This window comes from Blastomonas sp. SL216 (genome assembly GCA_026625625.1).
Classification (GTDB): Bacteria; Pseudomonadota; Alphaproteobacteria; order Sphingomonadales; family Sphingomonadaceae; genus Blastomonas.
On the sequence record CP113055.1, the window covers coordinates 1,257,059 to 1,314,729 of the forward strand.

Here is a 57,671-nt window from a genome sequence, read left to right on the forward strand (position 1 = left end):
GGATGCACTGGCGCGCAAGGCAGGGTTCAAGGACCGCAGCGCCTATTATGCCGAGCGTGCCCGGCTCAACCCTGCCCGTCAATTCGACGATGCCGCGCGCCAGGAATATCTCGACAGCGCCAATGCTTTTGTGAAGCACACGCGCAGCCTGCTTGCGCCCTATTTCAACACCCTGCCCGCATACGGGATCGAAGTGGTGCGCGAACCGGCCTTTTCCGAGGTCGCGGGCGGCGCAGCGCATGCCTCTGCCCCCAGCCCAGATGGCGCGCGTCCGGCACGCACCTATGTGCATCTGGTCGGCACGGTGCCCGACCCTGCGGCCAAATATACGCTGATGTGCCATGAGGCTGTGCCCGGCCACAACATGCAGGGCGATATTCAGGTGCGACAGAAGAGCGGGCCGCAGTTCCGCGCGGTCACCGGCTATGTCGCGTTTGGCGAAGGCTGGGCGCTTTACGCCGAGGCGCTGTGCAAGGAGATGAACGCCTTTCCCGATATCGCGGCGGACTTCATGCGGCTGGATGCAGAGCTGTTCCGGGCGGCGCGCCTGGTTGTCGATACCGGCATCCATGCGATGGGTTGGACCGAGGACGAGGCGGTGGAGTATATGAATACCACCGGACGCCAGCCGATCGAGCGTTCGCGTTCCGAGATCCGCCGCTATATCACGCTGCCCGGCCAGGCGACCGGCTACAAGATGGGCATGCTCAAGATCATGGAACTGCGCCAGAAGGCGGAGAAGACCCTGGGCCCCAAATTCGACATCAAGGGCTTCCACGACCTGCTGATCGCATCGGGATCGCAGCCCCTGTCGATCCTGGAGCGGCGCGTGAACGACTGGATCAAGCGCAGCCAGGGTTGACCAGCGCCTATGGCAAAAGCGGGTTTCGATCAGAAACCTGCTTTTGCTGACGCGTTGTTGCCCTATATGGGCCATGTCGGGCGGCGCAATTCGCTGACCGCGAGAATGGGTACGCCGCCATTACTGAACCTGCCACCGCTGCCGTCGAGATGACCCCCACCGATGCCGGTGCCGAAGACACCGGCGGCGTACGCGCAGCAGCCGCGCCTCAGGGTCGGCCCGGCGGTGCAAAATTCCTGACCGGCAGCCTGATGCGCCATGTGGCGGTGATGACGCTGACCTCCAGCGTCGGCCTGCTGGCGCTGTTCATCGTCGATTTCGTCAACCTGTTCTTCATCTCGCGGCTGGGCGATCCGGCGCTGACCGCAGGCATCGGCTTTTCGAGCACGCTGCTGTTCCTCAACTCCTCGCTCAACATCGGCTTGATGATCACCATCAGCGCGCTGGCGGCGCGGCGCATCGGCATGGGGCGCGGCGATACGACGCGCGCGCTGCTCGGCGAGGTGCTGCTGCTCGGCGTGATCCTGTCGGGCGTCATCGCGACCATCTTCTGGATCTTCGCGCCGCAATGGGTCGACCTGATGGGCGGCACCGGCACCGCCAAGGAGGCAGCGGTCAGCTATATCCGCATCGTTGCGCCCTTTGGTCCGGTGACGGTTACCGGCATGGTGTGCTCGGGCTTCCTGCGCGCCTATGGCGATGCGCGCCGCGCCATGAACACGACGCTGGCCATGGCGATCGGCAATGCGGTGTTCGATCCGCTGCTGATCTTCGGGCTCGACTGGGGCTTTGTCGGCGCGGCCTGGTCGACGGTGATCGCGATCATCCTGATGGCGATTACCGGCGTGGTCCCGATACTGCGCCATTATGGCGGCTTTGCCATGCCCTCACGCGCGAGCTTTGCTGCAAACCTGACCGATATCCGCAAGATCATGGTCCCGGCGGTGCTCACCAATCTGGCGACTCCGGTCGGGGGCATCATCGCCTTCCGGCTGATCGCGGTCTATGGCGAAGCGGCGGTGGCAAGCTATGCGGTGATCGGCCGCATCATCCCGCTGGCCTTCTGCCTGCTGTTCTCGCTGTCCGGATCGATCGGACCGATTATCGGCCAGAATTACGGCGCGGGCCAGCTCGAACGGGTGCGTGGCACCATCGACCGGGCGGTCGTGTTTGCCGCCGGCTTCACCCTGTTGATCTGGCCTGTGCTGATCCTGGGCGTCGATACCATCGGCTGGATATTCGATCTGCCCGCAGGCGGCATGGACCTGATCCACGCCTTTGCCTGGGTCGTCGTGCCATTGTTCTTCTTCAACGGGCTGCTGTTCATCGCCAATGCCAGTTTCAACAATCTGGACCGCGCCTCATGGTCGAGCTGGACGAACTGGGGCCGCAACACCATCGGCGTGCTGCCGCTGGCGATGCTGGGCAGCAGCATTGCGGGGGCACCCGGCGTGCTGGTCGGCCAGGCGGTCGGCGGCGTGCTGTTCGGGCTGGGCGCCTATTGGCTGACCTGGCATCGGGTGAATCAGCTGCGGAAATTATAGGTTAACCGGTTTGGCGCTAAGCCGGGTTGCGGCTATTCAGGCGCGTGGTGTACCAACAAACCGGTTTTGCGATCTGAACATGTCCGTCCCTGCCAGTCCTCTGATCTCGGTCATGATGAGCGTGTACAACGCCGAGCGCTATGTCGCCGAGGCGATCCAGAGCATATTGGGCCAGACCGAGGGCCGGTTCGAATTCCTGATCGTCAATGATGGTTCGCGCGATGCATCGGGGTCGATCATCGATCGCTATGCCGCACAGGACAATCGCATCCGCGCCATCCATCAGGAAAACCGGGGACTGATCGCCAGCCTGAACCGCATGCTGGACGAGGCCCAGGCCCCTCTGGTGGCGCGCATGGACAGCGACGACGTATCGCGTCCGGAGCGCTTTGCGGTGCAGCTCGCCTATATGCAGGCGAACCCCGATATTGCCGTGCTGGGCACCAATACCGACGAGCTGGATGCGGACGGTGCCTTCTTCCCGTGCAGCGACTTTCATCCCGAACAACCGGCGGACATCCGCGATCGGCTGATGGTCGCCAGCGCCATGTGCCACCCTTCGGTGATGATGCGCCGCGATGTCATCCGGTCGCTCGGCAGCTATCGCGCCGCGTTCCGCCATTGCGAGGATTACGACCTTTGGCTGCGCGTCAGCGAGCGCCACGACCTGTACAACCTGCCGGACAGGCTGTTCCTCTATCGCCGTTCGCCCGATCAGGTGAGCGAGCGGCACATCCTGGTCCAGGCCATCGGTGCAGCCTGCGCGCGCTATGCCGCGCAGCAGCGCCGTGCCGGGAGGCCCGACCCGTTCGAGGGCGCGAGCGCCCTGCCCTCGCTCGAACAGATCGATGCGATGATGGGCACGACAGGTGTTGGCGCGCGCATGCGGCTGGAAGTGATCGACAGCATCAAATATTCGCCCGAGGCGATGAACGGTGGGGGCCTTGCGCTGATGAAGGCGCATCTGCGCGAAGGCGGCACCAAGGACGGCTTCTGGCGTACCGCCGGACGCATGGTCAAACTGGGCATGATCCCGCAGGCATTGAACCTCTCGTTCGACCTGGTTCGCTACTGAATCGCCCGGCTGAAGCCCGATTTTTCAACATTTTAACATCTCCCGACAGCGCTGTCCCGGTCAGAGACAGCGCAATTTGGTCGCTGATTTGGTAACGGTTTTGCGCTAGGGGAGCAGTGTGACGGCGATCACGCCGCGCGACTCCCATCCAGGATACCATCTCCCACCATGCCGCTTCGCTTCGCCCGTACGTTGTCTGCCCACAAGGCGATGGGGCTGCGCGAGTGGATTGCGTGGCTGTTGCTGGCGCTGGTGCTGTCGCTGGGTGCCTCGCAGATCGTCCGCGCCCAGCGCGGCGATGATGCCGATACCGCGCCGCGCTACCAGCCCAAAGAGGGCCTTGCCTTCGAGCATGCGGGCGAGAATTTCCCGGGCTCGGCCTTCTATTATCTCGATGATTCCGGATCGCTCGTCCTGCCCAGTCCGGCGGTGATGACCAGCGATGACCTGGGCATGGGCGGACCGGGCGAGTTTGTCCGCAGTGTCGTGATGGCCGGATCGCCGAGCGATCATGCCCGCGCGCTGCAATGCCTGACAGCGGCCATCTATTACGAAGCGGCGATGGAGCCCGATGCCGGTCAGCAGGCCGTGGCCCAGGTGGTGCTCAACCGCCTGATGCACCCCAGCTATCCCAACACCGTGTGCGGCGTCGTCTATCAGGGGTCGGAGCGTGCCACGGGCTGCCAGTTCACCTTCAGCTGCGACGGCGCGATGGCCCGCGCGCCCAGCCCGATCTATTGGGCGCGCGCCCGCCGCGTCGCAGAGCGCGCGCTCGCCGGCTATGTCTATCGCCCGGTCGGCACCGCAACCCATTACCACACGACCGAGGTCTCGCCTTACTGGGCGCCCAGCCTGGATTATCTGGGCACCATCGGCGCGCACCGCTTCTATCGCTGGAAGGGCGCGGCTGGGCGCAGCAGCGCGTTCAGCGATCGCTATCTGGGCGGCGAGCCGTTCCCCGGTCCCAAGCCGCGCACCGGGTTCACGCTGACCGGCGGCGTCGATCCGCTGGACCCGCTGGTGCTGGCCAAGTCCTTTGAAGCCGCAAGGCTCAAGGCAGAGGCGGAGAATGCGGTGGAACTGGAGGCCCAGAGGCTGGGCCGCACCACGCCCATTGCCAGCCAGGCGCCGATCGGCGCAGCGGTACCTGCTTATGCGCCTGAAATGGCCAGGCGGGGCGGCGAAAAGGCCCTGCGCGGCAGCAACCTGCCCGACAACAGCCAGATAAAGCCCGAATATCGCAATTCCGGCCAGTGGATCCGCCAGCCGGGCACCTGATCCGGGCCCCTGAGCCCAGCCGCTTGCCTGCCGGGTGCGCAAAGCCTGCGGCATTAACGATAGCCAGCAACCACCTTCGCAAAACCGCGGTTAGCACTCGCTAGCCTATGGTCGGTAATCGGCGGATTAACCGCGCCCCGTTTGTCCCGAATTGAGACAGACGGGATCACCGGCTTCTGCGGCAGGTCGAACGGCCCACAGGGAGAGCAAAGAAAAACCAACCTATTTTCCGTAACTTACTGCGACCAAACGGCGTGCAAGAGGCAGGCGAGCATCTCCAGAGTGATCCGCCGCAGCCTATGGCCTTTGAAAGCTCCGATGCGGGGCAAATTTGCATTTGGTTAACCCCGTGCGCGGTATGACGGTTTACGAGGAAGTAACCACATGAAGTCCGTCGCCACTCGTAACAGCAAACGACCGGCCAGCCCGATGCGCTTATTGCTCATCTGGACGCTGGTGTCCGGCCTGCTGTTCGGCCTGGCGGAATTCGGCGAGCCGATGGACGACCTGTTGCTGGCCATCCGCAACAAGGCACGCGAGCACAATGCCAGCGGCCAGGCCGTCGTGGTGGGCATCGACAATCTGGCCCAGCAGGAAGTGGGCGATTGGCCGTGGAAGGCGGATCGCTATGCCACCATGATCGAAAACCTCGGTGATGCGGGTGCAAAGCGCATATTCTTCGATTTCCCGATCAATGGCCTCAAGCACGATCCGGGGACGCCCCGTCTGATCGAGGCGCTGAAGAACCATTCCGGCAAGGTGTATCTCGCTGCGGCCTTTTCCGATGATGACGCAACCGGCAAGCGCATCCCGCTCATTCCGCCGCACGAGGCGCGGCGGTTTGCGCATCTCGTGAACACCAATGTATGGATCAACGGATATAATATCGTCTGGTCCGGGCGATATTCGAACCGTGTCGGCGATCTGGTCGTGCCCTCGATCGGCTCGGTCATGTCGGGGATTCGCGGCGGTGTCGAGGAAGAGTTCCCGATCGATTACTCGATCGCGATGGATTCGATCCCCTATATCAGCGCGAGCGAAATTCTGCGCGGAGACGCCGTGCTGTCGCGCGTGCAGGGGCACGATATCATCATCGGCACCAATGCCAATGGCGCGGGCAACCGCTATTCGGTACCGGGGCATGGCCCGTCCGCGAGTGTCTTCGTCGCAGCATTGGCAGCAGAAACGCTGCTGGCCGGCGCGCCCGGAACCTATGGCTGGTGGGTGCCGTTTCTGCTGGCGCTGATCGTCACTACGCTGATGATGCGCGTGTCGCGCACCCCCCCATTGATTCTGGGCATGCTGGTCCTGCTGCCGACCTGCGCACTCGGCCTGCCGCTGCTGCTCGAATCCTATGGGCATTACACGGCGATCATGCCGGCCACCGTGCTGATGCTGGGATCGATGGGGCATCTCGCCTGGCAGCTGCATCGCCAGCGATTTGATGAACGCGGCATGGTCAACGAGGTTTCGGGCCATCCCAATCTCAACGCCCTCCGCGCCGCAGGCACCGAAACGCAGGATGGCCTGATTGCCGCGCGCATTCACAATTATGCCGAAGCCGCGACCGCCCTGCCCGCCGCGGCGGAAAAGGATCTGGTCGAACAGATCATTCTGCGCCTCTCGCTCGGCAATGGTGGCTGCAAGGTCTATCAGGGCGACGAGGGCATCTTCATGTGGCTCGTGCCCGCCGCTTCGATCAACAATGTCGGTGACCAGCTGGCCGGCCTCAGCGCGATCTTCCGCAGCCCGGCCAATGTTTCGGGCCGCCTGATCGATCTGGGCATCGCCTTCGGGGTCGATGCCGACCCGGGCCGGTCGATCCAGAGCCGCATGTCGAGCGCGCTGCTCGCCTGCCAGGAAGCGCAGAATGCGGGCGAGCACTGGCGCGTCTATGACCCCACCAAGCTGGAGGCGACCGAATGGCGCGTGACCATGCTTGGCGAGCTTGATGCAGCGATCGACAATGGCGAGGTCTGGGTCGCATTCCAGCCCAAGCTCGATCTGCTGTCAGGCGACATCTGCGGCGCGGAAGCGCTGGTGCGGTGGACGCACCCCGAAAAGGGACCGATAAACCCTGAAGAGTTCATCACCGCCGCCGAGCGCCACGACCGGATCGAGAAGCTGACCGAGCATGTGCTCAATCGCGCCGTCCAGGTCGCAGCCACGCTCAACAAGGGCGGTCGCAAGTTCGACATGGCGGTGAACCTGTCGCCAAGACTGATCGGTCATGCGAACCTGAAGCCCATGGTGGTTCAGACACTGCGCCGCCATGGCCTGCCTGCCGAACGCCTGATCCTGGAGATCACCGAAACCGCCGCGATGTCCAGCGCCGAATCGGCGATGCAGGAGCTGCGCGACCTGCGCGGAATCGGCCTGCAGCTGTCGATCGACGATTATGGCACCGGCTTTTCCACGCTCGATTATCTCAAGCGCTGCCCGGCCACCGAACTGAAGATCGATCGCAGCTTCGTGCGCATGCTGGTCAGCAGTCGCTCGGACCGCATCATGGTCAATTCGACCATCGAGCTTGCACATTCGCTCGGCGAGGAAGTGGTCGCCGAGGGCGTCGAGGACAACGAGACGCTCCAGCTGCTGGGCCAGATGGGCTGCGACAAGGCCCAGGGCTATCTGATCGGACGGCCCATGCCCTATGAGGCATTGGTCGATTATCTGGCCGATTATTCGCCCGCCAAGGCCGCCTGAGGCTCTCCTCAACACCACCATCGCCGGGATTTTGCCCCCAGCATCGCGTGTGCAGCGCACAGTTGCAATCTGTCGCCCTAACCTTGGTTAATGGCTTGTTGACCATTTTACATTCTGTTAGCTTTCATTCGGGCGATGTCGACAACTCGCCCTAAATGGAGTGCTAAAAATGGCAAAGCGTACCAAGCAGCCGGTTCGCGGTTTCTGGGACTGGGTCCTGGGCGGCGGCTGGAGCAACTGATTTCGAAGTTTTTCACGAAACTTCAATCAGGTGGCCCCGGTCGAAAGGCCGGGGCCATTTTCGTGCACCGCTCTCGTCGCACCCGCTGATGACCATGCCGCAGACACTGAAAGCCCGCACTGCTGCACCGTTTCAGCCAGTCAAGCGACAATAGTGATTCGAAAAGGTTAACGCGCCCGAATGCCTTGTTGAGCATTGCCGGGCTACGCCGACAATGGAACCGCGGCTTTACTTGCCAGTAAATCGAGGGGCGCGCTTTTCCAGAATAGCATCGATCGCCTCCCGGTGATCGTCCATCTGCTGCAGCACACCCTGCCAGATCGCCGCCTGATCGAGATGCTCGGCCAGCGATACATCGCGTGCATCCTTGATCAGACGCTTCGTCTTGCGGATGGCCGAGGGCGGGAATTGCGCGACCATCCGTGCCAGTTCCATCGCGCGCGGGATCAGCGCATCTGCGGCAACGACTTCCGACACCAGCCCGTAGCGCTCCGCCTTGGCCGCATCGATGAACTCGCCGGTGAGCATCATCTGGGTCGCCTTGGCATGGCCGACGATTCGCGGCAGCAGCCACGCGCCGCCATCGCCCGGGATGATGCCGACGCGCAGGAAGCTCTCGGCAAACACAGCGTCGTCTGCGGCAATGCGGATGTCGCACATACAGGCCAGATCGCAGCCTGCACCGATGGAATGGCCGCGAATGGCGGCGATGACCGGAACGGACATCCGCTCCATGGTCAGCGGGATCCGCTGGATCTGCGTCTTGTACCAATGTTCTAGCTGCATCGGGCTCATGTGCTGCTCGGCCGTGAGGGCCTTGATCTGCTTGATATTGCCGCCAGAGCAGAAGCCGGGACCTTCACCGGTCAGCACGACGCAATCGACATCCGGGTCCGCATCCGCCGCCTCCAGTGCGGCGACCAGCGCACCGATCACCTCTTCGGAGAGCGCATTGCGCGTTTCGGGTCGGTTGAGCGTGATCGTCGCGATCCGTCCCTCGACCGCATACCGTACCGGCGGCGATGCCAGCGCGGCCTCGCGCGCCACGCGGTCGGCATAGCCGCCGCCGTGGAACAGCAAGGGCGGTTTGCCATCGCTCTCGTAATCGATCACCTCGCCGACCATGATGACATGGTCTCCGCCTTCATACATGTGCCGCGTCGTGCAGATCAGCCGTGCAGAACACCCCTCGATGCGCGGCGGGCCTGCCTCGCCGATCTCCAGCCCGGCAAACTTGTCCTCGATGCGCGAGGCGAAGCGGTTGGAAAGCTCGTCCTGATCGCTCGCCAGGATGTGCACCGCAAACTGCCCGGCCTGCTCGAACGCCGCCATCGACCGCGCACTGCGGGCCAGCGACCAGAGCACCAGCGGCGGATTGAGCGACACCGAGTTGAAACTGTTGGCGGTCACGCCGACCGGTGCGCCATCGGCATCGCGGGTGGTAACGATAGTGACGCCGGTGGCAAACTGCCCCAGCGCGTTGCGATAGGTCTTGGGATCGAAATGGGCCATGTGCCAGCCCTAGCCGTTGCGGACCAGAGCGCGCAACGCCAAAAGGCCGGGCCGCAGCAGGACAAATAGCTTGGCCCCGGTCAGGCCCGCTTGTAGTGTCGGGGCGGGTGAAACAGCGGGGCGGCCAAGGCAATGAGCGGCGAATTCGAAGTGGCAGGCGCAATGGCCGAAGGCGGGATGTGGGCGCGGGTTGCAGAGCCCAAGGCCGGTGAAGCCAGCGTCGAGGGCCATGGCAAATGCCTCAATTGCGGGACGATATTGAACGGTCCGCACTGCCACCAATGCGGCCAGGCCGCGCATGTCCACCGTTCGATCTCCGCCTTCTGGCATGACATCCTGCACGGCGTGCTGCATTTCGACGGCAAGTTCTGGAACACCCTGCCGCTGCTGGCATGGCAGCCGGGACACCTGACCCGCCGCTACATCCATGGCGAACGCGCCAAGTTCATCAGCCCGATGGCGCTGTTCCTGTTCTCCATCTTCATGATGTTCGCGATCTTCTCCTATGTCGGCTCGCCCAATTTCACGGGCGACAACATGAAATCGGAGGCGGCAAAGGACGGCATCACCGTCACCCCAGGTAGCGATTGGCGCGCATCGATGCGCGAAGGCATCGCCAGGCTGGAGCTCAAGATCAAGACCGCGACCGACGAACTGGCCGCACTTCCTGCCGACGATCCGCAACGCGAGAAACTGACCGAAAAGCTCATCGACCTTAAGCGCGAGGTCAATGGCCTCACCTTTGCGACAGAGGGCAAGGCCCGCTATCCCGAGGTGCTGGGACCCGACGGCGAAAAGATCGCGGACACGTTCGAATTCAATTCCGATGTCGACACCGGCTTCAAGGCATTCGACTCCTGGATCAACAAGCTGGCCAGCAAGGCGAAAAAAAACCCGGAGCTACTGCTCTACAAGATGCAGTCCAATGGCTACAAGTTCGCGTGGCTGCTGATCCCGCTATCCATCCCGTTCGTGTGGCTCGCCACCATCGGCAAGCGCGGCCACCGGTTCTACGACCACGCCGTCTTCACGACCTATTCAATCGCGTTCATGTCGCTGCTGTTCATCGTGGTCACGCTGGCGGTGAAGTTCAACATCGCGCCCGGCCTGGTCATCACTGCGGCGTTCTTCTACGCCCCGTTCCATATGTACCGGCAGCTACGCCACGCCTATGGCACGTCACGCATCGGCGGAATCTTCAGGCTCAGCCTGTTGCTGACCTGCACGATATTTGTCGTGACGGGGTTCCTGACGATCCTGATCAGCCTGGGACTGATCGGCTGACAATCAGCTGCCGAAAAAGCGCCGCTTGATATCCTCGGCCAGCCGCGCCGGACGCAGCGTTTCGGCATCGAGGCAGCACCAGCTCGACTTGACCTCGGCCAGCACATCCTCGCCCCGGCGGATGATCGTCTCGTAAAAGGCGCGCGCGCCGTGGACCTTCTCGAGCATCACGGTGGCGATCACCTGATCGTCAAGAAACGCGGGCTTGCGATAGGTGATCTCGTGCTTCAGCGCGACCCACAGATGTTCTGCGACGGCCTGGGGCGGCGCGATATTCTGCCAATGGGCGATCACCGCATCCTGCACCCATTTGAGGTAATGGGCATTGTTGACATGCCCCATGAAGTCGATCTCGGAAGCATCGACGCTGATGGGATGGTCATGACGGATAGCGACGGAATCTTGCATCCGCGCAATGTAGCGCCGCATGCCGGTTTACGGAAGCGGAAATGCCGGGAACCGTTTCGGGCTCCCGGCATGCCACAGGGGAATCAGAAGGTGATGCGGATACCACCTGTATAGCGGCGACCGAACGTCTCGCGCTCCAGCGTGCGCTGGCTGGTTCCGGCGAAGCGGCGGCCCGGACCGTTCAGAAGGTTCGAAGCGTCGAAATAGACTTCAAAATTCGGGGTGACCGAATAGCGCGCCGAAGCATCCAGCTCGTCATCCGTAGCCCAGAACAGATCACCGCCGGTGTCCTGGCCTCCGATTTCAGAGAACCAGGACGTGCGCCGCTGATAGCTGAGCCGCGCGGAAAAACCGTACTTTTCGTAATAGGGCCCGACATTGTAAACGAATTTCGAAGTGCCGGGAAAGCGGACCTTGCGGCCATCGGGGGTCGTCGCCTCGCTCTTGTTGTACGTGATATTGGCCTGGATGCCGAAGCCGCCGATCCAGCTGTCATCCGCGAGGAAATTGCCCAGCTGCAGTGCCAATGCGCCTTCGGCACCATAGATATAGCCGTCTCCACCATTGACGATGGTGTTGAGGATATATTGCGAGCGATCAATGCCGCCGGCGTTCAGCGCATTGCTCCCGAAGACGCGGCTGTCATCAAACAGCACGTCGCGGACATCCTTGTAGAACACGCCAAGCGAGACAAAGCCGCCGCGCGGAATATACCATTCCCAGTACAGATCGACGCCCATGGCCTTTTCCGGTTCGGCAAAGGGGTTGCCGCCAGAAATGGTTTCATTGGCATCGTTGACCGTGAAGCTGGGACGCAGGACGTCATAATCTGCACGCGCTGCTCCAGTATTGAACGACAGACGGACCTTCATGTCGTCACGCACGTCCCAGTTGATATGCGCGCTGGGGAAAACCAGCGTCTGACTGCTGCCGACCGAAACGAGGCTCGTTCCCTGGCCCGGCAGCGTCACAAATGCGCTACCGTCATTCTGGATATGCTCGATGCGTGCACCATAGACGACATTGCCCCAATCGAAGCGGGTCGTCCCCATGGCATAGCCAGCCCAGATTTCTTCTCCGACATTGTAGAAATTGGCGAGAACGGGCGCGAAGGTTCCGGTCCGCAGCGCCTGCGCCAGCACCGCACTTGCCTTGGCGTCGGAGAAATGCGTGAGCGTGTATCCGGGACGGATCTTGCCCTTGAACGGGTCGTCGCCGAGAATGCCGTTGATGTCGAGGCCGATCCCCGCCCCTGTCAGAGCATTGTTGAAGGCGGCTCCCGAACCGGTCAGCTGCAGTTCGTTGCGCTCCTTGGTGCGATTGTCATATTGGGCCCCGAAGCGAAAGGTGGTGTCGCCGAATACTGATGTCTTCACTGCGAAATCCAGCTTGCCGGTATAGGCTTCCGTGATATCGAGCGCGATCAACGATATCGCCGATGAGATGCTGTTGGGGAAATCCTGATAGGCATTGACGGCCGCGCCCCTGGAGAAAACACCTGCAGCGCTGCGCAACGTCCTGAAAAGACGGATTTGCGAATTGCCCGGATCGCGCAGATCATAATCTGCCGTCACCCGGTTGACGCCGCCCACGCCATTGGTGCCAAAGCCAGGGCTTTGATAGGTCAGCAGATAGGGCTGGCTGCGATCATCTTCAGAGCGGGTATAATTGCCGCGCCATTTGATCGTCCAATTGCCGAATTCGTGATCACCACCCAGCGTATTGGTAAATACAGTCTGGCTGTAGTCAGTCTTGCGGAACCGTGCGTCGAAATCGACGCCGTATAGCGTGCCGACAAACGGCGTATTGCCGGTACAGATATCGGCGTAGCCGGTGGTGAAGGCTGCAGGCGGCTGGACACCGGTGGTGGTGCAGGCTGCGGTGCTGTTGGGCACCCGGCTTTGCTGATCGTCGGCATCAATGCGGTAATTGTCGCGCAGCTCCTTATCCGCGAAGACGGTGTATACCGAGCTCAGGAACAGCTTGTTCTGGCTGTCGGGTCGCCATTCGACCTTGGCCGATCCGGAATAGTTCTTGCGGGTCAGGCGATAGAATTTGTTCTCGATCTCGCGCGCCCAGACGCGCGGGCCGGTTTCGCCAGCCCCAAGCGGACGGAGATCGCGATCGACCTCTTCCCAGTCGATCTCGAAATTGTCGGTGACCATGTCCCGCTGGTAATAGCTGCCGGACACCAGCACTCCGATATCGCCGATGCTGGTTTCCCAGCGGTTCGACAGAACCAGCGAGGCTTCATATTCGCCGCGCCCGCCCAATTCGACCCGGCCCATACCGGCCTTTCCGGCGACATGAAAACCGCGATAATCAAATGGCGAGCGCGTGACGATGTTGACATTGCCGGCAATCGTTTCGCCATTGAGGTCCGGCGTCACCGCCTTCTGGACCACGACTTGCGATGCCAGCGCAGAAGGAATGGAATCGAAGCGGGCATCACGGCCTTCGGGGCTGATCACGAAAATCCCGTCGAACGACAACGTCGTCCAGTTCAGCGGCGAGCCGCGCAGGTTGATATAGCGGGCCTGGCCCTGGTCCCGCTGCACACCGATGCCGGGCAGGCGGCTGACGGCCTGGGCGATATTCTGGTCAGGCAAACGACCGATCGAGTCCGATGCCAGAACGCTCACCAGCGAATCGGACTCCTTCTGCGCCCGCAGCGCTGCAATCTCCGATTCGGCAATCGGCCGCGAACCGCGCACGATGATGTCGCCTTCGCTGTTCTCCGCCTCTGGCTGTGCTTCGGCATTCTGCGCCGATGCAACCGAGGGGATCAATGCAACGGCAGCAATGCTGCTCAACATGACCAGACGTGCACGCGACGATGCGCGCGAGCGACAACCCGAAAAACCATTCATATGGAAATGCCCCCGACTCAATCGGCGAAAGGTCCGCCGTTGCTGCGCCCGCTAACAGCGATCAAAGACGGATGGATGAAAGTCACGTTTCAGTTTTGCGTCAGTTTGTACGCAAAACTGTCATCAACACGCCATATCCAGCTGTCACGGGCGCCGCAGCGCAAGTTAACTTCGACAAAGGATTACTCGTCATGGCCGCTCGTTCGTCTGCCACCCTGTTCGGGGTGAGCCTTTTCGCCTTGCTGGCCAGCGCGTGTGCGCCGAAGGAAATCCCGCTCGAAACGCGGATTGCCAACGCCCTCCCCGCCATCGATGTCGCCGCGACCGCCGAAACCGTGCCGGTGGGCACCGCCAATGCCGATGCGGCGGACGACCCGGCGATCTGGCGCAACCCGGCCAACCCGTCTGCCAGCCTGATCGTCGGCACCGACAAAAGGGCGGGGCTTTATGTCTATGGCATGGATGGCAAGGTGCGCGGATCGTCGCTGACCGGACGGTATAACAACGTGACCCTGTTTGCGGGCGAGCATGGCATCGTCGTCATCGCCAGCGACCGCACCGATCCGGTCAATTCCAAGCTGGCGCTGTTCCTGCTCGATCCGGCCAGCGGCGCGCTTGCTCCGCTCGCCAGCGTGCCGAGCGGTGCGGGCGAAGGCTATGGCGTATGCGTCACCGGCGCACCGCGCATCGCCATGGTCGGCGCGCCCGATGCGATGACCGCCTATGCCGCGATCAAGGACGGCACCGTCCGCCAGATCAGCATCACGCACAAGGATGGCAAGGTCGAACACAGCATGGGCGCCAGCTGGAAGCTCGCCACCCAGATCGAAGGCTGCGTGATCGATCCGGCGACCGGCATGCTGTTTGTCGGCGAAGAGGATGTCGGCATCTGGAAGATCGACCCTGCCCGCCCCGATAGCGCGCCGGTGCTGTTCGCCCAGGCAGACAGCAAGCAGCTGGTCGCCGATGTCGAGGGGCTGGCGCTCGCCACCCGGGCAGGCAAGAGCAGCCTGCTTGTCGCCTCGAGCCAGGGCGACAATGCCTATGCGGTGTTCGATACCGCGACGGGCAAGCTGCTCGGCCGCTTCCGCATCAATGGCGGCGCGCTGGACGGGACGTCCGAGACCGACGGGATCGAGCTGGCCGTCGGCGATTACGGCCCCGGTTTCGAAGCAGGGCTGTTCATCGCGCAGGATGGCGATAACGGCGGCGGCACGCAGAATTTCAAGCTGGTGAGCTGGGCCGCGATCCTCGCCGCGCTCGGCCTTTAACCGCGTCCGCGATAGCCCGGAACGTCCTGCGGCGGCAGCCACAGCCCCGCAGGCGGTTCGCCCGATTGCCAGAACACATCGATGGGAATGCCGCCGCGCGGATACCAATAGCCGCCGATGCGCAACCAGTGCGGCTGCATCTCATCGAACAGCCGCTCGGCAATGCCGACGGTGCAATCCTCGTGGAACGCCTGGTGGTTGCGGAAGCTGCCCAGAAACAGCTTGAGCGACTTCGATTCGACCATCACCTTGTCGGGTGCATAGTCGATGACCAGATGCGCGAAATCGGGCTGGCCGGTAACGGGGCAGAGCGAGGTGAACTCGGGCGCGGTAAAGCGCACAAGATACGGCCTGCCGGGGCGAGGATTGGGCACATAGTCCAGCACTGCCTCTTCGGGAGAGGTCGGCATGGGGCTGTCTTTGCCGAGAAAGCGTGTTTGGGGTTGATCAGACATGCGCCTCATCTAATGCGGCACACGGCTGATGTCATCTCCCGCCCTGCATTCAGCGCCGATTAAGCGCCAGAAGCGCGTGGCGAGCTATTGCAGACAGGTGGTGGTCGGCGCATGGCGCAAGCAATCGCGCCCGGATTTTGGGGATTATGGGGAATTATCTCGGCATGAACGGTCAGCGTCGGATGGACAGTTCGAAGGACAGGCAGCGCCTGGCCGCGCTGAAGGCGCTGGTCGTATCGGCAACGCTCGCGCTCGCAGTGCCGGGCATCGCGCAGGAAAGCAGTCCCGGAAGCTTCACCCTGCCCGCTGGTCCGCAGCCGAGCAATGAGCAGCCGTCCGACGTGCAGGGCCCGGTCGATTCCGATTCGACCGCGCCGCGCCGCACCGATCAACCGGCAGAGCCGCAGACCCGCCCGCCGGTGGCAACCATTGCTCCGACGCCCGTTCCGCGCCAGCAGGCCCCGCAGCGCACGCAGCCGCAGACTCCGCGTCCACAGCCCCAGGCGCAGCGGCCGAGCGCCACCGCCCCACGCCCTGCAGCCCAGCAACCTCAGGCCCAGCCGCGCCCGCAGGGGACGGCTCCGGCGCCTGCTCCGGCGCTATCGCCCGACACCCCGGTCAGCTCGGGCGATCCGGCGACGCAGACACTCCCTCCTGCGGCCGGGGCGCCTGCGACCGATCCTCTGGCGGGCTCGGACCTGCCCGGTTCCGATCTGCCAGGCCTCGCCGGTCCCGACCCGGCGATGGATCCGGAATCCGATCCTGCTGCGGTGGAAGACGATGGCTCGATCTGGTGGTGGGCAGCGGCAGGGCTGATCGCTCTGGCCAGCCTGGTGTTCATGGGGCTGCGCAACCGCAAGCCCAAGCCTGCGATCGCGGCCGACACGCCGGTGCACCTCCAGCCGGTCGAGACAGTGCCGACCCCGCCGCTGCGCACGCAGCGCCCGGTACCAGCGCCCAGCCCCGCCCCCGCACCTGCGCCGCGGGCAGCGATACCGCAGCCGCAATTCGATCCGGCGCAGATGGCAGGCAGCTGGCGCACCGCTGCTGCGTCGCCCCCGCCGCCACCACCTCCTCCGCCACCTCCGCCGCCAGCACCGCGCCCGGCACCAGCGCCGGTCAGCGCCCAGTCGGCGGAAGACCTGGATGACATCCTGCCCGATTCGGCTCTGGCCGATTCCGCTGCGGGCGCTTCGGCTTCGCTGGGTGCTGCCAAGGGTACACCGCAACGCCATGATTTCGGCGGAGAGGCCGCCGCGCCTGCGGTGCCGCGCCTGCTGCTGGATTACACCACGCTCGGCGTCGACGTGACGCTGGTCAATGCGGTCGCGCGCTATCATCTGGGCATCACCAACATGTCCGACATCCCGGTGAGCAAGCTCGCGCTGCATGGCGCGATCGTCCAGGCGCGGCGCGGCATGCCGCCGACGGTGGACCCGATGCGCGGCGACAGCCTGCTCCCGCATCTGCAGAAGATCGCGGATATCGATCCGGGCAGCACCCAGCGCTGCGAAGGGCAGATCCGTCTGCCGCTGGGCCAGATCGAGCCGATCGAGATGCAGGGCCGCCTGCTGTTCGTGCCGCTGGTGCATATCTGGATCGGCTATGACGGGCCCGATGGTACCCGCTATGCCGTGACCCAATCGTTCGTGCTGGGCGAAGAGAGCACCCCGCCCGGCCCGCGCGTCGGCCCGTTGCGGCTCGATCTCGGCCCGCGCCGCTTCACCGCCATCGGCCAGCGACCGTTGCAGCCCGCGTAAGGCAAGGCCGCTTGCCAAGCATGGGGCGGACATGTCATCCCCTTGGACCGTATACGGAAAAACCGATTCCGGTCTGAGAGGGTCCTCGTCCATGCGCAACCGCTTCGCTTCCTCCGCTCTGGCCTTGTGCCTTTGCCTGTCGCCCCTGCCGCTCGCCGCGCAGGACAAGCCTGCGCCCGCCAAGGCCGATGCCGCCAAGGTCGAGCCGATGGTTTCGGTGACCAGGCACGGCGGCACGTTCGGCGGTCAGCGCGTTGCCTATACCGCGACCGCAAGCGACACCTTCCTGAAGGACGACAAGGGCAACCCCAGGGCGCGCATATTTTCGGTCAGCTATGTCAAGGACGCGCCCGAGGCGAACCGCCCGGTGACCTTCCTGTTCAACGGCGGCCCCGGTTCGGGCTCGCTCTGGCTGCACATGGGCGCGTTCGGCCCCAAGCGCGTCGCCATCCCCAATGACGGGCGCGATGATGGCGCGCCGCCCTATCGCCTGATCGACAACCCTGACAGCCTGCTCGACGTCACCGATATCGTCTTCATCGATCCGGTCGGGACCGGCTTTTCGACCGCGCTCGGCGATACCGACCCCAAGGAGTTCTGGGGCGTCACCAAGGACGCCAAATCGGTCGCACAGTTCATCCGCCAGTGGCTCAGCGACAATGGCCGCTGGAACGCGCCCAAGTTTCTGGGCGGCGAAAGCTATGGCACCACGCGCACTGCCGCCGTCGCGAACGAGCTTGAGGGCAGCTATAATGATGTGGCGCTGAACGGCCTGCTGCTGATCTCGACCATCCTCGATTTCGGCGCGCAGGCCGAGGTGCCGGGCAATGAAATGCCCTATGTGCTGATGGTGCCCAGCATGGCCGTCACCGCACTCTATCATGGCAAGACCACGCCCGCAGCATCGGGCCCCGGCCCTGCCGCGCTGTCTGCCGAGGCCAAGGCGTTCGCCACCAACGAATATCTGCCCGCCTTGATGAAGGGCAGCGCACTGGTCGGCGAGGAACGCGCCCGTATCCGCGCAAAGCTGGCGCGCTACACCGGCCTGTCTGAGCAATATCTGGAAAATGCCGACCTGCGCGTGACTCCGGGCCGCTTCTACAAGGAGCTGCTGCGCGATCGCGGCCTCGTCGTCGGCCGGCTCGACGCGCGCTATACCGGCAAGGACTATGATAACGCTGGTGAGGAGCCCGACAACGACCCCAGCTTCTATGGCATCGACGGCAGCTATACCGCCGCGCTCAACGCCTATGTGCGGCAGGAGCTGAAGTTCAGCCCCGAACGGCAATATGTCACCATCGGCGGCGTGCGCGACTGGGACTGGGACCTGCCCGGCAATGGCGGAGAATCGCGCTATTACAAGAATGTCGCGCCCTATATCGGCCGGGCATTGCGCGAGAATAACGGCCTGCGCGTCCTCGTCGCCCAGGGCTGGTACGATTTCGCCACCCCGTTCTTCGGCGCGGAATACTCGCTGACCCGCACCGGCATTCCCAGCGACCGGATCGAGTATACCAGCTATGACGCCGGGCACATGATGTACGTGAACGAGACCGACCTCAGCAAATTGTCGCGCGACATCCGCGGCTTTATCGGTCGGCGTTGAGAGGCAAGGCAATGGTCACGATTTACGGCATCCCCAATTGCGAGCAGTTAGGCGAGGTTGCAGCCCGGATCGCTAAGGCTTGCCGCGCATCGTGACGACCGCTTTCAGGCGCGGCGACTGGATCGCGCAATGACTGATATTGGGTGGTTTCCTGACGCTAGAGGATCACGCCCTGACGATAAGCCAGCTTCGCATTTCCACGTATCTTTGTGCCACGTTTGGTGACTTCGAGGCTTATCTGCCGTCGATCGATGCGGGTTAGCAGCACCCCGAGGCAGTCATACTCCCGCATGTCCATTTCCGCGTCTGTCTCAACGTGAAGCTCTAACTGATCCGCATCAGGCCCATAGTTGCGGACAATAGCGTCAGGTCCGTAGAAACGTTCAACCGCTTCCTTGATGACCTCGCGTTCACCGTCACGAAGAGGTGCGGGTGTTTTTTCAGGAACCGGCGGTGAGGCGACAGGCATTCGGCTAAATAGCGGATTCACGAATGGCGGCAAAGGGGTCGTTTGCCGCACGGCAGCTTTTTTAGCAATGCCCGGATAGCTGCCCGTCAAGTTTCGGGATGAGGTGCGGGTGTGCCCTATGACCGAAATTGGGTGGATTGCTGGCACTTCACACCCCTCAGGGAACGTGAACGGAATCGATCGTTAGGCGCGAGCAATCTGCCTCGTAGACCTTCGCGTGCAGAGTGAGGTCGCTGACCGGCTCACTTATTGTCGAGAGGTCCACCAGCACCTGCCAATAGCCGCCCATCCAGCGATAGATGGAACGCTCCCACGTCGCTTCGTCGAGCGGTGCGAGGCCATCTCCATACGCGGTAACATTCGCTGCTATAAGGTCCGCAGTCTCCAGATCGACCGGATCAACCCCATCGATGTGCGACCTGCAAAATTGGAAATCGCCGTCAGCTAAGGCAGCAGCAATCTCTGCGAACTTGGCGCGCCATAGCACTGGCACCAAATGTTCAGCATAATCCATCAGCGCCATCGGCTTGCCTCCACAACGAGTTTTGCATGATGCGGTCAATGGCAGCAACGGGGTCGCTTGCGGAATGGCAGCTTTTTCCTCAAGGCTCGAAAAGCTGTCATCCGAAGGCTCGACGGCTTATGAGACCGTCACCCGTTCTGCCCAGAGAAGACCGAAGGATATCAATGACCGCGATCACCATTTATGGCATCCCCAACTGCGACACGATGAAAAAGGCGCGCATCTGGCTTGAGGGTCAGGGCTTGGCCTATGACTTCCATGACTACAAGAAGGTCGGGATCAGCGCCGAGAAGCTGGATGCCTGGGCCGATGCCGTTGGCTGGGAGGTGCTGCTCAACAAGGCGGGGACCACGTTCCGCAAGCTGCCCGATGCCGACAAGGCCGACATCACCCGCGACAAGGCTATCGCGCTGATGGTGGAGCAGCCTTCGCTCATCAAGCGACCGGTGCTGGAGCATTCCGGCGGCGTGCTGGTCGGGTTCAAGCCCGACGTCTATGCGGCTTCGCTGGGCTGAGCCACTGTCATAAGCCTGTCAGCATGCCCATATAAGGCATTCCAAGGACAGGAGAATGAGCATGCCTAAGGCCATCTGGAACGGCACCGTCATTGCCGAGAGCGACGATACCGTCGTCGTCGAGCGCAACCATTATTTCCCGCGTGAGCATGTGCGCGCCGATCTGCTCAAGCCCAGCGACACCACCAGCTTCTGCCCGTGGAAGGGTATGGCGAGCTATTATTCGCTCGAGGTCGACGGGCAGGTCAACAAGGATGCGGTCTGGTACTATCCCGAGCCCAAGTCTGCGGCCAAGGAGATCACCGATCGGCTGGCCTTCTGGAAGGGTGTCGAGGTCGTCGCGTGATCCTGACGTCGCTGGTGCTGGCCATGGCTGCGCCCGGTCCGATCATCATCGCGCATCGTGGTGCGAGCGGCGAGCGGCCTGAACACACGATCGGCGCCTATGCGCTGGCGATCGACCAGGGCGCGGACTTTATCGAGCCCGATCTGGTCAGCACCAGCGACGGCGTGCTGGTCGCGCGGCACGAGAACGAGATATCGGAAACCACCGATGTTGCTAGCCGTCCGGAATTTGCCGACCGCAAGACCACCAAGGTCATCGATGGGGAAAGCCTGACCGGCTGGTTCACCGAGGATTTTACGCTCGCCGAGCTCAAGACGCTGCGCGCGCGCGAGCGCCTGCCCCAGCTTCGCACGGCCAATACAGCCTATGACGGCACCTGGGACATACCGACGCTGGACGAGATCATCACGCTGGTGCAGCGGCGCGAGAAAGAGACCGGTCGCAGGATCGGCCTGTACCCGGAAACCAAGCATCCTGGCCATTTCCGCAAGCTTGGCCTGCCGCTGGAAGAGCCGCTGGTCGCAACGCTCGCCAAGGCCGGATATGATGGTGCGGCCGATCCGGTGTTCATCCAGAGCTTCGAGGTCGACAATCTCAAGCGGCTGAACGGCATGACCGAGCTACCGCTGATCCAGCTGATGGCGGCATCCTATGGCCCTCCGGACCAGCCTGGCGTCACCTATGCCGCGATGAGCACGCCCGACGGCCTTGCCGAAATTGCGCGTTATGCCGATGGCGTGGGTCTGGAAAAGGCGATGGTCATCCCGCGCAGCGCCGATGGAAAGCTGGCCGCGCCGACTGGCATCGTCGCCGGTGCCCATGCTGCCGGGCTGAAGGTGCATGTCTGGACCTTCCGGCGCGAAAACTACTTTCTCCCGGCCGAGTTCAAGACCGGCGAGAGCCCCGTCGCGCCGGGCAATGTGGGTGCGGAAATCAGGGCGTTCATCGCCACGGGGATAGACGGGCTGTTCTCGGACTATGTTGCCGCGGCGGTAGCGGCGGTTCGCTGAAGGGCGGTGCGCTGATCAGGGCTTGGGCGCGCTGCCACCCGAAGCCGTGCCTTCTTCGATCGCAGCCTGCTTGCCGTCGCGGATCGCCTGGCGCATGTCCTTGTGATCGGCAAGATCGGGCTTTTCCGGCTCGTCGTTCAGCACCTTGGCAGCGCGCGGAGCAAGGCACACGGTCGCGGACACCGGCAGGTGATCCGATCCGACATTTTCCAGCACCTTCATGTCGACCAGCGTGAAATCGGGCGACATGAACAGATGATCAAGCGGCCAGCGCAGCCCGGGCAGATTGGCCGGGAACGTTGCATAGAGCCCGCGCCCGATGCGCGGATCGAGATAGCCGCCGATCCGCTTGAACATCTGCGAGGTGCGCGACCAGGCAACGTCGTTGAAATCGCCCATGGCCAGCACCGGCAGGTCGGTCAGCTTGGCATGGCGCGCGGCAATGGCGATCTCCGCATCGCGCTTTTCGGTATTCTCGCCCGGCTGGGGCGGGCGCGGATGGAGGCCGATATAGCGGAACTTCGCGCCGGCACCGGTGGAGATCGTCGCGAAGACCGACGGCGTTTCGGTATCGATCAGCCAGGTGATCTCCGAATCCTCGACCGGCAGCCTCGAAAGGAAGATGAGGCCATAAAGATTGTCGAGCGGCGCCGACTGACGATGCGGATAGCGATCGATCACCGGCTTGAGCGCTGCTTCCCACTGCTTGTCGGTTTCCAGAAGCAGGATGATATCGGGGTCTTCGCGATCGATGAGATCAATCGTGCGCCGATAGTCGCGGTTGGTCTGCAGCACGTTGAGTGAAAAGGCGGAGACGCAGTTCTCCTTGTTGATCACCGCCTTGGCCACCTCGGGCCTGGCGAGCGGGGTATAGGGGTGGATGCGATAACCCTGCCATCCGACCACCACCAGCATGCTGGCGACCACCAGCGCGCGCGCCCAGCCGGACAAAGCCGGAATCGCCAGCACCAACGCGATCAGTCCCATCACCATCAACCCCAGGCGCGGGAAATCCCACATCCGGATGTACCAGCGATAGCTGCTCACCATGCTGAGCGCAGTGCCGGTGGCCGCAAAGGCCGCCAGCGCGAAAATCAGGATTCGCAGCATGCTCAAAAAACCACCCGAACGAGAAGTAACAGTGCCTTGTCGCCATGTGGGACGCTTAAGGCAAGCGGCGGTTGCACATAGGTTGGGTTTGCACGCGGGAGAAGCCGCCGCTACACCAGCGCGCATGTCCACGACCTATACGCTCGACACGTCGACCAGCCGCGCCAACCCCACCCCCGCGCCGATGAAGCGCCTGACCGTGCCTGCGATCCAGCGGCGCAAGGTCGATGGCACGACGGCGCAGCCGGTGGTGATGCTGACGGCCTATACGGCGCGGATGGCGCAATTGCTCGATCCGCATTGCGACATGCTGCTGGTTGGCGATTCGCTGGGCCAGGTGATCTATGGCCTGCCCAGCACCGTGCCGGTGACGCTCGACATGATGGCCGCGCACGGCGCTGCAGTGGTGCGCGGCAGCTATCACAGCATCGTCGTGATCGATATGCCATTCGGCAGCTATGAAGCCTCGCCCGAAATGGCCTTTGCCAGCGCAGCACGACTGCTCAAGGAAACCGGCGCGGCGGCGGTCAAGCTGGAAGGCGGAGCGGCGATGGCCCCCACGGTGAAGTTTCTCACCGAACGCGGGATTCCCGTGGTCGGCCATGTCGGCCTGACCCCGCAGGCGATCAACATCCTGGGCAGCTATGCCGCGCGCGGCCGGTCCGACAGCGAAGCCGACAAGATCGTCAGCGATGCCAAGGCGCTGGACGAGGCGGGCGCGTTCGCCATCGTCGTCGAAGGCGTGGTCGAGCCGATCGCGATCGCGGTGACCGAGGCGGTGTCCGCCATCGTCATCGGCATCGGCGCCTCTGCCCGCTGCGATGGCCAGGTGCTGGTCACCGAGGACATGCTGGGCCTGTTCGAGCGCACCGCGCGGTTCGTCAAGCGCTACGAGAATCTGGCGCAAGTGATCGAGAATGCAGTCCAGAGCTATGCCGGGGAAGTGACCGAGCGCAGCTTCCCCAGCGCCGACCAGACCTACGCGCCCAAGGACTGATCCCGGCTCATTTCTCGCTGCGCGCGAGCAAGGCGACCAGTTCGCCCTTCCAGAAGCGCGCCCAAGTGTGGTTGCTGTGCCCGCGCGTTTCGTCGGTCGCCCTGGTCAGCACATATTTGCCATCGGGCAGCCGCTTGCCGAAATCCTCTGCGACGCCATAGTCCCAGGGATTGATGAAATCGTCCGACGAATTGATCCAGGTGACCGGCATTGTCATCTTCTCGACGGTCTTCGAAGGGTCGTAATTGCGCGATGATTCGATCTGGTAGATCGTGTCATTGGCATCGATGCCCTTGATCGCCGCCTCGATACGCTGGGTGATATAGGCATCGGCGGCCTCGCGCGTCGGATAGGCCTTTTGCAGATACAGCGGTGCGAAGCCTGCGACCTGCAACAGGCTGGCCGCGACGCGCAGCCCCATGATCGGCGGGCTCGCATAATTGCCCCCGTTCCAGGCGGGATCGGACTTGATCCCCTCGATCGCCGCCTTGCGCCACATCCGGTTGTGGCCTGCGATCGGCATCGGCAGGCAGGCCATCGGCATCATCGCCTGGACAAAACCGGGATCGACCTGGCCCCAGACAAAGCCGTGCATGCAGCCCATCGAGGTGCCCATGACCAGCCGCAGCCGGTCGACCTCCAGCCCTTCCGTCAGCATCTGCCGCTGCGCGCGGACCATGTCGGTATAGTCATAGGCCGGAAAGCGCATCTTCAGGCCGTCGGACGGCTTGGAAGATTTGCCATGGCCGATATTGTCGGGAAGGATGATGTAATATTTGCGGATATCGAGCGGCTGGCCGGGGCCGAACAGCTCCTGCGCGAACTGGGGCTGAAGGAACTGCAGCCCGGTGCCGCCCGTGCCGTGCAGCACCATCACCGCATTGGTGACACGGCCCTGCCTGTCGCGCTGCGGCGTGCCCAGCGTGGCATAATGCATGCGCAGTTCGGGCAGCACTTCACCGGTGCCGAAGCGGAAATCCTTGAGGATGACATCGCCCTGGCTGAGCTGCATCGCATAGTCGACTGCAGGCGCGGCCTGCGGCGGACCAGGCTGGGCGATGGCAGGCGCGGTGGCGGGCACGGTCAGCGCAGCCCAGCCCAGCGCCAGCCCCAGGATCTTCAGTTTCATGGCAAACCCCTGATTTATTGTCATTCAGGGCGCAGCATTGCAGCGCTTTGGTCAGGTTGCAATGCCGCTTCTATGCCGCCGCCTGAACCCGGTTGCGGCCGCCGCGCTTGGCCCCGTACATCGCCGCATCCGCCTGAGCGAGCGCATTGTCCAGCGACCATCCCGCGCGATAGGGCGCGACCCCGACCGAAATCGACAGCGCGATGGCATCGCCATCGGCCGATTTGAGATCGAGCGCATCGACTGCCCCGCGCGCGCGCTCGGCGATTGTCATGCCCAGGGCAAAGGGTAGCCCGGTGAGCAGTATCGCGAATTCCTCGCCGCCGACCCGGCCCAGAAGATCGTCGGGCCGCAGCGCCGCACGCAGCGTTGATGCCACCAGCCGCAGCGCATCGTCGCCTGCCGCATGGCCATGCTCGTCATTGATCGCCTTGAAATGATCGATATCGGCCAGCAGCACGCACGCCGGGGCCTCGTCGTCATAGGCTGCCGCTTCGCGATAAAAGGCGGCGCGGTTCATGATCCCGGTCAGCTCGTCCCGGTTTGCCTTGATCAGCAGGTCGGCCTGCACCGCGATCAGCTCGGCGGCCAGCTCGCGGTTGGCCTCGACCTGGCGGACCAGCACGAAACTGACGGAGGCGGTCACGGCTGCCGGAGAAATGACGGCAAAAGCCCAGAAAGGCCATTCGACATCCTCGTGCAGCGTGTGGACCATCGCCTCGAACCCGGCCAAAGTCACGACAACTCCAAAGATGACACAGGTCATGATCTTCTTGAACGGGTTCATGAAGATCGAGCTAGGTCGAAATTATTAAAACTCACCAAACATGCGGCAGTGTCTGTGCCATGTCTTTCACGGGATCAGCGCTGGTCTTGCAGGTAGACGGGTCTGGTTAATGGGCTGGCCCGGTATTGGACGTAAGTTCAATCGGAAACCATGACACGATTGCGGCCATTGCGCTTGGCCGCGTACATGGCCGCGTCCGCCTGAGCCAGTACTGCGTCCAGCGGCGCGCCTGCAGAAAGGCCCGCCACGCCAATCGAAATCGACAGAGCAATCGGCGAGCCATCCGCCGCGCGCATCGACAGGGCTGCGATCGCACCGCGCGCCCGCTCTGCTATGGCAAGCGCCAGCGCCTGGGGCATGCCCGACAGCAGGATGGCAAACTCTTCTCCGCCAACCCGGCCCAGCAGATCGTCGGGACGCAGCGCCGCCTGCAGCGTATTGGCCACCAGACGCAGCGCCTGATCGCCTGCAGCATGGCCATATCGGTCGTTGATCGCCTTGAAATGGTCGATATCCGCCAGAAGCACGCTGGCCGGCGCATCCTCGCCATAGGTCGACGCCAGCCGGTAGAATGCGGCGCGGTTGAGCACGCCGGTCAGATGGTCGCGATCGGCCTGGGTCAGCAGTTCCCGCTGCACGATGAGCAGTTCCTGGTTGAGCCGCTTGTTCACCTCTGCCTGACGCACCAGAACATAGCTGACCGGTGCGGCTATGGACGCAGGGCACAGCACGGCAAAGGCCCAATAGATCGCCTCGATCGATTCACCGGTCGCCAGGACAAGCGCCTCCATCGCCAGAAGCGTGGCGACGACACTGAAAATGACAACGATCAGGACCTTGAGCCAGGGCTGCATGTAACGCCCTGTAAAGCAAAAGGCTTAAGACACCGCAAATACGGGCGCGAATGCGGAATTAGCGGGCCGAACCGCGCGAGCGCTTGGACCGGTACATATGGCTGTCTGCGCGGGCCAGCACATGGCCTGCCTCGTCATCCGGATGGATGAAGGCATGGCCGAAGGTTGCCGAGAGACTTGTTACCGCCTCGCCAAAGCCGATCCGGCAGGCGGCGATCCCGGCGGTGAGCTGAGCGACCTTGATCTCGACATCGCCCTCGCTGATCGCGCCCAGGATCAGCGCGAATTCATCGCCGCCGATCCGCGCCACCACATCGGTCGAGCGGACATTGTCCAGCAGCACATGCGCCACGCAGCGCAACGCCTCATCGCCGGCGGCATGGCCAAAGGTGTCATTGATGACCTTCAGATCATCGACATCGACGAAGACCAGCGCGGCCCGGCTCTGATAACGCTGGCAGTGCGCGATCGCGCTAGCCACGGCCTGCTCGAAATAGCGCCGGTTGAACAGCGGGGTCAGCGTATCGCGGCAGATCTCGTCCTCGAGTTCGCGCACCCGCGCGCTCAGCTTCGCGTTCTGCTGCTTCAGGTCCGCGCAGAGCAAGGCAAGCTGTTCATGGCTCGACACCATGTCTGCCTGAGGTGGTATCCCACCCGGGCTGCCCTGAACATCGGTCATCTTCATGTTGATATCTGCCAGAATCCTCGGCGCGTTCCCTATTGCGCCTGCATAGCAAGGCTGGGCCTTGCGAGCATGATCAAAATGGCATTAACCCAGTATAATCTGTGCACAAGCGGGACATGTCCCACCATTTCGAGGGCATCATGCATTTAGCACGCAGGGTGATTGCGGGTGCGGTTCTTTGCCTTTAAGACCCTGACCAAACCAGTAATTATGCGGAGAATCCTGCGTGGCCGAGCCATTTCCGAAGCCCGACCGCCAAAGCCCGGAACGGGCGCCGGTTGCCATCATCATGGGCAGCCAGTCGGACTGGGAAACCATGTCGGGCGCAGCCCAGGTGCTGGACGACCTTGGCGTGGCGCATGATTGCCGCATCGTCTCTGCGCACCGCACGCCCGATCGGCTGGTGGCCTTTGCCAAAGGCGCGGTGGATGCGGGCTTTCAGGTGATCATTGCCGGCGCAGGCGGCGCGGCGCACCTGCCCGGCATGGTCGCCAGCATGACACGGCTGCCGGTGCTGGGCGTGCCGGTGCAGAGCAAGGCGCTGAGCGGCCTCGACAGCCTGTTGTCGATTGTCCAGATGCCCGGCGGCATTCCGGTGGGGACCCTGGCGATTGGACCGGCGGGAGCCAAGAATGCAGGCCTGCTCGCTGCCTCTATCCTGGCGCTGAACGATCCCGGGCTGGCCGAGCGGCTCGATGTCTGGCGCGCGGCGCAAAGCGATTCGGTGGGTGAACGCCCGGCATGAGCGACGTGATCCCCCCCGGCAGTACCATCGGCATCATGGGCGGCGGCCAGCTGGGCCGCATGCTGAGCCTTGCCGCAGCGCAACTGGGCTATCGCTGCCATGTCTTCGCGCCAGAGGCGACCAGCCCGTGCGGCGAGGTGTCGGCCGAGGCGACCAGCGCCGATTATGCGGACGATGCCGCGCTCACCGCCTTTGCCAAGGCGTGCGACGTGGTCACCTATGAGTTCGAGAATGTGCCGGTGGCGCCGCTCGACAGCATCGCCGGGCTCGTGCCGCTGCGCCCCTCCCCCCGCGCGCTGGAAGTCGCGCAGAGCCGTATCGACGAAAAGCGCTTTGTCGCCGAGTTGGGCGGACGCACCGCGCCGTTCGGCTTTGCCGAGACCGAGGCGCAGGTCGCCGCGGCCATCGAGGTTTCGGGCACGCCCGCGATCATCAAGTCGAACCGCATGGGCTATGACGGCAAGGGCCAGGCCCGCGTGATGCCGGGCGATGACCCGGTCGCGCGCTGGCACGAGGCTGGCGGCGTGCCGGCGATCATCGAAGGGTTCGTGACCTTCGACGCCGAGTTTTCGGTGATCCTCGCGCGTTCGCCGCAGGGCGACATCCGGTTCTGGGACAGCGCCGAAAACGTTCATGTCGCAGGCATACTCGACGTCTCCACCGTGCCGGCCAGCGCCGCCATCCAGGCACAGCTGCCCGCCGCGCGCGAACTTGCCGCCAGGGTTGCGGAAAAGCTCGATTATATCGGCGTGCTGACGCTGGAATTCTTTGCCACCAGCGAAGGACCGGTGTTCAACGAAATGGCCCCGCGCGTGCACAATAGCGGGCATTGGACCATCGAAGGCGCGTTCACCAGCCAGTTCGAAAACCATATCCGCGCCATCTGCGGCCTGCCGCTGGGCGAGACCGCGCTGGCCTGCCACGCAGCCGAGATGCGCAACCTGATCGGCGAGGCGGCGCATGGCTGGCCGGAGCTGCTCGCCGATCCCGCCAACCATCTGCACCTTTATGGCAAGCATCGCGCGCTGCCGGGGCGCAAGATGGGGCATGTCACGCGTATTACGCTGGAACCTGCGGGGCTCCCCTCATGAACCATCCCGAAATCTTTCTGGTCCTGGCCCGGGCGCGCAATGGCGTGATTGGTGCAAACGGCACCCTGCCCTGGCACCTGCCGCAGGACCTGCGCCACTTCAAGGCGCTGACCCAGGCAAGGCCGATGATCATGGGCCGCAAGACCTTCGACAGCCTGCCCGGCCTGCTGCCCGGACGCCGCCATATCGTGCTCACCCGCAGTACCGAATGGGGCGAGGAAGGCGCAGAGGTGGTGCACAGCATCGACCAGGCCATCGCCACCGCCAATGCGCCGCATGTCGCGGTGATCGGCGGCGCGGAGATATTCACCCTGTTCCTGCCGCGGGCCGACCGTATCGAGCTGACCGAAGTTCATGGCGATTTTGACGGCGACACCGTGCTGCCGCCGTTCGATCCTGCCGTGTGGCAGGAAAGCACGCGGACCGACCACGCGGCGGACCCCGACCATCGCGATAGGCCTGCGTTCAGCTTCGTCACGCTGGTGCGCCGGTGATCCGCAAGATCCTGCTGGGTCTGGTCCTGCTGGTCATGGCGGGGCTGGTCTTCACCGTCACCGTGCTGCCGGGCCTGTTCGAAAAGCAGACCAATGTCGTGACCGACGAACCGCTGCCACAGGTCCGCGCCGATGCCGCCGCGCTGCACAAGACGCTGCAGATTGCCGACCTGCACGGCGACACGCTGCTGTGGAAGCGCGACCTGCTCGACAAGGCGAGCCGCGGCCAGATCGACCTGCCTAGGCTGGAGGCCGGCAATGTCGCGCTGCAGGTCTTCTCGTCGGTATCCAAGACGCCCAAGGGCCAGAATTACGACAGCAATTCGGCCGACACCGACAATATCACGCTGCTGGCGATGGCGCAGCTGCAGCCGGTCCGCACATGGTTTTCGGTGCACGAACGCTCGATGTGGCACGGCCAGCGGCTCGAAGCGGCGGCGAAGCAGTCCGGCGGTCGCCTGATGCTCATCCGCAAGCCATCCGATGTCGAGACGCTGCTCGCCGCGCGCGCTGCCGGCAAACAGGTCACCGGCGCGCTTTATTCGGTCGAGGGGCTGCAGAATCTGGAGGGCAAGGCCGAGAATCTCGACCGGCTCTATGGTGTCGGCATGCGCATGGCAGGCCTGGTGCATTTCTTCGACAACGAGCTCGCAGGCTCGATGCATGGCGAGCGCAAGGGCGGGCTGACCCCGTTCGGCCGCAAGATGGTGCGCGCGATGGAGGCCAGGGGCATCATCGTTGATATCGCGCATTCCAGCCACAAGGCCGTCGCCGAAATTCTCAGCATGGCGCGGCGCCCGGTCGTGTCCAGCCATGGCGGGGTGCAGGCGGTGTGCGGGGTCAACCGCAACCTGAGCGATACCGAAATCCGCGCCGTCGCGGCTACCGGCGGCATCATCGGCATCGGTTATTGGGATGGCGCGATCTGCTCGACCGATCCGAAGATGATCGCCAGATCGATCAAGCATGTCCGCGATCTGGTCGGCATCCAGCATGTCGCGCTGGGCAGCGATTTCGATGGCGCGGTGACGACACGCTTCGACACCAGCCAGGTCGTGCAGGTGACGCAGGCGCTGATCGATATCGGCTTCACGCCCGAAGACATTCGCGCGGTCATGGGCGGCAACACGCTGCGTATCCTGAAACAGGGCATTGAACCCCTGCCCGGCAAGGGCCTATAGGGCGCTCATGTTGAGGGTGGAGGGCAGCGATCGGCTGCCGGACAGGTTGCGCGGGGGCATCATCGCGCTGGGCAATTTTGACGGCTTTCATGCCGGTCATCAGGCCGTGGCCGGACGCGCCATCCAATGGGCCAGATCCGAAGGCCGCCCCGCGATCATCGCCACCTTCGATCCGCACCCGGTGCGCTATTTCAAGCCCGACACCCCGCCCTTCCGCCTCACCAGCCTCGACCAGCGTCAGCAGCTGTTCGGCCAGGCAGGCGCGGACGCGATGCTGGTCTTCGCCTTCGACAAGACGCTCGCCGAAACCCGCGCGGAAAGCTTCATCGCCGATCTGCTGATCGAGCGTTTCGGCGCGGTCGGCGTCGTGACCGGCGAGGATTTCACCTTCGGCAAGGGCCGCGGCGGCAATATCCAGGTGTTGCGCGATCTCGGCGCATTGCTCGGGCTGCGCAGCGAGGCGGTGGGCCCGGTGACCACCGACGACGCGGTGATCTCGTCGAGCCGCATCCGCCAGTGCCTGATCGAAGGCCGCCCCGACGAGGCCGAGCGGCTGATGACCCGGCCCTTTGCGGTGCAGGGCGTGGTCCAGCATGGCGACAAGAACGGGCGGCTGCTGGGCTTTCCCACCGCCAATATCGACATGGGCAGCTATGTGCGGCCGCGCTACGGCATTTATGCCGTGACCGGGCATCTCGCCGATGGCCGGGTGCTGAAAGGCGCGGCGAACCTGGGCATCCGCCCGCAATTCGATCCGCCCAAGGAATTGCTCGAACCGCATTTCTTCGATTTCAGCGAAGACCTGTACGGCCAGACGATCGAGGTCGCGCTGCGCCATTTCATCCGGCCCGAAGCGAAGTTTGCCGATTGGGACGAACTCAAGCGCCAGATCGATGCCGACTGCGCGCGCGCGCGGGAATTGCTTGCCTGAAAGGCGTGCGCGCCTTAAGCGCCAGCCACTATGACCGACCAATCCGCCAGCACGCCGCCCGACTATAAAGACACCGTCTTTCTGCCGCAGACCGACTTTCCGATGAAGGCCGGGCTGGCGCAGAAGGAACCGGCTATTCTGGCGCGCTGGCAGGAACAGGACCTGTACAACACGCTGCGCGATGCCCGCCGCGGCCGTGAAAAGTTCATCCTGCACGATGGCCCGCCTTATGCGAATGGCGACATGCACATCGGCCATGCGCTCAACCATATCCTGAAGGACATGGTCTGTCGCACCCAGTCGCTGCTGGGCAAGGATGCGCCGTACGTTCCCGGCTGGGACTGCCATGGCCTTCCGATCGAGTGGAAGATCGAGGAGCAGTATCGCAAGAAGAAGCTCAACAAGGACGAGGTCGATCCGGTCGCCTTCCGCGCCGAATGCCGCGCTTATGCCCAGCATTGGGTGGACACCCAGCGCGAACAGCTGAAGCGCCTCGGCATCCTGGGCGATTGGGACAATCCGTACCTGACGATGGACTTCGCCGCCGAGGCGACCATCGTGCAGGAGCTGATGAAATTCGCGGAAAGCGGCCAGCTCTATCGCGGTGCCAAGCCGGTGATGTGGTCGCCGGTCGAAAAGACCGCACTCGCCGAGGCCGAGGTTGAGTACGCGGACGTCACGAGCACACAGATCGATGTGGCGTTCGAGATTGTTGACGCTCCGAATGCGCCTGAGCTGGTCGGTGCCTATGCGGTGATCTGGACGACGACGCCCTGGACGATCCCGGTAAACCAGGCTTTGGCTTACGGGCCGGAAACTAACTATCGGTTGTTCCAGATCGCTGTGTCAGTCGATGCTGCACCCAATATTGATGTTTTTGAGGATGCGACATTTAAGGCGCTCAATGGTCACAAAGTGCTCATCGCTGATAGCGATCAGCTTCGGTCCGAGTTTGCGGCAAGGTTGCATCAGCTTTGGCCAGGTGCAGGTCTTGTCGACGTTGACGATTGGAGCAAAAATGGGCTGGTGTTAGCCGGCGCCACCGCCCGCCACCCGATGCACGCACTCGGTGGCTTCTTCGCCAAGCCCCGCCCCTTCCTGCCCGGCGATTTCGTCACCACCGACGCAGGTACCGGCCTCGTCCATATGTCGCCCGACCATGGCGAGGACGATTTCGACCTCTGCAAGGCAAACGGCATCGAGCCGGTGTTCGCGGTCGAGGGCGATGGCCGCTATCGCGATGACTGGGCCTGGCTCGGCGGCGCGGATGAGCGGCGCATGTCGGTGATCAACCCCAAGTTCAACGCGCCCGATGGCCCGATCTGCGAGGACCTGCGCGCCGCAGGTGCGCTGCTTTCGGCGGGCTCTTTCCAGCACAGCTATCCGCACAGCTGGCGTTCCAAGGCCCGCGTGATCTTCCGCTGCACCCCGCAATGGTTCATCCCCATGGATGCGCCGCTCGCCACTGGCGAAACGCTGCGCAGCACCGCCATGCAGGCGATCTCGGACACCCGCTGGGTCCCCGCCAAGGGCGAGAACCGCATCCGGTCGATGGTCGAAGGTCGCCCCGACTGGGTGATCAGCCGCCAGCGCGCCTGGGGTGTGCCGATCACCTTGTTCGTCAACCGCAAGACCGGACAGTATCTGAGCGATCCCGCCGTCAACGCCCGTATCGTTGCGGCGATCCGCGAACAGGGCGTCGATGGCTGGAACGAGGCGGCGGTCCCTGCCCTGCTCGGCCCCGATTACGATCCGGCGGATTACGAGCGCGTCACCGACATTCTCGACGTGTGGTTCGACAGCGGCTGCACCCATGCGTTCGTGCTGGAAAGCGGCAAATGGCCCGACCTGACCCGGCCCGAAGGCCATGTCGGCCCCTGGGCGGACCTGTATCTCGAAGGGTCGGACCAGCATCGCGGTTGGTTCCAGTCCTCGCTGATGGAAAGCTGCGGCACACGCGGCCATGCGCCCTACAAGGCGGTGCTGACCCATGGCTTCACCATGGACGCCAAGGGCATGAAAATGTCCAAGTCGCTGGGCAACACCATCGATCCGCTGACCCTGATCAAGGATTCGGGTGCGGACATATTGCGGCTCTGGGCGCTGTCGGTCGACTTCACCGAGGACCACCGCATCGGCAAGGAAATCCTCGCCGGGGTGTCGGACCAGTATCGCAAGCTGCGCAACACCTTCCGCTACATGCTCGGCGCGCTCGCCGGGTTCGAGGACAGCGAGAAGGTGGCCGTGGAGGACATGCCCGAGCTGGAGCGCTATGTGCTCCATCTGCTGGCTGACCTTGATGCGAAACTGCGTCAGGCGGTCAACGACTTCGACTACAACACGTACGTCCGCTCGCTCGCCGATTTCGCGAACAACGACCTGTCGGCCTTCTTCTTCGATATCCGCAAGGACTGCCTGTACTGCGATATCGGCCCCGCGCACCCGCTCGGCACGATGAAGCGCCGCGCGTACCGCACCGTGCTGCACGTGCTGTTCGAGGCCCTGATCCGCTACACCGCGCCGGTGCTGGTATTCACCGCCGAAGAGGTGTGGGGTACGCGCTATCCCGATACGGGCAGCGTGCATCTGCTCGAATGGCCGGAACTGCCCGCGCTTGGCGATGGCAGCGAACTTGTCTCGCGCTGGACCCAGATGCGCACGCTCAAGGAGAGCGTCACCGGCGCCATCGAGCCTTTCCGCCGCGACAAGGTCATCCGCTCGAGCCTGGAAGCCGAGGTCGGGATCGCAGCTGACGCAGTGCCGGAAGGGCAGTTTTCCGCCGCCGAACTGGCAGAGCTGTTCATCACGGCAGATGTGTCAGTGGCTTCTGCGGAGATGATCGAAGTCACCCGCACCACGCACCACAAATGCGGCCGCTGCTGGCGTCACCTGCCCGAAGTGACCGAAGACGGCGCGCTGTGCGACCGGTGTTCGGAGATGCTCGCGTGACGCTCACCCGTTTCCGCACCGAAGGTGTCGCGCTGGCGATCGTCATTCTGGTCATCGATCAGATCGCCAAGTTCATCGTCGCAGGGCCGCTCGCGCTGAGCAGCCGGTTGCAGATCGAGATCACCCCGTTCTTCAACCTCACCTGGGCGGAGAATCGCGGCGTATCGATGGGCTTCCTCACCGCAGAGACCGAAACTGCGCGCTGGATGCTGGTCGTGCTGACCGGAATCATCGCCACAATCGTGCTGCTGTGGATGTTCAAGGAACGCGCGCGCGGCGACATTCTGGCGCTGGGCATGATCCTGGGCGGCGCGCTGGGCAACATCATCGATCGCGCGCGGCTGGGCTATGTCGTCGATTATGCAGACCTGCATTTCGGCGCATTCCGGCCGTTCATGATCTTCAACATTGCGGATGCAGCGATCACCATCGGGGTGCTGTTATTGCTTGCCCGCGTTCTGATAATCGGCGACAAAGCCGCGAAATCTGAAGGCCCTACATCGGGGGTTCAGGATGGCGGGCATAGCGGTGACGCTCCTGCCGCCAAGACGGAGAATTAAGATGCTTAACTCGGGGCGTAAACTGGCCCTTATCGCCGGTATCTCGGTCGCAGCTGCGACGCTTTCGGCCTGCGGCTCCAGCGGCGGCATCTTCAACCGCGATCGTCCTGACGAGTTCGCGGTGTCGCGTCAGGCACCGCTGGTGATCCCGCCCGATTTCTCGCTGACCCCGCCTTCGCCGGGTGCTGCCCGTCCGCAATCGGTCCAGGCGAGCCAGCAGGCGCTCGACGCGCTGTTCGGCGGTCCGCAGCCGCGCAGCGGTGTCGAAGGCGCCGCGCTTGACCGCGCCGGTCGCCCCGATGCCGCGATCCGCTCTGAAGTTGGCGATCCCAAGACGCAGACGACCGACAAGGGTGCCACCACCCGCGATATCGTTGCGGCGCCCGAAGGTGACGGCCAGGATGCCAAGGCGGCCGTGCCGCAGCAGTAAACCTGCCCACCAGGACACAAAAAGCCCGGCGATCAAAGGATCTGCCGGGCTTTTTTGTGTCCGAATCGAACGTGGGATCAGGCGCGCGCGCCATCCCCCACCACGGTAACTCCGGCGCTGTTGTGACGCAGCGCCTTGAGCACGGTTTCGACAATGCCATCGGCATCGAGCCCGGCTTCGGCATATTGCTTTTCGGGCTTGTCATGCTCCTGGAACACGTCCGGAAGGCGCAGCGTGCGCAGCTTCAGGCCCGCATCGATCAGCCCCTCGTCCGAGGCCATGGTGAGCACATGCGCGCCCAGCCCGCCGATCGCGCCCTCTTCCACCGTCACGCACACCTCGTGCGTCGCCAGCAGTTTGCGGATCATCTCCTCGTCGAGCGGCTTGGCAAAGCGCAGGTCAGCAACCGTCGTGGACAAGCCCTTGGCGTCGAGCACATCGGCGGCCTTCTGCGCCTCGGCCAGGCGGGTGCCGAGCGAGAGGATCGCAACCTTCTTGCCTTCGCGCACGATGCGGCCCTTGCCGATCTCGAGCCGCTCGGGAACCTCGGGCAGCGCCACGCCGACGCCATTACCGCGCGGATAGCGGAAGGCGATCGGGCCGCTGTCGTGGCACGCGGCGGTATAGGTCATATGGACCAGTTCCGCCTCATCGGCGGCGGCCATCACCACCATGTTGGGCAGCGTGGCCAGATAGGTGACGTCGAACGACCCGGCATGGGTCGATCCATCGGCACCTACCAGCCCGGCGCGGTCGATAGCAAAGCGAACCGGCAGGTTCTGGATCGCCACGTCGTGCACCACCTGGTCATAGGCGCGCTGCAGGAAGGTGGAATAGATCGCGCAGAACGGGCGCATGCCCTGCGCGGCCAGACCAGCCGCAAAGGTCACCGCGTGCTGCTCGGCAATGCCGACGTCGAAGCTGCGGTCGGGATGCGCCTGGGCGAACTTGTCGACGCCGGTGCCCGAGGGCATGGCAGCGGTAATCGCGCAGATCGTGGGATCGGTATCAGCCAGCCTCGCCAGCGTTTCGCCGAACACATTCTGATAGGCGGGCGGGCCGGCCGCCGCCTTGTCCTGCTTGCCGGTGATGACATCGAACTTGGCAACGCCGTGATATTTGTCGGCCGCAGCTTCGGCAGGGGCATAGCCCTTGCCCTTTTGCGTGACGACATGGACCAGGCACGGCCCTTCGGCGGCGTCGCGGATATTCTCCAGCACCGGCACCAGCTGGTCCAGATTGTGCCCGTCGATCGGGCCGACATAATAGAAACCCAGTTCCTCAAACAGCGTACCGCCCATGGCCATGCCGCGAGCATATTCGTCGGTCTTGCGCGCGGCCTGGTGCAGGCTCTTGGGCAGCTTGCGCGCCAGACGCTTCAGCGCCTCGCGCACGCCCAGGAATTCGCGGCTGGAAACGATCCGCGCGAGATAGCCCGAAAGCCCGCCTACGGGCGGAGCGATCGACATGTCATTGTCGTTCAGGATGACGATCAGCCGGTTGCCCGCGCGCTCGGCATTGTTCATCGCCTCATAGGCCATGCCGGCGCTCATCGCGCCATCGCCGATCACTGCGATCGCCTTGCCGGGCGCGCCGCTCATCTGGTTGGCGGTGGCAAAGCCCAGCGCAGCCGAGATCGACGTCGAGCTGTGCGCCGCGCCGAACGGGTCATATTCGCTCTCGCTGCGCTTGGTGAAGCCAGAGAGGCCACCCCCGGTGCGCAGCGTGCGGATGCGGTCGCGCCTGCCGGTCAGGATCTTGTGCGGATAGCATTGATGGCCGACATCCCAGATCAGCCGGTCATTGGGCGTATCGAACACATAATGGATCGCAGTGGTCAGCTCGACCACGCCCAGGCCCGCGCCCAGATGGCCGCCGGTAACCGAAACCGCCGAAATCACTTCCTGGCGCAGCTCGTCTGCCAGCTGGCGCAACTGCGTCGACTTCAGCTGACGCAGGTCGGCCGGTGTGTTGACGGTGTCCAGCAATGGCGTTTCGGGCAGATTGGTCATTGAATTCCCTTTCAACCGCGAATCCTAGACCCATTTTTGGGCTCTGTCGAATGATCGACCAGGATGACGGCTTGAGTGTAAAGTTTTTTGGACAGTTCCGCAAATGCGGATTTCAGTCACATGCTGCGCAGCGGCCGCGCACCTCTATGACCGGGCGTATATCGACATAGCCCGCGGCTTCCGCCGTTTTCCGGACGCTGCGCGACAGTCCGTCATCGTCGATATGGGTCGCATTTCCGCAGGAATCGCACACCAGAAAGATGCAGTCATGCACGCAGCCCGGGTGAGAGTTGGCGATATAGGCGTTGATGCTCTCAACTCTGCGCGCCAGATTCGTGCGCACGAACAGGTCGAGAATGCGATAGACCGAGTTGGGCGCGACCCGCTTGCCGCGTTTGCGGCTGACAGAATCGGCAATATCGTAAGCGGAGGCAGGCTTTTCGATCTCCGCCAGGGCGGTGAAGATCGACTCGCGCATATCGGTCCATTGCTCGCCCGCTGCTTCGAGCGAACGGCGCGCAGCCACGGCAAGGTCTTCGCCCTCATGCTCGTGATGCTTGTGGCCATGATCGGTGACGGTGGACATGGGGCATATCTACGCATGCCGCCCCCAGGTTGCAATGGCCCGGCGGTATCAGCCGCGCACCGGCTTGGCGCTGTACAGCGTCGGGAAGGTCCGCTTGAAATTGCTGACCTTCACCGCATCCCAGCGCAGGATATACGGGTGATCCGGGTTCTTGAACATGAAGTCCTGGTGATAGCCTTCTGCCGGATAGAAGGCCTTGTAAGGCTCCACCGCCGTGACGATGCGTTTCTTCCACACGCCCGCCTTGTCCAGTTCGGCAACATAGGCACGCGCAACCTGCGCCTGCGACTTGTCGGTGGGGACCAGCGCGGTGCGATACTGCCGCCCGCTATCGGGTCCCTGGCGGTTGAGCGTGGTAGGATCGGCCACGACCGAGAAAAACACCTGCAAGAGCTGGCCATAGCTGACCTGCGACGGGTCATAGACCACGCGCACCGCCTCTGCATGGCGGGTGACGCCGCTCGAAACGTCATCATAGTTGGCGTTCACCTTGCCATCGCCATGATAGCCCGAGACCGCGCTCTTCACACCCTTCACATGGCTGAACACGCCCTCGACGCCCCAGAAACAGCCGCCCGCGAAGATCGCGACACGCTGCTTGCCCGATTCCACGGCCTTGAGCCTGGGCGCGGGGATGATCTTCGCCTCCTCGGCAGCCAGCGCCGCCGCGCCGCTATCGAGCGTCATCACGGCAGCACCGGCGAGGCCGAGCGCGGCCATCATGGACAGGGAGCGGGCGGAAAGCTTCATCGGCTGACGGGGCTTTCGATTACGGTATCGGCGTGCGGGGCCGGATAGGCCTTGCCGTCTGCGGGCAGCAGCACGAACAGCGCCACCGCGCCGATCGCAAAGCCGCCCAGGAAATTGCGGATCAGGTCCGATTTCAGCAACTGGGTCATGGCATGTCTCGTTTCTCGTTCGGTCGCCATTCGTGGCGTTATCTTACGGGGTTACATCGGGGCGGTGATCTGGGGAGACCGTCTGGCGAATCAAGCGGAACGGGGGATGGTTCTGCTTAACCCATGACAAGTTTGCCTGATTCGGCTGTATCCGCTGTGAACCAAGGCACAGGGTGATGTTCAGCTTTTCGGCGAACGGCTTTTCAGCCTCGATCAGCCCTTCAGCGCAGCAGCCGCGCCCGCATCAGCCCGCGCAGCGAATTGCCCAGCCAGAAGTCCTCAGCAAGGTCATCGACGCTCAGCCGCGCCTCGCGGGCGCGCCCCTCATCAATCAGCTCGCGGCGCAGCACGCCGGCAAGCAGCCCCTGATCCAGCCCCGGGGTCAGCAATAGGCCATCGCGTTCGACGAACAGGCTGGTGAAACTGCCCTCGGTCAGCGCTCCGGCGGCATCGGTGAACAGCACCTCGTCCGCGCCATCCTGCGCTGCGGCCTCGCGGCGCGGCACGTCATAACAGTCGCGGTCGGTGGTCTTGTGGGCCAGCCGCAGATCATCCGCCGCCAGCGTCATCGGACGGATCACGACCTTGATCGGCTCGGCAAGCGGCGCGGGCATCGGGCGCATTTCGATGGCGGTATCGCCGGTGGGCGACAGCAGCAGACGGATGCGCGTCGGCGCTTCCAGATAGAAACAGGCGTGGTTGAGTGCGTTGCGCACCGCATGCCGATCGAACGCAAAGCCCAGCGCAGCCGCGCTCGCCTTCATCCGTTCCAGGTGCAGTTCAAGCCGCAAGATGCCTTTGGCAGGGTCGAAGCCCATGGTCTCGATCAGATCGAACCTGCGTGTCGCCGCCTTCAAGAACGCCCCCTTGACCAGACATTCGCGCCATTCGTCGCCGGGTGTGGAATCCGCCACCACCCCGGAGCCGAGCCCCAGGCTGACCTTTTGCGCATCGGCGGCGAGATGCAAGGTCCGAATGGCGACATTGAACGCCGCATCACCGGGTCCATGCTCACCCATGGGGTCGATGCGGCCGATCGATCCGCAATAGATGCCGCGCGGCCCGGCCTCAATTGTGCGCAGCAATTCCATCGCCCGGATCTTGGGCGCGCCGGTAATCGATCCGCACGGAAAGATGGCGCGAATGATGTCGATGGCATCTGCCCCCGGCGCGATCGCCGCGCGCACAGTGGAGGTCATCTGGTGGACGCTGGGATAGCTTTCGATGCGGAACAGGTCGGTGACGGCGACGCTGCCCGGCACCGCCACGCGCGACAGGTCGTTGCGCAGCAGATCGACGATCATCAGGTTTTCGGCGCGGTCCTTCTGCGACGTGCGCAGCCGCTCGGCCGCGTCCGCATCGCGCGCCGGATCGGCATGGCGCGGCGCGGTACCCTTCATCGGGCGCGCCGTCATCTCGCCATCACGCAGCGAGAAGAACATTTCGGGCGAGAGGCTGAGCAGCCAGTCCGCACCGTCGAACACCACCCCGCCATAACCTGCAACCGATCCCGCGCGCAGCGCGCGGTACAGGGCGAGAGGATGCCCCGAGATGGCAGCATGGTTCTGGAAGGTCAGGTTCGCCTGATAGATATCGCCCCGCGCGATCGCCTCGTGCACCTCGGCAAAACGCGCCGCATAATCGCGCTCGCCCATGTCCGGGCGCACCGGCCCCAGGAATGCTTCGCCCTGCCCGCCCTGACGGGCGAGCCAGCCGGGAACCGCCTCTGCCGCGATGACGTCATAGCGATCGAACAGGCCGAACCAGGCCAGCGTCATCGGCTGCATCGCATCCAGCAGCGGCCGCAGGCGCGGCTCGAGCGCAAAGCCTGCCTCGTAGCTCAGATATCCGGCAGCGTGCAGTCCCTCGCGCCCGGCCTCGCGCAGATCGGCGAGCAGGGCATCAAGCTCGTCTGCCGTGCGCGCGGACAGGCAGCGGACGGGATAGCGATACAGCCGCGCCGGGCTGGCGCGCTGCGTGCGGGCGTCGTCGAGCAGAACGAAAGGCTGGAAAATGCGGTCGGGCCGGGGGTCCATGGGCTGCGCTTCTAGGCTGTGGCTTGGGCCATGACTAGCCGGATATGCGGCTGCGCATTGCCAAGCCAGGCCTGCCCGCATAGATCGTCGCGGCAAGAGACACCATAAAGGGACGCAAGGATGGAATGGCGCAGATGGAATGCGGCCCTCGCCGCCATGGCGCTCGGCTGGTCCGTGCCCGGGCTGGCGCAGGAAGCGCAGCCCGGCGCTGCCGTCGTGCCGCCGCCCCCCGCCATGCTGGCCGATGGCGTTCCGCCGATCCCGCATGCACTGGTCGCCGACACGCGGCCCTATCTGGAATATCGCACCGCAGGCTTTGTCGGCTGGAACCCGGTCGATCGGGCGATGCTGATCACCACCCGTTTCGGCAATGTCGCGCAGTTGCACCGCGTCGCCGCGCCCGGATCAGCGCGGCGGCAGATCACCTTTGAGGAAGAGCCGATCTTCAGCGGCACCTGGTCGCCCGATGGCACCATCCTGCTGCTGGAAAAGGACGCAGGCGGCAACGAGGTGGCGCAAATCTATGCGCTCGATTCGGGGCGGCTGACGATGCTGACCGATGGCAAGAGCCGCCACGCGCTGGGCCCCTGGTCCGATGACGGCCATTTCGTCGCCTATGGCAGCAACCAGCGCACCGGCGTCTATAACGACATCTACATCATGGACCCGCGCGACCCGAAGTCCGCGCAATTGGTGCTGTCCACCGACAGCGGCGGCTGGGCGGCGATCGACTTTGCGCCCAATGGCCGCGACCTGCTGGTGTTCAACTATATCTCGGCCACCGACAGCCAGCTGCACATCATCAATGTCGAGACCAAGGCCATCCGCCAGGTCACCCGCGATGCCACGCCGGTAGCCTATGGCAACCTCCAGTTCGCGCCCGATGGCCGGCTATGGGTTTCCAGCGACAAGGATTCGGATGTCCAGCGGCTGGGCGTGCTTGACATCGAAACCGGGCTGTTCACCCCGATGATCGACGGCGGCCGCTGGGACATCAGCAGCTTCGATATCGCCAGGGACGGCAAGACCATCGCCTATGTCGTCAACGAGGCCGGGTTCTCGCGGCTTTACCTCTACGATATCGCAACCGGTGCCAAGCGCGCGGTCCCCGGTCTTCCAGCCGGCGAGATCGGATCGGGCCTGAAATTCGCACCCTGGGGCGAACTGGGCTTCACCGTCTATTCCAACCAGTCGGCCGGCGACGCGTTCAGCCTGGATATCGCCACGCTCAAGGTCACCCGCTGGACCGAAAGCGAGACCGGCGGGCTTGACCCTGCGGACAATGTCCAGCCCGAACTGGTCGAGATCAAGAGCTTCGACGGGGAGCCCATATCCGGGCTGTTGTACCGCCCTGACCCCAGGCGCCATCCCGGCAAGCGTCCGTTGATCATGTCGATCCATGGCGGGCCCGAAGGCCAGGCGACGGCGGGCTTTCTGGGGCGCAACAACTATCTGATCAACGAGCTGGGCATCGCCCTGTTCTATCCCAATGTGCGCGGCTCCACCGGCTTCGGCAAGCGCTTCGTCGCGCTCGACAACGGCCCCTTCCGGCGCGAGGATTCGGTGAAGGACATCGGCGCGTTTCTTGACCGGCTGGGCAAGTATCCGACGCTGGATGCCAAGCGGTTCGGCGTCACCGGCGGCAGCTATGGCGGCTATATGTGCTATGCCAGCGCGATCCGCTATGGCCGCCGCTTCAATGCTGCAAACTGCATCGTCGCCATCTCGAACTTCGTCACTTTCCTTGAAAAAACAGAGGAATATCGGCGGGATTTGAGACGGGTAGAATATGGCGATGAGCGCAATCCCACATTGCGCGCCAAGCTGGAGGAAATCAGCCCGCTGACCCAGGTCGACCGGCTGAAACTGCCGTTGCTGGTGGTGACCGGCGCAAACGATCCGCGCGTGCCCGCCAGCGAGGCCGACCAGATCATCGATGCGGTGCGATCACGCGGGGGCACCGCATGGCACCTGCTCGCACGCAACGAGGGCCATGGTTTCCGGCGCAAGGAAAATGCCGATTTCCTGTTCTGGACCACGCTTGCCTTCTGGCAGAAGCACCTGCTCGGCACGCAGCCCGGCGCTGCAGACTGAAGAACAGCAAGCAAAGGACGCAATATGGTCGCCTCGGTCTTCGATCTGTTCAAGATCGGTATCGGCCCGTCGAGCTCGCACACCATGGGGCCGATGGTCGCTGCCGGACGATTTGTCGCCCGGCTGGCGGACAGCAGCCTGCTGGAACGCGTCACGCGGATCGAGACGCGGCTGTTCGGCTCGCTGGCACTGACCGGCAAGGGCCATGCCAGCGACCGTGCGATCCTGCTGGGCCTGGCGGGTGAAGAGCCGGTGAGCTGCGATCCGGATGCCGCCGACAGGCTGATCGCGACCATCCGCGAATCCGGCGAAATCCTGCTCGCCCGGACGCATCGCATCGCGTTCGACGAAGCCGCGGACCTGTTGTTCCTGCAACGCGAGCGGCTGGATTATCATTCCAACGCCATGACCTTCACCGCCTTTGACGGGCAGGGCGCGGAGCTTGACCGGCGCGCCTATTATTCGGTCGGCGGCGGGGCCGTCGTCGATGAAGGCGAAACCGGCGGCAATGCGCCGGGCGGCGGCGGGCTGTGGGACGTGCCGCACGTCTTCCGCTCGGGCGCGGAACTGCTCGCCATCGCTGCCGAAACCGGGCTGTCGATTGCCGAGATCATGCGCGCCAACGAGCTCGCCGCACAAAGCCCGGAGGCCTTGTCCGAGGGGCTGGCGGGGATCGCCGCGGCCATGTCCGCCTGTATCGATCGGGGCATCCGCACCGGCGGCGAGCTGCCCGGCGGCCTCAGGGTCAAGCGCCGCGCGCCGCTGATCATGGCGCATCTGATGGAACGGCAGGAGCGGATGCTGTCCGACCCGCTCACCGTGATCGACTGGGTCAACCTCTGGGCGCTGGCGGTGAACGAGGAAAATGCGGCAGGCGGCAAGGTGGTTACCGCCCCCACCAATGGCGCGGCGGGCATCATCCCTTCGGTACTGCGCTTCTATGATCGCTTTGCGCCGGGCGCGGACCAGGCCGGTGTCGAGCGCTTCCTGCTCACCGCCGCCGCGATCGGATCGCTGTTCAAGGAGAACGCATCGATCTCGGGCGCGGAAGTGGGCTGCCAGGGCGAGGTCGGCGTCGCCTGTTCGATGGCCGCAGCCGGGCTGGTGGCCGCCTGGGGCGGTTCGCCGGGCCAGGTCGAGAACGCGGCAGAGATCGGCATGGAGCATAATCTGGGGCTGACCTGCGATCCGGTGGCCGGGCTGGTGCAGGTGCCCTGTATCGAACGCAATGCCGTGGGCGCAGTGAAGGCGATCGAGGCGGCACGCCTGGCGATGATGGGCGATGGCACGCACCGGGTCAGCCTGGACGAGGTGATCGAGACGATGCGCCGCACCGGGCTCGACATGAACGAGCGCTACAAGGAAACCTCGCAGGGCGGGCTGGCGGTCAACGTGGTCGAGTGCTGAGCCGCTCCGCCCGCTGAGCCTCGCGCGCAGCTTTGCGCAGGGCCATCGCCCGGTCCCACCAGGGATGCCCTTCATGGTCACTGGCGACGGTGCGCGCGGTCTGATCGGCAAGATAGACCGCTATGCCGCCGGTCCGGTCGAGCCGCGCGCGGTCGATCTTGAGCCAGCGCGGACGGCAGCTGCGCGGCAACCAGCGTCCGGCAATCACGATGTCGGTGCGGCGGCATGCGGCGGCCAGCGCGCGCTCGGGCACGCGCTCGCGGTTGCGGCCGACCAGTATGGAGACATCGCGGGCCTGCCCCTGCAGGGTGAAGGCGCAGAATTCCGGGCTGCACTTCGCCTCTGGCCAATCCTCTATCGCCAGCGCCTCGCCATCAAAGGCCGCGCTTTCGCTCAGGCTCTGCAGCGCATAATCGCCCGTTCCCCGGCGCAGCAAAACCATCGGGTCGCCGGAGCGGTTGACCGCGACATGCTGCCCGTCGCCGGTGACCAGCAGGTCGGGCGCGGGCTGCAGCATCACGCCAGTCACGCCCAGCGCGACAGGCAGCAGCCCCAGCCAGCGCCCGCGCGTTCGCCACAGCGCCAGCCATAGCCCGCCGAGCACGAACAACGCGAACACATGCCCGCCGGTGCGCGGAAACAGCGCGACCGCGCCGGGTGCATCGGCGGCCAGATGCGCCAGCGCGATCAATAGCTGCAGCGCCTGGCCGCACAGCCACCACAAGGGCGCTCCCAGACCTGCAAGATCGAGCAGCAAGGCCAGTGCCTCGATCGGCATGATAACAAAGGTGGTGAGCGGAATCGCGACCATATTGGCCAGCGCGCCATACAGCCCCGCCTTGCCGAAATGGTGCAGCGCAATCGGCATCAGCGTGAATTCGATGAGCAGCCCGGTGAGAAAGGTCAGCCCGAGAAATCGCGCAACCCGGCCCGGCCAGGACAGGTCTTCTGCCGCCCAGCGGCGCATCACCGGGTGATCATGCAGCGCGACGATCGCGGTCACGGCGGCAAAGCTCAGCTGAAAGCTCGGCCCCATTAGCGCCTCTGGCCAGGCCAGCAGCACCAGCATCGCACCCGCCGCGATCAGCCGGGGCGAGACCGGATCGCGCCCCAGCGCCAGCGCGAGCAGAACCAGCAACGCGGCGGCGCAGGATCGGATGGTCGGCACCTCTGCGCCAGTGAGCAGCGTATAGCCGATGCCCGCCAGCGCCCCTGCCCCGGCAGCGACCAGCGGCAGCCGCCAGGCGCGCGCCAGCAGCGGGAACAGTGCCAGCAGCCGCAGCGTGATCAGCCACACGGCCCCGATCAGCGCGGTCACGTGCAGCCCGCTGATCGACAGCAGATGCGCAAGGCCGCTGCGCCGCATGGCTTCTGCATCTTCCTCGCTGATCGCACCGCGGTCACCCGTCGCCAGCGTTGCGGCAATGCCCCCTGCCCCGCCGGGCACCGAAGCCTGGATATGCGCAGAGAGCCGTGCCCTCAGCGAGTCGAAAGGGCTCGCCTGCCCGCCCGGCTTCACGATGCGCGGTCGGTCGAGCAGGCTGCCGGTCGCGCCCAGCCGGTCGAACCAGGCACGCTGGGCAAAGCTGTAGCCGCCGGGCAAGGCCGCCTGCGCCGGGGGCATCAACCGCGCCCTGGCCGCGATGATCGCACCGGGACGCACACCGGCATCGTCCAGGGCCATGTCCAGATTGACCCTGACCCTGGGTGGCAGGCCCAAGGCCGGAGCTGGCGCGATGATCAAGCGCACCAATTTGCGGGCAGGCAGTGTCTCGCGGCTCTCGATCCGCCCGGTCAGCAGTCCGAACCAGGGCGCTGCGAGCGGATCGGCAGCGACGCGATCGGCGCGCCAGGCCATGTGCGCGCACCCCGCGGCCAGCATCAGCAGGCCCAGGAACAGGCAGCGCGCGCCCAGCTCCATCGCCGCCCAGGAGCGGCGCACCGCCAGCACCATCAGCGCCCCGCCAAGGCCGAGCGCGATCACTGCTGCGGCCCAGTCGCTGCCCGGCAGCAGGAACCACAGCGCAATGCCCGCCGCAAAGGCGACGACGATCCACACGGGCAGCTGGTCCCGCTCTGCCAGCAGCCAGCGTTCCATGGCTGCACGCGCCGGTGCGGCCATTGAAAAACGCTGCAAACTGGCCATTTGTCGCTGCCAGAAAGCCGTGCTAGAGGCGGTCGAAATTGCCATCAGCGGCGAGTTTGAAAGGAAAGCGTAAGTGAGTGCAAGCGGCGAAAATTCGGCCATTCCGGCGGGCCAGTCCAGCGGGCAGGTCGTAACCCGGTTCGCCCCTTCGCCCACCGGATTCCTGCACATTGGCGGCGCGCGCACCGCGATGTTCAACTGGCTGTTTGCCCGCCACCATGGCGGCAAGGCGCTGCTGCGGATCGAGGATACCGACAAGGCGCGTTCGACCCCCGAGGCGATCGATGCGATCTTCGCCGGACTCGACTGGCTGGGCCTGGACTGGGATGACAAGCCCGTGTTCCAGAGCGAGCGCGCCGCGCGCCATGCCGAGGTCGCGCACCAGCTGCTCGACGCGGGCAAGGCCTATAAGTGCTTCGCCACCGCCGAAGAGCTTGAGGCGATGCGCGCCGAGCAGCGCGAGAAGAAGCTGCCGATGCGCTATGACGGGCGCTGGCGCGATCGCGATCCGTCCGAAGCGCCCGAAGGCGTGCCCTATGTGATCCGCTTGAAGGCGCCGCAATCGGGCAAGATGACGATTGCCGACGAGGTTCAGGGCAACGTCACCGTCGATACGCGCGAACTCGATGATTATGTCCTGCTGCGCTCCGATGGCACCCCCACCTATATGCTCGCGGTTGTCGTCGACGATCACGACATGGGCGTGACGCACATCATCCGCGGCGACGATCATCTCAACAACGCATTCCGTCAGCTCGCGCTGATCCAGGCGATGGGCTGGCCAGAGCCGGTCTATGCGCACATCCCGCTGATCCACGGCAATGACGGCGCCAAGCTTTCCAAGCGCCACGGCGCGCTGGGCGTCGAGGCCTATCGCGACGATATGGGCATCGTCTCCGACGCGATGTTCAACTATCTGCTGCGCCTGGGCTGGGGCTATGGCGACCGCGAGAAGATTTCGCGCGCCGAAGCCGTCGAGCTGTTCGCGCTCGCCAATGTCGGCAAGTCGCCCTCGCGCTTCGATGCCAAGAAGCTGGTCAACCTCAACGGCCAGTATCTGCGCGAGATGGACGATGCCGCGCTTGCCGCGCTGGTTGCACCGCGCGTCGCGGCCTTGATGAGCGAATTCGACGCCGCCAGCGGTACCGAGCTGCTCACCCGTGCGATGCCGGTGATGAAGCTGCGCGCCCGCGACCTCAACGAACTCGCCGATGGAGCGCAGTTTCTCTTCAAGAATCGCCCGTTAAGCATGGACGAGAAAGCAAAATCCCTGCTAGACGAGGGCGGGGTCGCGGTTTTGCAGACAGTATTGCCGGTTCTGACCGAGGCAGCGTCGTGGACGGCCGCCGCATTGGAAGAACAGGTTACCCAATTTGCCGAGGCACAGGGGCACGGCCTTGGCACTTATGCCCAGCCGCTGCGCGCCGCCCTTACCGGACAGGCACGCTCACCGGGTATATTCGATGTGCTCGAACTCCTGGGCCGCGAGGAATCGCTCGCCCGGATCAACGACGTCACGCGCGTCGCCGCCTGAGCGGCGCCCGCGCGCAATACCAAACCCCTGGCAAGGTCTGCCTTGCCGCATAAACGCTTGGAGGAGAACGTACCGTGTCAGACAGCGCATCATTGAAGATCGGCGACAAGGAAAGCGGCTATCCGATCCGCTCCGGCACGATCGGCCCGGACGTCATCGACATCCGCAAGCTCTACGCCGAAACCGGCTGCTTCACCTATGATCCCGGCTTCACCTCCACCGCCAGCTGCGATTCCGCACTGACCTATATCGATGGCGACGAAGGCGTGCTCCTGCACCGCGGCTATCCGATCGGCGAACTCGCCGAGGATTCGAGCTTCATGGAAGTCTCGTACCTGCTGCTCAACGGCGAACTGCCCAGCAAGGACGAGCTCGACAGCTTCACCTACACCATCTCGCGCCACACCATGCTGCACGAGCAGCTGATGCAATTCTATCGCGGCTTCCGTCGCGACGCGCACCCGATGGCGATCATGTGCGGCGTCGTCGGCGCGCTGTCGGCCTTCTATCATGACTCGACCGATATCGCCGATCCCGAGCATCGCAAGATCTCGAGCCACCGGCTGATCGCCAAGATGCCGACGATCGCTGCGGCTGCGTACAAATATTCGGTGGGACAGCCGTTCGTCTATCCGGACAACTCGTTGTCCTATACCGGCAATTTCCTGAAGATGACCTTCGGCGTGCCGGCCGAGAAGTACGAGGTGAACCCGGTGGTCGAGCGCGCGCTCGATCGCATCTTCATCCTCCATGCCGACCATGAACAGAACGCCTCGACCTCGACCGTGCGTCTGGCCGGTTCCTCGGGCGCCAATCCGTTCGCCTGTATCGCGGCGGGCATCGCCTGTCTGTGGGGCCCGGCGCATGGCGGCGCGAACGAAGCTGCGCTCAACATGCTGCGCGAGATCGGCACGCCCGACAAGATTCCGCATTATATCGAGCGCGCCAAGGACAAGAACGATCCGTTCCGCCTGATGGGCTTCGGTCACCGCGTCTACAAGAACTACGACCCGCGCGCGACGGTGATGCAGAAGACCGTGCGCGAGGTGTTCGACGCGCTCAAGGTCAGCGATCCGGTGTTCGAGGTTGCGCTGCAGCTCGAGGAAATGGCGCTCAACGACCCCTATTTCATCGAGAAGAAGCTGTTCCCGAATGTCGACTTCTATTCGGGCGTGATCCTCTCGGCGATCGGCTTCCCGACCACGATGTTCACCGCCCTGTTCGCGCTCGCGCGCACCGTGGGCTGGGTCGCGCAGTGGAACGAGATGATCTCCGACCCCGGCCAGAAGATCGGCCGCCCGCGTCAGCTGTACACCGGCCCGACGCAGCGTCCCTATGTGGAGATCGGCAAGCGCTGATCGCTCCCTTAGGCTATCGCGACATACCGAAGCGCCCTCCCCTCACCGGGAGGGCGTTTTGCTTTATGGCGGCAATGACCTAGCGCAAATTTTGATCGTCACCCCCGCGCAGGCGGGGGTCCCGCTGCATATCTCACGCACGCGCAGGAGCGGGATTCCCGCTTTCGCGGGAATGACGAGACTGGTTTACGGAAGACGAAACGCGCGTCAGACGCGCATCGGCATCAGCACGTAGAGCGCGGTGGCCTTGTCGTTCTCGCGGATCAGCGTCGGAGCGCTGCTGTCGGCCAGGTGCAATTCGACGACATCGCCGTCGATCTCGCTCAGGATGTCGAGCAGATAGCGCGCGTTGAAACCGATCTCGAAGCCATCGCTGGCATACTGGCCCTCGACCTCTTCGGCTGCCGTGCCGTTTTCCGGGCTGGTGACCGACAGCGTGATCTTGTCCTTTTCCAGCGCCATCTTGACCGCGCGGGTCTTTTCGGTGGCGATGGTAGCCACGCGGTCGACGCCCTGTTCGAACGCACGCGGATCGATCTTGAGCAGCTTGTCGTTCGCGGTCGGGATGACGCGGCTGTAATCCGGGAAGGTGCCGTCGATCAGCTTCGAGGTGAGGATCGCGCTGCCCAGAGTGAAGCGGATCTTGCTGGCCGACAGGTCCACCTGCACGCGCGAATCGCCGCGCTCGTCGAGCAGCTTGCGGAGTTCCGCGATGCATTTGCGCGGCACGATCACGTCGGGCATGCCCTCGGCGCCATCGGGCCGGTCGAGCGTCACGCGTGCCAGGCGGTGCCCATCGGTCGCGGCGGCCTTGAGCACCGGACGATCATCATCGGCGACATGCAGGAAGATGCCGTTGAGATAATAGCGCGTCTCTTCGGTCGAGATCGCAAAGCGCGTCTTGTCGATGATCTGCACCAGCTCCGCCGCAGCCAGCTCGAAGCTGGTCGGCAGGTCGCCCTCTGCAATCACCGGGAAGTCGTCGCGCGGCAGCGTCGGCAGCGTGAAGCGGCTGCGACCGGCGCGCACCAGCATCTTGCCGTCGGCCGCATCGAGCATCACCTGGCTGCCATCGGGCAGCTTGCGGGCGATTTCGAACAGCGTATGCGCCGAGACCGTGATCGATCCGGGGGTTTCTACCGAATAGGCGCTCATCGTCTCTACGATCTGCAGGTCGAGGTCGGTCGCCATGAAGCGCAGGGCACCATCGCTCGATGCCTCGATCAGCACGTTCGACAGGATGGGGATCGTGTTGCGCCGTTCCACCACCGACTGAACATGGCTGAGGCTCTTGAGGAGCGTCGCGCGTTCGATAGTCGCTTTCATGAAAATCCCCCGAAGCCGCTAGGCCTCAAAAACAGCAAGAGACACATCTGCCAATATGGCAGAATCCGGACCCACTTCATTAACAAGATTGGCTTTAGGGGCAAGCCGATAGCCGGGCAAACGCGCTAAAACTGTGGAAAATGGTCACATAGTCTTGCCTAAAGCGATGCCATTGCCGAAACGGAACAGATATGACGCAAAATTCCCGGTTTTCCTGCCCACCCGTCCCCGGCCGCCTGTTCATCGCGCGGCATGGAGAGACGGTGTTCAACGCTGCCAAGCGGCTGCAGGGGGACCATCTCCACACCCCGCTGACGCGCGCCGGATTTGCCCAGGCCGATGGCATGGGGGCAGCGCTGGCGGGGGTGCTGGGGCCGCAGCCTGATCTCACCTTATGGGCATCGGATACCGGACGCGCGCTGCAGACGCTGGCGGTCATCACCGAACATCTGAGCCTGGACTGGCATGACGCCGGACGCGACATGCGGTTGGCGGAAATCGGCATGGGCTGCTGGGGCGGGCGCTATTATGCCGATGTCGTTGCCGAAATCGGCCCGATCGTCAGCGCCGACATGCTGCTGACGCCTGCCCCTGATGGCGAAACCTATCCCCAGATCGCCGACCGGGTCATCGGCTGGCTGGCCGATCATGCCGCCGAACCGGGCGACCGTCTGATCATCATGCACGGCATTTCCAGCCGGGTGCTGCGCGGCGTTCTGCTCGGCCTGCCGCTCCACCCGGTATTCGGCGCCCCCATCGCGCCGGGGCTGCCGCAGGGATCGGTGGTGATGATCGAGGACGGCCAGGAGCATATCGTCGTCACCGGTACCGGCGGAGGCCATGCGTGAGACGATACGCCGCCCTGCTGGCCACTGCGCTGCTGGCGGCAACCGTTCCGACTGTTCAAGCGCGCGACAGCCTGGGCGTGTTCGATGACTGGGGCGCGTTCCGCGATCCTCAGGTGCCGCGTTGCTATGCCATAGCCCAGCCCGACGAGGTGCGCGGGTCGCGTCAGTACCGGCCGTTTGCCAGCATTGGTTACTGGCCGAAACGCGGCGTACGCGGCCAGTTCCACCTGCGATTGAGCCGCGCCATGGCCAAGGGGCAAGCCGTCACGCTGACCATCGGCATCCGCCGCTTTCGCCTGTCCGGCGGCGGCGGCGATGCATGGGCCCGTGATCGCGCGATGGACGCGGCGATCATCGCCGCGATGCGCTCTGCCCGTGAGATGACTGCCAGCAGCGAAGACGCACGCGGCAACACGATCCGCGAGCTGTATCTGCTCAAGGGTGCTGCCACCGCGATGGACGCCGCCGCGCTGGGCTGCGCACGGCGGGGCTAGATCCGGTCGAGCAGCCGTTCGACACTGGCATGCCCTGCCTTGTGCCGGTCTTCCTCGGCACGCCCCTCCTCCTCCAGCGCCGCGCGGATCGCCTCGATCTGGATGTCGGTGAGATGCTCGATACCGATGAACGCGTTGCGCGCATCGGTCTGGGCGCGGATCAGCTCGTCGAGCTTGGCCTGAATCGCCGCAGCATCGCGGTTCTGGCTGTTCTGGATGACGAACACCATCAGGAAGGTGATGATCGTGGTGCCGGTGTTGATCACCAGCTGCCAGGTATCGGAATAATCGAACAACGGCCCGCTCAGCCCCCAGAGCAGGATGATCGCGAGCGCTGCGACAAAGGCGAAGGGCCTGCCGACGATCCATGCGACGCGGGTGGCAATGACGGTGAAGAAACGGTCCATGGAGGCTCCTGATGGCTGAACGGCGGCGCGTCTGCCGCAGAGGTAGCAATTACGCCCGAATTTGACTATGTGGCGCGGCATGAACGCTGAAACCCCGATCACCATGCCCATCCCGGGCCATATCGACCCCGTCCCCGTGCCGCGCGCGATCACGCCGCGGGCCGATGGCCGTGCCGATCTGATGGGCCTGATGCGCGAGGATATCGGTGCGCTGCTCGAAGTGGCGGGTCTCGATCGCAAACAGGCCAAGCTGCGCTCCAAGCAGGTTTTCCACTGGATCTACCATCGCGGCGTCACCGATTTCGACGCGATGACCGATATTGCCAAGACGATGCGCCCCTGGCTGGCGGAACGCTTCGTCATCGGCCGCCCCGAAATCGTCGAGGCGCAGGTATCGAGCGACGGCACCCGCAAATGGCTGCTGCGCACCGATGATGGCCAGGATTACGAGATGGTCTTCATCCCCGATGCGGACCGCGGCACCCTGTGCATTTCCAGTCAGGTCGGCTGCACGCTCAACTGCCGCTTCTGCCATACCGGCACGATGCGGCTGGTGCGCAACCTGACCCCAGGCGAGATTGTCGGCCAGGTCATGCTGGCGCGCGATGCGCTGGGCGAATGGCCCAAGGGCGCGATGGATCATCTCGACGAGGACGAGGACGCCGCCGCCTATACCGCCGATGGACGCCTGCTCACCAATATCGTGCTGATGGGCATGGGCGAGCCGCTCTACAATTTCGATCATGTCCGTGACGCAATGAAAGTGGTGATGCACGGCGACGGCCTGGCGCTGTCCAAGCGACGCATCACGCTGTCGACCAGCGGCGTCGTGCCGATGATGGCACGCTGCGGCGAAGAAATCGGCGTCAACCTGGCGGTCTCGCTGCACGCGGTGACCAAGGATGTGCGCGACGAAATCGTGCCGCTCAACCGCAAATACGGCCTCGAGCAGCTGCTCCAGGCCTGTGCCGATTATCCGGGCGCCAGCAACGCGCGCCGCATCACCTTCGAATATGTGATGCTCAAGGACAAGAACGACAGCGACGACGATGCGCGCGAGCTGGTCCGCCTGCTCAAGGCCTATGACCTGCCCGCCAAGGTCAACCTGATCCCGTTTAACCCCTGGCCCGGCGCGGCGTACGAATGCTCCGACCCGGATCGCATCAAGCGCTTTTCAGACATCGTGTTCGAAGGCGGCATCAGCGCGCCGGTGCGCACCCCGCGCGGCCGCGACATCATGGCGGCCTGTGGCCAGCTCAAGTCCGCTGCCGAAAAGAAGAGCCGCGCCGAGCTTGACCGGCTGGCAGAAGAGAAGCAGGCGGCATTGGGCTGATCCCTCACGGCGTTTCTGCCGCCTCTCAGGCGGCGGGCGCCTCGCCAGACCGCAGGGCGGGCTTCTGGTCGAGCCCGCCTTCTTCCATGATCCGGCGGCGCAGTTCATCGCGCTTGCCGTGAATGGAAGCGATGACGTGCCCCATGGCAATGCCCAGATCGACCAGCAAAGCTTCGGACAGCTGCAATGAACTTTCCAGCGCCTCCGGCACCGCAAGCGTAGCGCCCGCCCGGTATAGCTCGCTCGCATGATCGGTATCGCGGGCGCGGGCAATGATCGTCAGGTCCGGAACCCAGCCATGGACACGGCGCACGATCTGCACCGCCAGCACCGGGTCATCCATGGTCAGGATCAGCGCACGGGCATGGCCCAGACGCAGGCGATCGAGCAATTCGGGGCGCGCGACATCGCCGAACACGATCGGCACGCCGGCGCGCCGTGCGGTCAGCACGACATCGACATTGGATTCGACCGCGACAAACGGTTGGCCATGCTCCTTGAGCATATCGGCAATGATTTCACCGACGCGGCCGTAACCAAAGATCACGGTGCGATCATTGGCAATGTCCGATTGGTCGATGGGCGCCGCGTCGCTGGCCCGCATTTCCAGATGGCGGGCCATGCTGTGCCCCAGCTTGGCCAGCAGCGGCGTGATCGTAAGTCCGATGGCGGTGACGATCTGCCAGAACTGGGCCGTGGAGGCCTGGATCAGCTGGGCCTGAACCGCTGCAGCCAGCACGATCAGGGTGGTTTCGGACGGACTGGCCATCAACACGCCAGCCTCGGCCGCCGTCCCGCGCCGTGCACCGGCGACACGCAGCAGCAGCCCGGTGACCACCGCCTTGACCACGACCACGCCGACCACCGCAATGGCCAGTGACTGCCAATGGGCGACGATCACCCGGATGTCGATCGACATGCCGACCGTGATCAGGAAGACGCCCAGCGCCAGCCCCTTGAACGGCTCGATCAGAATCTCGACCTCGCCATGATATTCGGTCTCGGCAATGATCAGGCCGGCGAGCAGTGCGCCGACGATGGGCGAGAGGCCGACAGACGCGGTGGCCAGGCTCGCGGTGATGACGACCAGAAGGCTTGCCGCCAGAAACAGCTCTGGGCTCTTGGTCCGCGCAGCCTGAGCGAACATCCGGGGCAGGATCATGCGCCCCAGGACCAGCATGGCGAGCACGGTCGCGACGCCCAGCAGCAGCGTGATACCCAGATTGCTGGCCCCCGACATGCCCGCTGTCGGCGCGAGCGCACCGAGCAGGAAGATGATGGGGACGATCGCGACATCCTCGAACAGCAGCATGGCCAGAGCCGCGCGCCCGACGGGGGATGTGGTGCCCGACATAGGCAGCACCAATGCAGTCGACGAAAGCGCCAGCGCCAGGCCGAGGCCAATGGCTCCGCCCCAATTCTGTCCGACCATGTTCAGAGCCGTCCCGATGATCAGTGCGGACAGCAGCAATTCTGCCGCACCAACCCCGAAAACCAGCTTGCGCAGGCTCCAGAGTCGCTTGAACGACAGCTCAAGCCCGATGGTGAACAGCAGCAGGATGATGCCGAATTCGGCATAAGGCCCGATCGATTTCGCGTCGGTGATGGTGACATGGTAGAGCCAGGGATATTCATCGACCAGCGAGCCTAGCCCGGACGGCCCCACCAGGATGCCGATCAGCAGAAATCCGATGATCGGCGTGATTCTGAACCGGGCGAACGCCGGAATGACGATGCCGGCAGCGCCGAGAATGACGAGTGCATCGCTGAGGACCGGATTGTCGAGCGGATTATGCATGGATCAATTCATGGCGGATAAAGGACAGCATGTCAGCCATAAATCACGAGAATGAACGGTATTAGCCTCCGCCGCCACCCTGCGGCCCGGCGGGCGCAGTCTGGCGGGCGCGTTCGCGCTTGGCGGCGGCATGGCCCCGGCCCACCGCGCGGTCCCATTCGATATGGTAGAGGTCATAGCGCCGGTCGCCCAGATTGCGCACCGTGCCCTCGTGCCGCGCCCAGCTCAGATCATCGAGATTGACGTCGCTGATCGTCAGCGTCTCGACATTCTCGCTCGCCTCTGCGGCAATGCCATCGCGCGCGAACGGCAGGTCGCACGGCGTCAGGATGCAGCTTTGCGCATATTGGATGTCCATGTTCTCGACATCGGGCAGATTGCCGACATTGCCTGACATCACGACATAGCACTGGTTCTCGATCGCACGCGCCTGGCAGCAATAGCGCACCCGCATATAGGCCTCGCGGCTGTCGGTGCAGAACGGCACAAAGATGATCCGCGCGCCCTCATCCGCCAGACGCCGCGCCAGTTCGGGAAACTCGCTGTCATAACAGATCAGCACGCCGATCGGTCCGCAATCGGTCTGGATCGCATCGATGCTGTCGCCGCCCTTGATCTTCCACCAGTACCGCTCGTTGGGCGTGGGGTGGATTTTCTCCTGCGCGTGGATCGAACCGTCGCGCAGCGCGACCAGCGCGATATTCTGGATATCGCCGTCATCGGCGCGGGTCGGGTGCGATCCGCCGATGATGTTGATGTTATATTCCATCGCCATCCGCGTGAGCTCGTCGCGGATGCGCGGGGTGAACTCGCTCAGCGCCTCGATCGCTTCCTGCGGCCCCATCTTCTTCTTGGCGAAGGACAGCAGCGACATGGTGAACATTTCGGGAAATAGTACGAAGTCTGCCCGGTAATCCGCTGCAACATCGACGAAATATTCGACGTTGCGGACGAATTCCTCGAAATTCGCGACCGCGCGCGCCTGGAACTGCACGGTGGCAAGGCGCACGCTTTCCACGCCGCGCGGCACGCGGTGCTTGGGTGGCTCGTCCGGGTTCACATAGGGGTTGCGCCATACCATGTGCGCCGCGTGGCCGCGCGACTGGCGGTCCTCGGGCAGGTAGCGCTTGAGGATGCCGACCGGCGCAAAGCCATTGGCGATCTGGAAGCCGATCACGGGATCGCGCAGCTTGCCCTCGACCACCTTGTCCAGATAATCCTCGGGGCTTTCGGCCTTTTTGGTGCGCTTGGCGCGATCATAGCCCGGTATCCGCCCGGCAAAGACGATGCCGTTGAGGTCGAGCTGTTCGGCGAGCGCCCGCCGCGCCTCGTACAACCGCTTGCCGATGCGGACCCCGCGCTGCGCGGGATCGACGCACATTTCATAGCCGTAAAGCCATTCGCCGGTCGGCACATGACGGGTGCCAAAGCCGTTGCCGCTGATCTCTTCCCAATCGTGCGGCGCAAAGGCCATAGCCTCGGTCACGCGCGATGACGCGCAATAGCCGACGATATCGCCATCGAGGATCGCGACGAACTGGCCCTGGGGGAAATTGTTAAGCTGGCCGCGCAACTCGCCGAACTTGTAAGGTGGCAGGCCCGGATAGGCGCGCTCGACGAGCGCGGATATCCCGGAAATGTCGCCCCTGCGGGCCTGCCTTACCTCAAGTCGTGCCTTGCTGCGCTGTGCCATCAACGCCTTACGCCCAGGTACC

The 57,671-nt window shown here is 64.0% G+C and carries 51 protein-coding genes (2 of these 51 running past the window's edge); 29 read left to right on the top strand and 22 right to left on the bottom strand.

Annotation, left to right across the window (positions count from 1 at the left end):
- From OU999_06050 to OU999_06070, 5 genes are all read left to right on the top strand, one after another.
- On the top strand, positions 1 to 862 hold the end of the coding sequence (locus tag OU999_06050; protein ID WAC24746.1) for a DUF885 domain-containing protein. It extends 971 nt beyond the left edge of the window; only the last 862 of its 1,833 coding nucleotides appear in the window; its start codon lies beyond the left edge, outside the window; the stop codon is at positions 860 to 862.
- A gap of 149 nt (positions 863 to 1,011) precedes the next feature.
- On the top strand, positions 1,012 to 2,406 hold the full coding sequence (locus OU999_06055) for an MATE family efflux transporter (GenBank protein WAC24747.1): 1,395 nt from the start codon (positions 1,012 to 1,014) through the stop codon (positions 2,404 to 2,406).
- A 79-nt stretch (positions 2,407 to 2,485) separates the two neighbouring features.
- Positions 2,486 to 3,481: a glycosyltransferase gene (locus OU999_06060; protein ID WAC24748.1), complete on the top strand. Its 996-nt coding sequence runs from the start codon at positions 2,486 to 2,488 to the stop codon at positions 3,479 to 3,481.
- Between the two features lie 168 nt (positions 3,482 to 3,649).
- Positions 3,650 to 4,759 carry a cell wall hydrolase gene (locus tag OU999_06065; protein ID WAC24749.1) on the top strand — a complete coding sequence of 370 codons (1,110 nt, stop codon included), beginning with the start codon at positions 3,650 to 3,652 and terminating at the stop codon, positions 4,757 to 4,759.
- 429 nt (positions 4,760 to 5,188) lie between these two features.
- Positions 5,189 to 7,465, top strand: a complete 2,277-nt coding sequence (locus OU999_06070) for an EAL domain-containing protein (protein WAC24750.1) — start codon at positions 5,189 to 5,191, stop codon at positions 7,463 to 7,465.
- 469 nt (positions 7,466 to 7,934) lie between these two features.
- Here the strand turns inward: OU999_06070 and OU999_06075 are convergent, their stop codons facing one another.
- The gene (locus tag OU999_06075) at positions 7,935 to 9,218 is read right to left on the bottom strand and encodes an enoyl-CoA hydratase-related protein (protein WAC24751.1); all 1,284 of its coding nucleotides are present in this window, start codon (positions 9,216 to 9,218) and stop codon (positions 7,935 to 7,937) included.
- 132 nt (positions 9,219 to 9,350) lie between these two features.
- Between OU999_06075 and OU999_06080 the strand changes: the two genes are divergently transcribed.
- Positions 9,351 to 10,502, top strand: a complete 1,152-nt coding sequence (locus OU999_06080; protein ID WAC24752.1) for a DUF3667 domain-containing protein — start codon at positions 9,351 to 9,353, stop codon at positions 10,500 to 10,502.
- Positions 10,503 to 10,505: 3 nt separating this feature from the next.
- Here the strand turns inward: OU999_06080 and OU999_06085 are convergent, their stop codons facing one another.
- Positions 10,506 to 10,910 carry a thioesterase family protein gene (locus tag OU999_06085; GenBank protein WAC24753.1) on the bottom strand — a complete coding sequence of 135 codons (405 nt, stop codon included), beginning with the start codon at positions 10,908 to 10,910 and terminating at the stop codon, positions 10,506 to 10,508.
- Between the two features lie 83 nt (positions 10,911 to 10,993).
- The gene (locus tag OU999_06090; GenBank protein ID WAC24754.1) at positions 10,994 to 13,780 is read right to left on the bottom strand and encodes a TonB-dependent receptor; all 2,787 of its coding nucleotides are present in this window, start codon (positions 13,778 to 13,780) and stop codon (positions 10,994 to 10,996) included.
- A gap of 191 nt (positions 13,781 to 13,971) precedes the next feature.
- Here OU999_06090 and OU999_06095 point away from each other — a divergent pair, with 191 nt between their 5' ends.
- Entirely contained in the window at positions 13,972 to 15,051 is a 1,080-nt protein-coding gene (locus OU999_06095; protein ID WAC24755.1) for a phytase, read from the top strand.
- Here OU999_06095 and queF read toward each other — a convergent pair.
- A complete protein-coding gene (gene queF / locus OU999_06100) occupies positions 15,048 to 15,506 on the bottom strand; it encodes a preQ(1) synthase (protein WAC24756.1) in 459 nt (152 codons plus the stop codon). The two genes, OU999_06095 and queF, sit on opposite strands and share 4 nt — an antisense overlap.
- A gap of 164 nt (positions 15,507 to 15,670) precedes the next feature.
- On the opposite strand from queF, the gene OU999_06105 reads away from it, so the two are divergent.
- Both OU999_06105 and OU999_06110 read left to right on the top strand, forming a co-directional pair.
- Positions 15,671 to 17,266 carry a hypothetical protein gene (locus tag OU999_06105; protein ID WAC24757.1) on the top strand — a complete coding sequence of 532 codons (1,596 nt, stop codon included), beginning with the start codon at positions 15,671 to 15,673 and terminating at the stop codon, positions 17,264 to 17,266.
- A gap of 91 nt (positions 17,267 to 17,357) precedes the next feature.
- Positions 17,358 to 18,872 carry a peptidase S10 gene (locus OU999_06110; protein WAC24758.1) on the top strand — a complete coding sequence of 505 codons (1,515 nt, stop codon included), beginning with the start codon at positions 17,358 to 17,360 and terminating at the stop codon, positions 18,870 to 18,872.
- A 157-nt stretch (positions 18,873 to 19,029) separates the two neighbouring features.
- Here OU999_06110 and OU999_06115 read toward each other — a convergent pair whose 3' ends face one another.
- Positions 19,030 to 19,431: a hypothetical protein gene (locus OU999_06115; protein ID WAC24759.1), complete on the bottom strand. Its 402-nt coding sequence runs from the start codon at positions 19,429 to 19,431 to the stop codon at positions 19,030 to 19,032.
- 67 nt (positions 19,432 to 19,498) lie between these two features.
- Complete coding sequence (locus tag OU999_06120; protein WAC24760.1) at positions 19,499 to 19,864, bottom strand: hypothetical protein; 366 nt, start codon at positions 19,862 to 19,864, stop codon at positions 19,499 to 19,501.
- Between the two features lie 164 nt (positions 19,865 to 20,028).
- On the opposite strand from OU999_06120, the gene OU999_06125 reads away from it, so the two are divergent.
- The 3 genes from OU999_06125 to OU999_06135 all read left to right on the top strand — a co-directional run bounded on the left by OU999_06125 (position 20,029) and on the right by OU999_06135 (position 21,735).
- Positions 20,029 to 20,379: an ArsC family reductase gene (locus OU999_06125; protein ID WAC24761.1), complete on the top strand. Its 351-nt coding sequence runs from the start codon at positions 20,029 to 20,031 to the stop codon at positions 20,377 to 20,379.
- A gap of 61 nt (positions 20,380 to 20,440) precedes the next feature.
- Positions 20,441 to 20,725, top strand: a complete 285-nt coding sequence (locus OU999_06130; GenBank protein ID WAC24762.1) for a DUF427 domain-containing protein — start codon at positions 20,441 to 20,443, stop codon at positions 20,723 to 20,725.
- Complete coding sequence (locus OU999_06135; GenBank protein ID WAC24763.1) at positions 20,722 to 21,735, top strand: glycerophosphodiester phosphodiesterase; 1,014 nt, start codon at positions 20,722 to 20,724, stop codon at positions 21,733 to 21,735. Before OU999_06130 ends, OU999_06135 begins: the two co-directional genes overlap by 4 nt.
- Positions 21,736 to 21,750: 15 nt before the next feature.
- Here the strand turns inward: OU999_06135 and OU999_06140 are convergent, their stop codons facing one another.
- The gene (locus tag OU999_06140; GenBank protein ID WAC24764.1) at positions 21,751 to 22,845 is read right to left on the bottom strand and encodes an endonuclease/exonuclease/phosphatase family protein; all 1,095 of its coding nucleotides are present in this window, start codon (positions 22,843 to 22,845) and stop codon (positions 21,751 to 21,753) included.
- 124 nt (positions 22,846 to 22,969) lie between these two features.
- Between OU999_06140 and panB the strand changes: the two genes are divergently transcribed.
- A complete protein-coding gene (panB, locus tag OU999_06145; GenBank protein WAC24765.1) occupies positions 22,970 to 23,842 on the top strand; it encodes a 3-methyl-2-oxobutanoate hydroxymethyltransferase in 873 nt (290 codons plus the stop codon).
- 7 nt (positions 23,843 to 23,849) lie between these two features.
- On the opposite strand, the gene OU999_06150 is transcribed toward panB, so the two are convergent.
- The 4 genes from OU999_06150 to OU999_06165 form a co-directional block, all read right to left on the bottom strand.
- Complete coding sequence (locus tag OU999_06150; protein ID WAC25363.1) at positions 23,850 to 24,854, bottom strand: alpha/beta fold hydrolase; 1,005 nt, start codon at positions 24,852 to 24,854, stop codon at positions 23,850 to 23,852.
- A gap of 187 nt (positions 24,855 to 25,041) precedes the next feature.
- Positions 25,042 to 25,758, bottom strand: coding sequence for a GGDEF domain-containing protein (locus OU999_06155; protein ID WAC24766.1), 717 nt, complete (start codon positions 25,756 to 25,758; stop codon positions 25,042 to 25,044).
- Positions 25,759 to 25,895: 137 nt separating this feature from the next.
- The gene (locus OU999_06160) at positions 25,896 to 26,612 is read right to left on the bottom strand and encodes a GGDEF domain-containing protein (protein WAC24767.1); all 717 of its coding nucleotides are present in this window, start codon (positions 26,610 to 26,612) and stop codon (positions 25,896 to 25,898) included.
- A 58-nt stretch (positions 26,613 to 26,670) separates the two neighbouring features.
- The gene (locus OU999_06165) at positions 26,671 to 27,297 is read right to left on the bottom strand and encodes a GGDEF domain-containing protein (GenBank protein ID WAC24768.1); all 627 of its coding nucleotides are present in this window, start codon (positions 27,295 to 27,297) and stop codon (positions 26,671 to 26,673) included.
- Between the two features lie 289 nt (positions 27,298 to 27,586).
- Between OU999_06165 and purE the strand changes: the two genes are divergently transcribed.
- From purE to OU999_06205, 8 genes are read left to right on the top strand one after another with little or no spacing between them, the layout of a single operon-like run.
- Positions 27,587 to 28,042 (top strand): 5-(carboxyamino)imidazole ribonucleotide mutase, encoded by a 456-nt coding sequence (gene purE / locus OU999_06170; GenBank protein ID WAC25364.1) that lies wholly within the window; start codon positions 27,587 to 27,589, stop codon positions 28,040 to 28,042.
- On the top strand, positions 28,039 to 29,133 hold the full coding sequence (locus tag OU999_06175) for a 5-(carboxyamino)imidazole ribonucleotide synthase (GenBank protein ID WAC24769.1): 1,095 nt from the start codon (positions 28,039 to 28,041) through the stop codon (positions 29,131 to 29,133). The genes purE and OU999_06175 overlap by 4 nt, the downstream gene beginning before the upstream one ends.
- On the top strand, positions 29,130 to 29,627 hold the full coding sequence (locus tag OU999_06180) for a dihydrofolate reductase (protein WAC24770.1): 498 nt from the start codon (positions 29,130 to 29,132) through the stop codon (positions 29,625 to 29,627). Before OU999_06175 ends, OU999_06180 begins: the two co-directional genes overlap by 4 nt.
- On the top strand, positions 29,624 to 30,808 hold the full coding sequence (locus OU999_06185) for a dipeptidase (protein WAC24771.1): 1,185 nt from the start codon (positions 29,624 to 29,626) through the stop codon (positions 30,806 to 30,808). The genes OU999_06180 and OU999_06185 overlap by 4 nt, the downstream gene beginning before the upstream one ends.
- Positions 30,809 to 30,815: 7 nt before the next feature.
- Positions 30,816 to 31,739, top strand: coding sequence for a bifunctional riboflavin kinase/FAD synthetase (locus OU999_06190; protein ID WAC24772.1), 924 nt, complete (start codon positions 30,816 to 30,818; stop codon positions 31,737 to 31,739).
- Between the two features lie 30 nt (positions 31,740 to 31,769).
- Positions 31,770 to 34,688, top strand: a complete 2,919-nt coding sequence (gene ileS / locus OU999_06195; protein ID WAC24773.1) for an isoleucine--tRNA ligase — start codon at positions 31,770 to 31,772, stop codon at positions 34,686 to 34,688.
- On the top strand, positions 34,685 to 35,248 hold the full coding sequence (gene lspA, locus OU999_06200; GenBank protein WAC24774.1) for a signal peptidase II: 564 nt from the start codon (positions 34,685 to 34,687) through the stop codon (positions 35,246 to 35,248). The genes ileS and lspA overlap by 4 nt, the downstream gene beginning before the upstream one ends.
- Position 35,249: 1 nt before the next feature.
- Positions 35,250 to 35,678, top strand: coding sequence for a DUF3035 domain-containing protein (locus OU999_06205; protein WAC24775.1), 429 nt, complete (start codon positions 35,250 to 35,252; stop codon positions 35,676 to 35,678).
- A gap of 77 nt (positions 35,679 to 35,755) precedes the next feature.
- Here the strand turns inward: OU999_06205 and dxs are convergent, their stop codons facing one another.
- The 5 genes from dxs to pabB form a co-directional block, all read right to left on the bottom strand.
- Positions 35,756 to 37,690 carry a 1-deoxy-D-xylulose-5-phosphate synthase gene (gene dxs / locus OU999_06210; GenBank protein ID WAC24776.1) on the bottom strand — a complete coding sequence of 645 codons (1,935 nt, stop codon included), beginning with the start codon at positions 37,688 to 37,690 and terminating at the stop codon, positions 35,756 to 35,758.
- 112 nt (positions 37,691 to 37,802) lie between these two features.
- Complete coding sequence (locus tag OU999_06215) at positions 37,803 to 38,276, bottom strand: transcriptional repressor (GenBank protein WAC24777.1); 474 nt, start codon at positions 38,274 to 38,276, stop codon at positions 37,803 to 37,805.
- Positions 38,277 to 38,324: 48 nt separating this feature from the next.
- Entirely contained in the window at positions 38,325 to 39,026 is a 702-nt protein-coding gene (msrA, locus tag OU999_06220; GenBank protein ID WAC24778.1) for a peptide-methionine (S)-S-oxide reductase MsrA, read from the bottom strand.
- Positions 39,023 to 39,175 carry a hypothetical protein gene (locus OU999_06225; protein ID WAC24779.1) on the bottom strand — a complete coding sequence of 51 codons (153 nt, stop codon included), beginning with the start codon at positions 39,173 to 39,175 and terminating at the stop codon, positions 39,023 to 39,025. The genes msrA and OU999_06225 overlap by 4 nt, the downstream gene beginning before the upstream one ends.
- A 221-nt stretch (positions 39,176 to 39,396) precedes the next feature.
- A complete protein-coding gene (gene pabB / locus OU999_06230; protein WAC24780.1) occupies positions 39,397 to 41,211 on the bottom strand; it encodes an aminodeoxychorismate synthase component I in 1,815 nt (604 codons plus the stop codon).
- A gap of 120 nt (positions 41,212 to 41,331) precedes the next feature.
- Between pabB and OU999_06235 the strand changes: the two genes are divergently transcribed.
- Positions 41,332 to 43,305 (top strand): prolyl oligopeptidase family serine peptidase, encoded by a 1,974-nt coding sequence (locus tag OU999_06235; protein WAC24781.1) that lies wholly within the window; start codon positions 41,332 to 41,334, stop codon positions 43,303 to 43,305.
- A gap of 24 nt (positions 43,306 to 43,329) precedes the next feature.
- Positions 43,330 to 44,712, top strand: a complete 1,383-nt coding sequence (locus OU999_06240; GenBank protein ID WAC24782.1) for an L-serine ammonia-lyase — start codon at positions 43,330 to 43,332, stop codon at positions 44,710 to 44,712.
- Here the strand turns inward: OU999_06240 and OU999_06245 are convergent.
- The gene (locus OU999_06245) at positions 44,693 to 46,810 is read right to left on the bottom strand and encodes a ComEC/Rec2 family competence protein (GenBank protein WAC24783.1); all 2,118 of its coding nucleotides are present in this window, start codon (positions 46,808 to 46,810) and stop codon (positions 44,693 to 44,695) included. The genes OU999_06240 and OU999_06245 overlap by 20 nt on opposite strands.
- Between OU999_06245 and OU999_06250 the strand changes: the two genes are divergently transcribed.
- From OU999_06250 to OU999_06260, 3 genes are all read left to right on the top strand, one after another.
- Positions 46,809 to 46,931 (top strand): hypothetical protein, encoded by a 123-nt coding sequence (locus tag OU999_06250; protein ID WAC24784.1) that lies wholly within the window; start codon positions 46,809 to 46,811, stop codon positions 46,929 to 46,931. The genes OU999_06245 and OU999_06250 overlap by 2 nt on opposite strands.
- Complete coding sequence (gene gltX, locus OU999_06255; GenBank protein ID WAC24785.1) at positions 46,932 to 48,392, top strand: glutamate--tRNA ligase; 1,461 nt, start codon at positions 46,932 to 46,934, stop codon at positions 48,390 to 48,392. It begins immediately after the preceding gene.
- A 74-nt stretch (positions 48,393 to 48,466) separates the two neighbouring features.
- Positions 48,467 to 49,750, top strand: coding sequence for a citrate synthase (locus tag OU999_06260; GenBank protein WAC24786.1), 1,284 nt, complete (start codon positions 48,467 to 48,469; stop codon positions 49,748 to 49,750).
- Between the two features lie 207 nt (positions 49,751 to 49,957).
- Here the strand turns inward: OU999_06260 and dnaN are convergent, their stop codons facing one another.
- Positions 49,958 to 51,076 (bottom strand): DNA polymerase III subunit beta, encoded by a 1,119-nt coding sequence (gene dnaN, locus OU999_06265; GenBank protein WAC24787.1) that lies wholly within the window; start codon positions 51,074 to 51,076, stop codon positions 49,958 to 49,960.
- A gap of 191 nt (positions 51,077 to 51,267) precedes the next feature.
- Between dnaN and OU999_06270 the strand changes: the two genes are divergently transcribed.
- The gene (locus OU999_06270) at positions 51,268 to 51,924 is read left to right on the top strand and encodes a histidine phosphatase family protein (protein WAC24788.1); all 657 of its coding nucleotides are present in this window, start codon (positions 51,268 to 51,270) and stop codon (positions 51,922 to 51,924) included.
- A complete protein-coding gene (locus OU999_06275; protein WAC24789.1) occupies positions 51,921 to 52,418 on the top strand; it encodes a hypothetical protein in 498 nt (165 codons plus the stop codon). Before OU999_06270 ends, OU999_06275 begins: the two co-directional genes overlap by 4 nt.
- On the opposite strand, the gene OU999_06280 is transcribed toward OU999_06275, so the two are convergent.
- A complete protein-coding gene (locus OU999_06280) occupies positions 52,415 to 52,825 on the bottom strand; it encodes a low affinity iron permease family protein (protein WAC24790.1) in 411 nt (136 codons plus the stop codon). The genes OU999_06275 and OU999_06280 overlap by 4 nt on opposite strands.
- Before the next feature lie 79 nt (positions 52,826 to 52,904).
- On the opposite strand from OU999_06280, the gene rlmN reads away from it, so the two are divergent.
- The gene (rlmN, locus tag OU999_06285; protein ID WAC24791.1) at positions 52,905 to 54,158 is read left to right on the top strand and encodes a 23S rRNA (adenine(2503)-C(2))-methyltransferase RlmN; all 1,254 of its coding nucleotides are present in this window, start codon (positions 52,905 to 52,907) and stop codon (positions 54,156 to 54,158) included.
- A gap of 25 nt (positions 54,159 to 54,183) precedes the next feature.
- On the opposite strand, the gene OU999_06290 is transcribed toward rlmN, so the two are convergent.
- The 3 genes from OU999_06290 to OU999_06300 form a co-directional block, all read right to left on the bottom strand.
- The gene (locus tag OU999_06290) at positions 54,184 to 55,956 is read right to left on the bottom strand and encodes a cation:proton antiporter (protein ID WAC24792.1); all 1,773 of its coding nucleotides are present in this window, start codon (positions 55,954 to 55,956) and stop codon (positions 54,184 to 54,186) included.
- 61 nt (positions 55,957 to 56,017) lie between these two features.
- Positions 56,018 to 57,649 (bottom strand): bifunctional GNAT family N-acetyltransferase/carbon-nitrogen hydrolase family protein, encoded by a 1,632-nt coding sequence (locus OU999_06295; protein WAC24793.1) that lies wholly within the window; start codon positions 57,647 to 57,649, stop codon positions 56,018 to 56,020.
- A 7-nt stretch (positions 57,650 to 57,656) separates the two neighbouring features.
- On the bottom strand, positions 57,657 to 57,671 hold the end of the coding sequence (locus OU999_06300; GenBank protein WAC24794.1) for an NADP-dependent isocitrate dehydrogenase. 1,206 nt of this gene lie beyond the right edge of the window; the window shows 15 of its 1,221 coding nt (coding positions 1,207-1,221); its start codon lies beyond the right edge, outside the window; the stop codon is at positions 57,657 to 57,659.

What these genes read in the sequence shown, in the direction of transcription:
- OU999_06055 (WAC24747.1), top strand. Translation starts at nt 1,012, where the DNA reads ATGACCCCCACCGATGCCGGTGCCGAAGACACCGGCGGCGTACGCGCA.
- OU999_06060 (WAC24748.1), top strand. Translation starts at nt 2,486, where the DNA reads ATGTCCGTCCCTGCCAGTCCTCTGATCTCGGTCATGATGAGCGTGTAC.
- OU999_06065 (WAC24749.1), top strand. Translation starts at nt 3,650, where the DNA reads ATGCCGCTTCGCTTCGCCCGTACGTTGTCTGCCCACAAGGCGATGGGG.
- OU999_06070 (WAC24750.1), top strand. Translation starts at nt 5,189, where the DNA reads ATGCGCTTATTGCTCATCTGGACGCTGGTGTCCGGCCTGCTGTTCGGC.
- OU999_06075 (WAC24751.1), bottom strand. Translation starts at nt 9,218, where the DNA reads ATGGCCCATTTCGATCCCAAGACCTATCGCAACGCGCTGGGGCAGTTT.
- OU999_06080 (WAC24752.1), top strand. Translation starts at nt 9,351, where the DNA reads ATGAGCGGCGAATTCGAAGTGGCAGGCGCAATGGCCGAAGGCGGGATG.
- OU999_06085 (WAC24753.1), bottom strand. Translation starts at nt 10,910, where the DNA reads ATGCAAGATTCCGTCGCTATCCGTCATGACCATCCCATCAGCGTCGAT.
- OU999_06090 (WAC24754.1), bottom strand. Translation starts at nt 13,780, where the DNA reads ATGAATGGTTTTTCGGGTTGTCGCTCGCGCGCATCGTCGCGTGCACGT.
- OU999_06095 (WAC24755.1), top strand. Translation starts at nt 13,972, where the DNA reads ATGGCCGCTCGTTCGTCTGCCACCCTGTTCGGGGTGAGCCTTTTCGCC.
- queF (WAC24756.1), bottom strand. Translation starts at nt 15,506, where the DNA reads ATGTCTGATCAACCCCAAACACGCTTTCTCGGCAAAGACAGCCCCATG.
- OU999_06105 (WAC24757.1), top strand. Translation starts at nt 15,671, where the DNA reads ATGAACGGTCAGCGTCGGATGGACAGTTCGAAGGACAGGCAGCGCCTG.
- OU999_06110 (WAC24758.1), top strand. Translation starts at nt 17,358, where the DNA reads ATGCGCAACCGCTTCGCTTCCTCCGCTCTGGCCTTGTGCCTTTGCCTG.
- OU999_06120 (WAC24760.1), bottom strand. Translation starts at nt 19,864, where the DNA reads ATGGCGCTGATGGATTATGCTGAACATTTGGTGCCAGTGCTATGGCGC.
- OU999_06125 (WAC24761.1), top strand. Translation starts at nt 20,029, where the DNA reads ATGACCGCGATCACCATTTATGGCATCCCCAACTGCGACACGATGAAA.
- OU999_06130 (WAC24762.1), top strand. Translation starts at nt 20,441, where the DNA reads ATGCCTAAGGCCATCTGGAACGGCACCGTCATTGCCGAGAGCGACGAT.
- OU999_06140 (WAC24764.1), bottom strand. Translation starts at nt 22,845, where the DNA reads ATGCTGCGAATCCTGATTTTCGCGCTGGCGGCCTTTGCGGCCACCGGC.
- panB (WAC24765.1), top strand. Translation starts at nt 22,970, where the DNA reads ATGTCCACGACCTATACGCTCGACACGTCGACCAGCCGCGCCAACCCC.
- OU999_06150 (WAC25363.1), bottom strand. Translation starts at nt 24,854, where the DNA reads ATGCAGCTCAGCCAGGGCGATGTCATCCTCAAGGATTTCCGCTTCGGC.
- OU999_06155 (WAC24766.1), bottom strand. Translation starts at nt 25,758, where the DNA reads ATGAACCCGTTCAAGAAGATCATGACCTGTGTCATCTTTGGAGTTGTC.
- OU999_06160 (WAC24767.1), bottom strand. Translation starts at nt 26,612, where the DNA reads ATGCAGCCCTGGCTCAAGGTCCTGATCGTTGTCATTTTCAGTGTCGTC.
- OU999_06165 (WAC24768.1), bottom strand. Translation starts at nt 27,297, where the DNA reads ATGAAGATGACCGATGTTCAGGGCAGCCCGGGTGGGATACCACCTCAG.
- purE (WAC25364.1), top strand. Translation starts at nt 27,587, where the DNA reads ATGGGCAGCCAGTCGGACTGGGAAACCATGTCGGGCGCAGCCCAGGTG.
- OU999_06175 (WAC24769.1), top strand. Translation starts at nt 28,039, where the DNA reads ATGAGCGACGTGATCCCCCCCGGCAGTACCATCGGCATCATGGGCGGC.
- OU999_06180 (WAC24770.1), top strand. Translation starts at nt 29,130, where the DNA reads ATGAACCATCCCGAAATCTTTCTGGTCCTGGCCCGGGCGCGCAATGGC.
- OU999_06190 (WAC24772.1), top strand. Translation starts at nt 30,816, where the DNA reads ATGTTGAGGGTGGAGGGCAGCGATCGGCTGCCGGACAGGTTGCGCGGG.
- ileS (WAC24773.1), top strand. Translation starts at nt 31,770, where the DNA reads ATGACCGACCAATCCGCCAGCACGCCGCCCGACTATAAAGACACCGTC.
- OU999_06205 (WAC24775.1), top strand. Translation starts at nt 35,250, where the DNA reads ATGCTTAACTCGGGGCGTAAACTGGCCCTTATCGCCGGTATCTCGGTC.
- dxs (WAC24776.1), bottom strand. Translation starts at nt 37,690, where the DNA reads ATGACCAATCTGCCCGAAACGCCATTGCTGGACACCGTCAACACACCG.
- OU999_06215 (WAC24777.1), bottom strand. Translation starts at nt 38,276, where the DNA reads ATGTCCACCGTCACCGATCATGGCCACAAGCATCACGAGCATGAGGGC.
- msrA (WAC24778.1), bottom strand. Translation starts at nt 39,026, where the DNA reads ATGAAGCTTTCCGCCCGCTCCCTGTCCATGATGGCCGCGCTCGGCCTC.
- OU999_06225 (WAC24779.1), bottom strand. Translation starts at nt 39,175, where the DNA reads ATGACCCAGTTGCTGAAATCGGACCTGATCCGCAATTTCCTGGGCGGC.
- pabB (WAC24780.1), bottom strand. Translation starts at nt 41,211, where the DNA reads ATGGACCCCCGGCCCGACCGCATTTTCCAGCCTTTCGTTCTGCTCGAC.
- OU999_06235 (WAC24781.1), top strand. Translation starts at nt 41,332, where the DNA reads ATGGAATGGCGCAGATGGAATGCGGCCCTCGCCGCCATGGCGCTCGGC.
- OU999_06240 (WAC24782.1), top strand. Translation starts at nt 43,330, where the DNA reads ATGGTCGCCTCGGTCTTCGATCTGTTCAAGATCGGTATCGGCCCGTCG.
- OU999_06250 (WAC24784.1), top strand. Translation starts at nt 46,809, where the DNA reads ATGGCTGCACGCGCCGGTGCGGCCATTGAAAAACGCTGCAAACTGGCC.
- OU999_06245 (WAC24783.1), bottom strand. Translation starts at nt 46,810, where the DNA reads ATGGAACGCTGGCTGCTGGCAGAGCGGGACCAGCTGCCCGTGTGGATC.
- dnaN (WAC24787.1), bottom strand. Translation starts at nt 51,076, where the DNA reads ATGAAAGCGACTATCGAACGCGCGACGCTCCTCAAGAGCCTCAGCCAT.
- OU999_06270 (WAC24788.1), top strand. Translation starts at nt 51,268, where the DNA reads ATGACGCAAAATTCCCGGTTTTCCTGCCCACCCGTCCCCGGCCGCCTG.
- OU999_06280 (WAC24790.1), bottom strand. Translation starts at nt 52,825, where the DNA reads ATGGACCGTTTCTTCACCGTCATTGCCACCCGCGTCGCATGGATCGTC.
- rlmN (WAC24791.1), top strand. Translation starts at nt 52,905, where the DNA reads ATGAACGCTGAAACCCCGATCACCATGCCCATCCCGGGCCATATCGAC.
- OU999_06290 (WAC24792.1), bottom strand. Translation starts at nt 55,956, where the DNA reads ATGCATAATCCGCTCGACAATCCGGTCCTCAGCGATGCACTCGTCATT.
- OU999_06295 (WAC24793.1), bottom strand. Translation starts at nt 57,649, where the DNA reads ATGGCACAGCGCAGCAAGGCACGACTTGAGGTAAGGCAGGCCCGCAGG.